This window comes from Streptomyces sp. NPDC046122, from assembly GCF_056429965.1.
Genome location: NZ_JBWKLQ010000009.1, coordinates 55808 through 113478, shown reverse-complemented (window position 1 = coordinate 113478; position 57671 = coordinate 55808). Strand labels below are relative to the sequence as shown.

The 57671-nt window shown below is 70.0% G+C and carries 48 protein-coding genes and 4 pseudogenes (1 of these 52 cut by a window edge); 30 read left to right on the top strand and 22 right to left on the bottom strand.

Features of this window, described 5'->3' with window-relative positions; genetic code table 11:
* A protein-coding gene (locus AC07FK_RS23565) for an ATP-binding protein (protein WP_479106982.1) crosses the window boundary here: on the top strand, positions 1-233 show its end. 235 nt of this gene lie to the left of the window's left edge; the window shows 233 of its 468 coding nt (coding positions 236-468); its start codon lies off the left edge, out of view; the stop codon is at positions 231-233.
* A gap of 162 nt (positions 234-395) precedes the next feature.
* On the opposite strand, the gene AC07FK_RS23560 is transcribed toward AC07FK_RS23565, so the two are convergent.
* Together AC07FK_RS23560 and AC07FK_RS23555 are read right to left on the bottom strand one after the other, a co-directional pair.
* Positions 396-803: a VOC family protein gene (locus AC07FK_RS23560; protein WP_479106892.1), complete on the bottom strand. Its 408-nt coding sequence runs from the start codon at positions 801-803 to the stop codon at positions 396-398.
* A gap of 390 nt (positions 804-1193) precedes the next feature.
* Positions 1194-2009: a sulfite exporter TauE/SafE family protein gene (locus AC07FK_RS23555; protein WP_479106891.1), complete on the bottom strand. Its 816-nt coding sequence runs from the start codon at positions 2007-2009 to the stop codon at positions 1194-1196.
* A 617-nt stretch (positions 2010-2626) separates the two neighbouring features.
* Here AC07FK_RS23555 and AC07FK_RS23550 point away from each other — a divergent pair.
* The 6 genes from AC07FK_RS23550 (at position 2627) to AC07FK_RS23525 (ending at position 9098) form a co-directional block, all read left to right on the top strand.
* On the top strand, positions 2627-3019 hold the full coding sequence (locus AC07FK_RS23550) for a TOBE domain-containing protein (protein WP_479106890.1): 393 nt from the start codon (positions 2627-2629) through the stop codon (positions 3017-3019).
* Between the two features lie 86 nt (positions 3020-3105).
* Entirely contained in the window at positions 3106-3921 is an 816-nt protein-coding gene (gene modA / locus AC07FK_RS23545; protein ID WP_479106889.1) for a molybdate ABC transporter substrate-binding protein, read from the top strand.
* A gap of 77 nt (positions 3922-3998) precedes the next feature.
* Complete coding sequence (locus AC07FK_RS23540) at positions 3999-5933, top strand: ABC transporter permease (protein WP_479106888.1); 1935 nt, start codon at positions 3999-4001, stop codon at positions 5931-5933.
* Positions 5934-6162: 229 nt separating this feature from the next.
* Positions 6163-7353: an NAD(P)/FAD-dependent oxidoreductase gene (locus AC07FK_RS23535; RefSeq protein ID WP_479106887.1), complete on the top strand. Its 1191-nt coding sequence runs from the start codon at positions 6163-6165 to the stop codon at positions 7351-7353.
* A 10-nt stretch (positions 7354-7363) separates the two neighbouring features.
* Positions 7364-8302, top strand: a complete 939-nt coding sequence (locus tag AC07FK_RS23530; RefSeq protein WP_479106886.1) for a sigma-70 family RNA polymerase sigma factor — start codon at positions 7364-7366, stop codon at positions 8300-8302.
* Between the two features lie 127 nt (positions 8303-8429).
* A complete protein-coding gene (locus AC07FK_RS23525) occupies positions 8430-9098 on the top strand; it encodes a class I SAM-dependent methyltransferase (protein WP_479106885.1) in 669 nt (222 codons plus the stop codon).
* A 150-nt stretch (positions 9099-9248) separates the two neighbouring features.
* Here the strand turns inward: AC07FK_RS23525 and AC07FK_RS23520 are convergent, their stop codons facing one another.
* The 4 genes from AC07FK_RS23520 to AC07FK_RS23505 all read right to left on the bottom strand — a co-directional run bounded on the left by AC07FK_RS23520 (position 9249) and on the right by AC07FK_RS23505 (position 11835).
* Complete coding sequence (locus AC07FK_RS23520; protein ID WP_479106884.1) at positions 9249-9950, bottom strand: 2-phosphosulfolactate phosphatase; 702 nt, start codon at positions 9948-9950, stop codon at positions 9249-9251.
* Between the two features lie 383 nt (positions 9951-10333).
* A complete protein-coding gene (locus tag AC07FK_RS23515) occupies positions 10334-10552 on the bottom strand; it encodes a hypothetical protein (protein WP_479106883.1) in 219 nt (72 codons plus the stop codon).
* Between the two features lie 33 nt (positions 10553-10585).
* The gene (locus AC07FK_RS23510; protein ID WP_479106882.1) at positions 10586-11365 is read right to left on the bottom strand and encodes an SDR family NAD(P)-dependent oxidoreductase; all 780 of its coding nucleotides are present in this window, start codon (positions 11363-11365) and stop codon (positions 10586-10588) included.
* Positions 11362-11835, bottom strand: coding sequence for a YbaK/EbsC family protein (locus AC07FK_RS23505; RefSeq protein WP_479106981.1), 474 nt, complete (start codon positions 11833-11835; stop codon positions 11362-11364). The genes AC07FK_RS23510 and AC07FK_RS23505 overlap by 4 nt, the downstream gene beginning before the upstream one ends.
* 130 nt (positions 11836-11965) lie before the next feature.
* Here AC07FK_RS23505 and AC07FK_RS23500 point away from each other — a divergent pair, with 130 nt between their 5' ends.
* The 4 genes and pseudogenes from AC07FK_RS23500 (at position 11966) to AC07FK_RS23485 (ending at position 15412) form a co-directional block, all read left to right on the top strand.
* The gene (locus tag AC07FK_RS23500; RefSeq protein WP_479106881.1) at positions 11966-12484 is read left to right on the top strand and encodes a helix-turn-helix domain-containing protein; all 519 of its coding nucleotides are present in this window, start codon (positions 11966-11968) and stop codon (positions 12482-12484) included.
* A gap of 573 nt (positions 12485-13057) precedes the next feature.
* Positions 13058-13315: a WhiB family transcriptional regulator gene (locus tag AC07FK_RS23495; protein ID WP_479106880.1), complete on the top strand. Its 258-nt coding sequence runs from the start codon at positions 13058-13060 to the stop codon at positions 13313-13315.
* 217 nt (positions 13316-13532) lie between these two features.
* Positions 13533-13812: pseudogene (locus AC07FK_RS23490) on the top strand (PadR family transcriptional regulator); the annotation flags it as partial.
* A gap of 367 nt (positions 13813-14179) precedes the next feature.
* The gene (locus AC07FK_RS23485; RefSeq protein WP_479106879.1) at positions 14180-15412 is read left to right on the top strand and encodes a serine hydrolase domain-containing protein; all 1233 of its coding nucleotides are present in this window, start codon (positions 14180-14182) and stop codon (positions 15410-15412) included.
* A 118-nt stretch (positions 15413-15530) separates the two neighbouring features.
* Here AC07FK_RS23485 and AC07FK_RS23480 read toward each other — a convergent pair whose 3' ends face one another.
* The 6 genes from AC07FK_RS23480 to AC07FK_RS23455 form a co-directional block, all read right to left on the bottom strand.
* Complete coding sequence (locus AC07FK_RS23480; protein ID WP_479106878.1) at positions 15531-15761, bottom strand: hypothetical protein; 231 nt, start codon at positions 15759-15761, stop codon at positions 15531-15533.
* A gap of 132 nt (positions 15762-15893) precedes the next feature.
* Positions 15894-17213, bottom strand: a complete 1320-nt coding sequence (locus AC07FK_RS23475; RefSeq protein ID WP_479106877.1) for a benzoate/H(+) symporter BenE family transporter — start codon at positions 17211-17213, stop codon at positions 15894-15896.
* Positions 17173-18297 (bottom strand): aminotransferase-like domain-containing protein, encoded by a 1125-nt coding sequence (locus tag AC07FK_RS23470; protein WP_479106876.1) that lies wholly within the window; start codon positions 18295-18297, stop codon positions 17173-17175. Before AC07FK_RS23470 ends, AC07FK_RS23475 begins: the two co-directional genes overlap by 41 nt.
* 46 nt (positions 18298-18343) lie before the next feature.
* Positions 18344-19414 (bottom strand): alpha-hydroxy acid oxidase, encoded by a 1071-nt coding sequence (locus AC07FK_RS23465; RefSeq protein WP_479106875.1) that lies wholly within the window; start codon positions 19412-19414, stop codon positions 18344-18346.
* Between the two features lie 70 nt (positions 19415-19484).
* On the bottom strand, positions 19485-20252 hold the full coding sequence (locus AC07FK_RS23460) for a sulfite exporter TauE/SafE family protein (RefSeq protein ID WP_479106874.1): 768 nt from the start codon (positions 20250-20252) through the stop codon (positions 19485-19487).
* A 97-nt stretch (positions 20253-20349) separates the two neighbouring features.
* Entirely contained in the window at positions 20350-21084 is a 735-nt protein-coding gene (locus AC07FK_RS23455; protein ID WP_479106873.1) for a TauD/TfdA family dioxygenase, read from the bottom strand.
* A 1102-nt stretch (positions 21085-22186) separates the two neighbouring features.
* On the opposite strand from AC07FK_RS23455, the pseudogene AC07FK_RS23450 reads away from it, so the two are divergent.
* The 11 genes and pseudogenes from AC07FK_RS23450 to AC07FK_RS23400 all read left to right on the top strand — a co-directional run bounded on the left by AC07FK_RS23450 (position 22187) and on the right by AC07FK_RS23400 (position 33915).
* Positions 22187-23041 (top strand): annotated as a pseudogene (locus AC07FK_RS23450) (class II glutamine amidotransferase).
* 255 nt (positions 23042-23296) lie between these two features.
* Complete coding sequence (locus AC07FK_RS23445) at positions 23297-24121, top strand: YhjD/YihY/BrkB family envelope integrity protein (protein ID WP_479106872.1); 825 nt, start codon at positions 23297-23299, stop codon at positions 24119-24121.
* Positions 24122-24254: 133 nt separating this feature from the next.
* Positions 24255-26942, top strand: coding sequence for a helix-turn-helix transcriptional regulator (locus AC07FK_RS23440; protein ID WP_479106871.1), 2688 nt, complete (start codon positions 24255-24257; stop codon positions 26940-26942).
* A gap of 184 nt (positions 26943-27126) precedes the next feature.
* Positions 27127-27392, top strand: a pseudogene (locus AC07FK_RS23435) (hypothetical protein); the annotation flags it as partial.
* 127 nt (positions 27393-27519) lie between these two features.
* Positions 27520-27717, top strand: a complete 198-nt coding sequence (locus AC07FK_RS23430; RefSeq protein WP_479106870.1) for a hypothetical protein — start codon at positions 27520-27522, stop codon at positions 27715-27717.
* Positions 27718-28101: 384 nt separating this feature from the next.
* A complete protein-coding gene (locus tag AC07FK_RS23425) occupies positions 28102-28764 on the top strand; it encodes an HdeD family acid-resistance protein (protein ID WP_479106869.1) in 663 nt (220 codons plus the stop codon).
* Between the two features lie 166 nt (positions 28765-28930).
* A complete protein-coding gene (locus tag AC07FK_RS23420; RefSeq protein ID WP_479106868.1) occupies positions 28931-29401 on the top strand; it encodes an SHOCT domain-containing protein in 471 nt (156 codons plus the stop codon).
* A gap of 34 nt (positions 29402-29435) precedes the next feature.
* Complete coding sequence (locus tag AC07FK_RS23415) at positions 29436-29861, top strand: DUF7144 family membrane protein (RefSeq protein ID WP_479106867.1); 426 nt, start codon at positions 29436-29438, stop codon at positions 29859-29861.
* Between the two features lie 58 nt (positions 29862-29919).
* Positions 29920-31269, top strand: a complete 1350-nt coding sequence (locus tag AC07FK_RS23410) for a diacylglycerol/lipid kinase family protein (protein WP_479106866.1) — start codon at positions 29920-29922, stop codon at positions 31267-31269.
* A 508-nt stretch (positions 31270-31777) separates the two neighbouring features.
* Entirely contained in the window at positions 31778-32299 is a 522-nt protein-coding gene (locus AC07FK_RS23405; RefSeq protein ID WP_479106865.1) for a DUF485 domain-containing protein, read from the top strand.
* Positions 32296-33915 carry a sodium/solute symporter gene (locus tag AC07FK_RS23400; RefSeq protein ID WP_479106864.1) on the top strand — a complete coding sequence of 540 codons (1620 nt, stop codon included), beginning with the start codon at positions 32296-32298 and terminating at the stop codon, positions 33913-33915. Before AC07FK_RS23405 ends, AC07FK_RS23400 begins: the two co-directional genes overlap by 4 nt.
* Positions 33916-34850: 935 nt before the next feature.
* Here the strand turns inward: AC07FK_RS23400 and nhaA are convergent.
* Both nhaA and AC07FK_RS23390 read right to left on the bottom strand, forming a co-directional pair.
* Complete coding sequence (nhaA, locus tag AC07FK_RS23395; protein ID WP_479106863.1) at positions 34851-36149, bottom strand: Na+/H+ antiporter NhaA; 1299 nt, start codon at positions 36147-36149, stop codon at positions 34851-34853.
* Positions 36150-36400: 251 nt separating this feature from the next.
* Positions 36401-37936 (bottom strand): alanine/glycine:cation symporter family protein, encoded by a 1536-nt coding sequence (locus tag AC07FK_RS23390; protein WP_479106862.1) that lies wholly within the window; start codon positions 37934-37936, stop codon positions 36401-36403.
* A gap of 877 nt (positions 37937-38813) precedes the next feature.
* On the opposite strand from AC07FK_RS23390, the gene AC07FK_RS23385 reads away from it, so the two are divergent.
* The 5 genes from AC07FK_RS23385 to AC07FK_RS23365 all read left to right on the top strand — a co-directional run bounded on the left by AC07FK_RS23385 (position 38814) and on the right by AC07FK_RS23365 (position 47285).
* Positions 38814-39344, top strand: coding sequence for a hypothetical protein (locus tag AC07FK_RS23385; protein ID WP_479106861.1), 531 nt, complete (start codon positions 38814-38816; stop codon positions 39342-39344).
* Positions 39345-39395: 51 nt separating this feature from the next.
* Positions 39396-41459 carry a flotillin family protein gene (locus AC07FK_RS23380; RefSeq protein ID WP_479106860.1) on the top strand — a complete coding sequence of 688 codons (2064 nt, stop codon included), beginning with the start codon at positions 39396-39398 and terminating at the stop codon, positions 41457-41459.
* Positions 41460-41541: 82 nt separating this feature from the next.
* Positions 41542-46392: a DNA repair ATPase gene (locus tag AC07FK_RS23375; RefSeq protein ID WP_479106859.1), complete on the top strand. Its 4851-nt coding sequence runs from the start codon at positions 41542-41544 to the stop codon at positions 46390-46392.
* 72 nt (positions 46393-46464) lie between these two features.
* On the top strand, positions 46465-46689 hold the full coding sequence (locus AC07FK_RS23370) for a hypothetical protein (protein WP_479106858.1): 225 nt from the start codon (positions 46465-46467) through the stop codon (positions 46687-46689).
* 251 nt (positions 46690-46940) lie between these two features.
* Entirely contained in the window at positions 46941-47285 is a 345-nt protein-coding gene (locus AC07FK_RS23365) for a hypothetical protein (protein WP_479106857.1), read from the top strand.
* A gap of 160 nt (positions 47286-47445) precedes the next feature.
* Here AC07FK_RS23365 and AC07FK_RS23360 read toward each other — a convergent pair whose 3' ends face one another.
* Positions 47446-48198, bottom strand: a complete 753-nt coding sequence (locus tag AC07FK_RS23360; RefSeq protein ID WP_479106856.1) for a TetR/AcrR family transcriptional regulator — start codon at positions 48196-48198, stop codon at positions 47446-47448.
* 91 nt (positions 48199-48289) lie between these two features.
* On the opposite strand from AC07FK_RS23360, the gene AC07FK_RS23355 reads away from it, so the two are divergent.
* Positions 48290-49231 (top strand): ATP-binding cassette domain-containing protein, encoded by a 942-nt coding sequence (locus AC07FK_RS23355; protein WP_479106855.1) that lies wholly within the window; start codon positions 48290-48292, stop codon positions 49229-49231.
* Positions 49224-49979: an ABC transporter permease gene (locus tag AC07FK_RS23350; protein ID WP_479106854.1), complete on the top strand. Its 756-nt coding sequence runs from the start codon at positions 49224-49226 to the stop codon at positions 49977-49979. Before AC07FK_RS23355 ends, AC07FK_RS23350 begins: the two co-directional genes overlap by 8 nt.
* 143 nt (positions 49980-50122) lie before the next feature.
* Here AC07FK_RS23350 and AC07FK_RS23345 read toward each other — a convergent pair whose 3' ends face one another.
* The 4 genes and pseudogenes from AC07FK_RS23345 to AC07FK_RS23330 form a co-directional block, all read right to left on the bottom strand.
* Entirely contained in the window at positions 50123-50647 is a 525-nt protein-coding gene (locus AC07FK_RS23345; RefSeq protein ID WP_479106853.1) for a hypothetical protein, read from the bottom strand.
* A 139-nt stretch (positions 50648-50786) separates the two neighbouring features.
* Positions 50787-51320, bottom strand: a complete 534-nt coding sequence (locus AC07FK_RS23340; protein WP_479106852.1) for a hypothetical protein — start codon at positions 51318-51320, stop codon at positions 50787-50789.
* Positions 51321-51575: 255 nt separating this feature from the next.
* Positions 51576-52271, bottom strand: a complete 696-nt coding sequence (locus AC07FK_RS23335; RefSeq protein WP_479106851.1) for a WD40 repeat domain-containing protein — start codon at positions 52269-52271, stop codon at positions 51576-51578.
* 17 nt (positions 52272-52288) lie between these two features.
* Positions 52289-53598, bottom strand: a pseudogene (locus AC07FK_RS23330) (nSTAND1 domain-containing NTPase).
* 217 nt (positions 53599-53815) lie between these two features.
* Between AC07FK_RS23330 and AC07FK_RS23325 the strand changes: the two are divergent.
* Complete coding sequence (locus AC07FK_RS23325; protein ID WP_479106850.1) at positions 53816-54715, top strand: NmrA family NAD(P)-binding protein; 900 nt, start codon at positions 53816-53818, stop codon at positions 54713-54715.
* Between the two features lie 53 nt (positions 54716-54768).
* Here the strand turns inward: AC07FK_RS23325 and AC07FK_RS23320 are convergent, their stop codons facing one another.
* The 3 genes from AC07FK_RS23320 to AC07FK_RS23310 all read right to left on the bottom strand — a co-directional run bounded on the left by AC07FK_RS23320 (position 54769) and on the right by AC07FK_RS23310 (position 57529).
* Positions 54769-55200: an SRPBCC family protein gene (locus AC07FK_RS23320; RefSeq protein ID WP_479106849.1), complete on the bottom strand. Its 432-nt coding sequence runs from the start codon at positions 55198-55200 to the stop codon at positions 54769-54771.
* Positions 55201-55742: 542 nt separating this feature from the next.
* Positions 55743-56405, bottom strand: a complete 663-nt coding sequence (locus tag AC07FK_RS23315) for a response regulator (RefSeq protein WP_479106848.1) — start codon at positions 56403-56405, stop codon at positions 55743-55745.
* Positions 56402-57529, bottom strand: coding sequence for a sensor histidine kinase (locus AC07FK_RS23310; protein WP_479106847.1), 1128 nt, complete (start codon positions 57527-57529; stop codon positions 56402-56404). The genes AC07FK_RS23315 and AC07FK_RS23310 overlap by 4 nt, the downstream gene beginning before the upstream one ends.
* Positions 57530-57671: the final 142 nt, after the last annotated feature.

Below are 57671 nucleotides of genomic sequence, written 5' to 3'. Positions count from 1 at the left end.
GGTGCTGCGTCCGGCTGGAGGTGGAAGACGCCGGGCCTGCTTTCGACGTCGAGCGGGTACGCGCGCACTGGCGACACCCGTCGTTCGCCTTCACCGACGGAGGACGGGGCCTGTTCCTCGTGGACGCCCTCGCCCGATCCTGGGGCGACACGCCTTCCCGTCGTGGCCATACGGTCTGGGCGGAACTGGACATCGTCCCATCCGATCCGCCCACGGCAACGAAGCGACCCTGATCCGGTCGCTCGGCTGCGCGACAGCTGATGTCCAGGACCAGGCGTGCAGGACAGGCCACGGTCCCCCGACACGCATGCGTGCGGGGGCCCTTTGCGGAACCGTAGGGGCCCCCAGGCCGCAACGTCCCGCCCCTGTTTCGTCCTCGCGTCCCGGCTGAGGGGTCAGGCGTATTTGCCCAGGTCGCTGGCTTGGAGGGCGGCCTTGTCGTTGAAGCCGATGACGTAGCCGTCGGGGTCCTTGATGTAGAACTCACGCTGGCCGGTGTGGTCGTCGGTCAGGGGCTTGACGATGTCGGCGTGCCGGCGGACCTGCTCGTAGGTGCCTGGGAGATCGTCGACGGAGAGGTAGAACATACCGGCGAAGCCGACCGGCTGTTCGTTGAGGACCGGCAACCACTGCTTGAGGTCGTCGTTGCGATAGATCATGGCGCAGAACTCGCCCTGGTACAGCAGCATGTGGATGTCGTCGCCGGGGCGGGAGGTGCTGGAGTCGGCGGTGAAGCCGAGCTTCTTGTAGAAGTCGAGACTGGTTGCGGTGTCGGTGACGCTGATACACGGGGCAAACGGCACGAGAAGGGTCCTTCCTTCCAGCGGATGATGTCTGTTCTCGTTGTGCCACGGGTCGGGCTGGACAGCGTGCGGGCGAAGCCGGGCGGGTGAACACGTTCCGGCAAGATGACCGTCGTAGCCCCCGCCGAGCCGGTCACTTCGTCTGCCGAGCCGGCCACGTCTCCCGGGGCGCCCTCCGGGGAGTGGTGGAACGCTCCCGGTCAGCTGGCCGTTCCCACCGCGCGCAACAGATCCGCACTGCACGTCTGACCTGGTGGAACGCCCGCCCATAGCCGGAACGGGGGCGGGTGACGCACCCGTCGGTCGCACCCGTCGGTCGCACCCGTCGGTCGCACCCGTCGGTCGCATCCGTCGGTCGCGCTCCGGGTGGGAGCGGTTGTCCGGGCGCGGTCAGTCGTGGCGGGCGAGTTCGACCGCGGAAACGAGCAGGATCACGGCGAGCGCGGGAATGAGCACCAGGTCCGGGAAGACACCCAGCAGCAGCCCGCCAAGCACCGCTCCGGCGACCGAGCCCGCGGCCATGACCAGAGTGAAGCGGAGGTTGGCGCCCAGCACCGCGAAGCTGCCGTCACGGCTGTAGCGGGCGAAGGCGACCAGCATCGTCGGCAGGGAGACCAGCAGGGAGAGGCTTCCCGCGGTCTTGATGTCCTCCGCGAACAGCAGCACGATCGTCGGGATCAGCAGCTCGCCACCGGCCACGCCCATGAGCGCCGCGACCACCCCGATGCCGAAACCTGCCACGACCCCACAGGGCACCTGCGCCCACAGCGGCAGAGCGAGCGTCCCCAGGGCGGTGGTGTGCGTGACGACCAGGGCGGCCGCCATGAGCACCATCAATGCGGCCAGCACCTTGTGGAGAGTGGAGGAGCGCATGCTCACCGCCCAGGACGCTCCGGCCCAGGCGCCGAGCAGGCTGCCGGCCAGGAGGTTGACGGCGACTGGCCAGCGTGCGGCCACCTCGGCGGCTGGGACCGCTGCCAGCCGGGCGGGCAGCGCGACCAGGACCACGACGAGGCTCATTGCCTTGTTCAGGATGACGGCCGAGAGCGCGGCGAACCCGAAGAGGCCGATCAGCAACGGCAGGCGGAACTCCGCGCCGCCCAACCCGATCATCCCGCCCAGAACTCCGATGGACGCGCCGGCGCCGAGCACGACGGATGTGGAGTGCGTCGGGCGGAGGGGAGCGAGGCCCTGGTCAGCGGTCACACGGCATCCTCGCTGGTGACCGCCCCCGCCTGCTACGGCGCAACCCGACCTTCGAGGGAAGGCACCAGGTGTCCGGTCAGGGTTCGTCCGGACCTCTGAACCCCCGGCGCGGCAGCGCGGGGGCACGCGGGCCGTGCTTCGCACGCACCTGGGGTTGAAGGAAGTCACCGCCACGAATCCGCCCATGGGCGTGCGGAGCTTGACGCGTCCGCCCGCCCACGGGCGCCCAGGGGCGTGCCTCTGTGGCGTTGCCACCGGTGCCCGTCAGCTGTATACGGCTGTTCGACGGAGACTTCCTGTCCGTCGAGCCGGGCCGTGGTGAAGATGGGTGTCCGCAGGCTCGGCCGCGGCGCCCATGCCGTCTCTTTCGCTACCCGTGGACGTGCGGCACGGCTCGGCGGCTTTGGGGTTGACCGTCCGACCAGTTCGGCACCCGCTGTGTCAGCGCCGTCACCGGGATCTGGGTCGGCGCCTGTCGCATTCCGGGCGCCCCTTCGTGCACACGATGAGACCCGTGCGCTGCACTTGGTCCTTTCCTCCAAGCCACCTCTCATATGCGATGGACGGTCCTACAATTTTGTTGCAGATGAGAGCCTGATCGCCCTACGGTGTCGCACATGCAGTCCTACACCATCGGTCAGGCCGCCCGTCTGCTCGGCGTCAGCCCCGACACCGCGCGTCGCTGGGCGGACGCCGGCCGGGTCGCGACCCACCGCGACGAGAGCGGGCGCCGTGTCATCGACGGCCGGGCGCTCGCCGCCTTCTCCGTGGAGATCGCCCAGGGCGCCACCGACGACGACGCGTCCTACACCTCGGCGCGCAACGCCTTCCCGGGCATCGTCACCGCGATCAAGCTCGGCGATGTCGCGGCCCAGGTCGAGATCCAGGCCGGGCCGCACCGCCTGGTCTCCCTCCTCACCCGAGAGGCCGTGGAGGAACTGGGACTGGAAGTCGGCATGCAGGCCACCGCCCGCGTGAAGTCGACCAGCGTGCACATCGACCGCACCTGAACCTCACGCAGTACCGGGGCCCGCAGCTGTCGCGCGGCCCTCACACGCCCTGCATCTTCCTTTCGTCTCCAGGAGTCCACAGCCTCATGTCCGTCACCCGTTCCTCGATCAGACGCCGCGGTGCCGCTGTCACCCTCACCGCAGCCCTCCTCGTCCCCCTCGCCGCCTGCGGCAACGACGACACGAAGAAGGACACCGGCGGGGACAAGTCCTCCGGGTCCGCGAGCGGCGCGCCGGCCGCCCAGCTGACGGTGCTCGCGGCCGCATCCCTGACCGATGTGTTCAAGACCGCCGGCGCCGCCTACGAGAAGGCACACCCCGGCACGAAGATCACCTTCTCCTTCGCGGGCTCGCAGGCACTCGTCGCCCAGGTCTCGCAGGGCTCTCCGGCAGACGCGCTGGTCACCGCCGACACCAAGAGCATGGACAAGGTGAAGGCCGATGCGGGCAGCCCGACCGTCATCGCCAAGAACCGCCTCGTCATCGCCACCGGCGAGGGCAACCCGCACAAGGTCGACGAGCTGAAGGACCTCGCGGACACCGAGCTGAAGGTCGTCCTCGCCGCCCCCGAGGTGCCCGCCGGCAAGTACAGCAAGCAGATCCTCGACGCCCAGAAGGTCACGGTGAAGCCGGTCTCCGAGGAGCTCGACGTCCGGACCGTGCTCGGCAAGGTCGAGCTCGGCGAGGCAGACGCCGGACTCGTGTACAAGACCGACGCCGAGAGCGCCCAGGACAAGGTCGACGCCGTCGAGATCCCCGACGCGCAGAACGCCATCGCCGAGTACCCGGCGGCTACGCTCAAGGGCTCCAGGAACGCCGAGGCCGCTGCCGCCTTCGTCGCCTGGCTGTCGTCCGCCGAGGGGCAGAAGATCCTCCAGGACGCCGGCTTCCAGAAGCCGTAAACCCTCCGGATCGCGAGAGGGCTGCCCGTCCGGGGGGAACGGGCGGCCCCTCCTCCCTCACGTCTTCGGGATCATCGATGAGAAGAGCAGGCACCCGCACCCCCGGCGCCCGTGCGCCCCTGACTCTGGTGCTGCCCGCGCTGCTGGCGGTGGCGTTCCTCGCGCTCCCGCTGGTCGGCATCCTCGTGCGCACCGAGTGGGGTGGCCTCGCGGAGCACTTGAGTGCACCGGGAACCGTCGAGGCACTGAGGCTCTCGCTGGTCGTGTCGTTCTGGGCACTGGGGCTCTCCCTGCTCCTGGGCGTCCCCCTGGCCTGGCTGCTGGCGCGCGTGCCGTTCCCCGGCAAGGCGTTCGTCCGCTCGCTCGTCCTCCTGCCGATGGTGCTGCCACCCACAGTCGGCGGCGTCGCCCTGCTGCTGGCTTTCGGACGGCGGGGCCTTCTCGGCCCCTGGCTCGAAGGCACCTTCGGCATCACCCTCCCCTTCCACACGTCCGGTGCCGTCCTCGCGGCGACCTTCGTGGCCATGCCTTTCCTCGTCATCAGTCTGGAAGGCGCCCTGGGCGGGCTGCGCCCCCGGTACGAGGAGACGGCCGCCTCGCTCGGCGCCTCGCCGGTACGGGTCTTCTTCACCGTCACCCTGCCGATGGTCGCCCCCGGCCTGATCGCGGGTGCGGCGCTCACCTGGGCCCGCGCGCTCGGCGAGTTCGGCGCCACCATCACCTTCGCCGGCAACCTCTCCGGCACCACCCAGACCCTGCCCCTCCAGGTCTACCTCCTGCTCCAGGACGAACCGGCAGCGGCCACCTCTGTCTCCCTGCTCCTGCTCGTCATCGCCATGGCAGTCCTCATCGCACTGCGCGGCCGCTGGACGGGAACCCCCACCGAGCGCCGACCCCGGCTCGTGGCCCTCGACGAAGCGGGATCCCCGGACGTAACGTCCGGCCCGGTCGACGCCACCCCGACCGCACCGCAGGAACTCTGGTCCTTGGAGGCCGAGGTCACCGGTTTCACCCGACTCACTCTCGACGCCCGACCCGGCACCACCATCGCCGTCGTCGGCCCCAACGGCGCAGGCAAGACCACACTGCTGCGCGCCCTCCTCGGCCTCACACCCCGGGCCCACGCCACACTCCGTCTCGGTGGCACCGACGTCACGCCCCTGCCCCCGCACCGCCGCCACGTCGCGTGGGTCCCGCAGGACGGCGCCCTCTTCCCGCACATGACGGCCCTCGCCAACACGGCGTACGGTCTGCGCGTCCAGGGCACCCCCCGCATGGAAGCCCGCCGCGCCGCCCAGGAGTGGCTCGACCTGCTCGGAGTCGGCCACCTCGGCCACCGCCGCCCCGCCCAGCTCTCCGGCGGGCAGGCGCAGCGGGTGGCGCTCGCCCGCGCCCTGGCCGCCAGACCCCGGCTCCTCGTCCTGGACGAACCGCTCGCCGCGCTCGACCAGACCACCCGCGCCCACGTCCGCCACACCCTGCGCACGCACCTCGCCGGCTTCGGCGGCGTCTGCCTCATCGTCACCCACGACCCCGTCGAGGCGGTCTCCCTCGCGGACCGGGTCCTCGTCCTCGACGAAGGGCGCGCGCTTCAGGACGCCTCACCGGCCGAGGTCGCCCGCCACCCCCGCTCGCCCTGGGTCGCCCGCATGCTCGGCCGCAACGCCTGGCCCGGGATCGCCACCGCCGACGGCCTCGAACTCGACGGGGGCGGCACGCTGGTAGCCGCCGACCCGCCGCCGCCCGGCACCCGGGCCCTCGCGGTCATCGCCCCCGAGGCCGTCTCCGTCCACCGCGAAAGGCCCGGCGGCAGCCCCCGCAACATCTGGCCCGGCACCGTCCGCGAGATCACCGCGAGCGGCAGCAGGCTGCGCCTCCTCATCACCTCTGACCAGGCACCGGACGTCGTCGCGGAAATCACCCCGCAAGCCGCCGCCGATCTCGGCATCGCCGAGGGCACGCCCGTCTGGACCAGCATCAAGGCGACGGAGACGACCGTCGTAGTCCTCTGACCGAAGCACCTTCGTATCCGCGAGCCCCGGGGCTTCGCGCAACGCGTGACGGAATCAGGCCGGTGCACAGGTCGGGGGCGAAGACGTCGGCGTCGGTCTCGTCGGCCGGGCGGGGCCACCGGAAGACGAAACCCTCCGCGATGGAGTGACCGGCGTCACATCCGGATTCTGTCAGCAATCGGGGCGCCGTCTCGTTCAAGGGCCACGCGAACGAGACAGGAGCAACGCCATGCAGCACCGCATCGTCGTACTCGGCGCCGGATACGCGGGGGCCTTCGCCGCCGGAAACCTGGCTCGTCGGCTCTCAGCCGCCGACACCGAGATCACCGTCGTCAACGCCGTGCCCGACTTCGTTGAGCGGATGCGGCTCCACCAGCTCGCGATCGGCCAGGACCTCGCGCTCCACAAGCTCGCCGACGTGTTCGCGGGCACCGGGGTGCGGCTGCGCCTGGCACGCGTCACCGGCCTCGACCCCGAGCGCAGAACGGTCGCCGTGACCGGCGAGGGCGGCGACGGCGAGCTCGCGTACGACACACTTCTCTACGCGCTCGGCAGCTCCGTAGCCCACCATGGCGTCCCCGGCGCGGCCGAGTACGCCTTCGATGTGACCGGCCGGTCCTCGGCGCTGCGTCTGCGCGAGCGCCTGGCCGGCCTGGTTGAGGGCGGCACCGTGCTGGTCGTCGGTGAGGGGCTGACCGGCATCGAGACCGTCACCGAGTTCGCCGAGTCGCGGCCCGACCTCTCGGTCGCGCTCGCCGCCCGGGGCGAGCTGGGCGCCTGGCTCTCCCCGAAGGCCCGCCGCCACCTGCGCCAGGCTTTCGACCGGCTCGGCATCACCGTGCACGAGCACACCGGTATCGAAGCCGTCGAGCCGACACGGGCGATCACCGGTGACGGTACGTCCATTCCGGCCGACGTGACCGTGTGGTCGGCCGGGTTCACCGTGCACCCCATCGCGGCCGCCAGCGGCCTGGAGGTCGCCGAGAACGGCCAGATCATCGTCGACCGCACCATGCGCTCGGTCTCGCACCCGGACATCTACGCCGCCGGTGACAGCGCCTACGCGATCGGCGACAACGGCCGGCCGCTGCCGATGTCCTGCGCCTCGGCCGGCCTCACCAACATGCAGGCGACCGCCGCCATCATCGCGCGCCTGACGGGCAGCGAGGTCCCGACCACCGGGCTGAAGTACCACGGCAACCACATCAGCCTCGGGCGGCGGGACGCGATCTTCCAGATGGTGGACGGGGACGTCCGGTCGAAGTCCTGGTACCTGGGCGGCCGGACCGCCGCGCGGCTCAAGTCGGGCGTGCTCAAGGGGGCCGGGTGGGGCATCGTCCACCCGACCTTCGGCCTCCCGAAGCGCAAGCGCCGCCTGGCCACCGCGCCCGACCCTGTCGGTGTGCAGGCCGCCGCATAGGCTGCTCCGCATGGACAGCGCAGCCATCGATCGGTTCGAGGCCAGCCGGGGCCGGCTGGCCTCGCTCGCCTACCGTCTGCTCGGCTCGGCCGCCGACGCCGAGGACGCCGTGCAGGACACGTTCCTGCGGTGGCAGGCCGCAGACCGCGAACGGGTCGAGGTGCCGGAAGCGTGGCTGACCAAGGTCATCACCCATCTCTGCCTCGACCGGCTCCGCTCGGCGCAGGCGCGCCACGAGCGAGCGGCCGGGGCCTGGCTGCCCGAGCCGCTCCTGGAGGGCGACCCGATGCTCGGCCCTGCCGACACCTTTGAGCAGCGCGAATCGGTGTCGTTGGCCGTACTGACCCTCTTGGAGCGCCTCTCCCCGGTCGAGCGGGCCGCTTACGTCCTGCGCGAGGCATTCTCGTACCCCCACGCCGAGATCGCCGCCATCCTGGACATCACCGAGTCCGCGAGCCAGCAGCATGTCCACCGGGGTCGACGCCGGGTCGCCGCCGAGCGCCGCGGCGGCGGCGAGGTGGACCCCGCTTCCGCGCGCCGGATCGTCGAGGAGTTCCTCGCCGCCGCCGTGTCGGGGCGTACGGAACGGCTGGTGGCGCTGCTCACCGACGACGTGACGGCGGTCTCGGACGGCGCCGGACTGGCCAGGCGGCTGTTGCGGTACACAACGCGCGAGCGCGTCGCCTCCTACGTACGGGCGGGCTTCAAGCCCACGCCCGCGAAACGGCGGTTGGCCGGCGGCTCGCCCGCGCTGCATATCGCTGTGGTCAACGGCTCCCCGGCCGTTCTCGCCGTGGTCGAGGACCGGGTCGTGGGCGCCGTGGCGTTCGAGGTCATCGACGGCAAGGTGGCGTCCCTGCGCGGCATCGCCGCCGCGGCCCGGCTCGGGCGCCTCAACGACACCTGGCGGCAGCACGAACCCGACGAGCCGGTCATCGACGCATGGTGAACCGAGCCACCCGGATCGAGCGACCAGCACTTCGACGAACAACGGGCCTTCGCACCGCTCCTGGCGACGGCTGGGTATCCCAAAGGCTGCTGCAAGCTCTGTCAGTGCTTCCGTCTAGGTTCTTCGTGTGACTGAGCCTTCCTACCTCGCCGCGGTCCGGGACTCGTACGACACCGTCGCCGCCGACTACACCGTCCTCGTCAAGGACCCTTCTGAGCTGGACCCCACATCACGCGCGATGCTGGCCGCGTTCGCGGAACTGGTGCAGGCCTCTGACCTGGGTCCGGTCGCCGACCTGGGATGCGGCCCCGGCAAGGTGACGGCGCACCTGGCCGGACTCGGGGTGCCGGTGTTCGGCATCGACGTATCACCCAAGATGGTCGAACTGGCCCGTCACGCATATCCAGACCTGCGCTTCTCCGCGGGCACCATGACAGCGCTGGAGGTTGAGGACGCCACGCTCGGGGGGATCCTGGCCTACTACTCGACCCACCACACGCCTCCGGAGCTTCTGCCGGTGGTGTTCGCCGAGTTCCACCGCACCCTGGCGCCCGGGGGACATCTCCTGCTCGTCGGCCATGTCGGCGCCGGCGAGCACCGCCGTCCCACGCACGCCTATGGTGACCACCCCGTGTCCTACGCGTCCTATCGACTCCCCGCAGACCGGCTCGCCGAACTTCTGAACCAGGCGGGGCTGGTCGTCACCGCCCAACTGGTTCAGGAGCGCGACGCGGACTTGAAGTGGAAGTTCGCCAGCTTCATGGCTCACAAGCCGACTTGCGAGGGGCCGGCGTGACGCCTTGGCGCCCTGAACCGTCTTGACCGCGCCCGCCGCGCCCGCTGAGCAGGTCACGAAAAGGCGATGCCCCTCGCCGTGCGGCCGCCACCGACGGGTTCCGGAACTGGGGCAACTCCCCGGCCGGGCAACGACTCGGTGGGGCCGATGTCAGATCGAAGCACCGTCGGACAGGGAAGGCACGGCGCACGGGCGGAGGACCATGAGCGAGTCTTCCAAGGACGCCACCATGGCGAAGGGGAACCGGTCGAGCTCAAGACAGAGCGCGACGTCGTCCGGATGGACTCCTTGACGCACGCCCTCCGCCAGTTCGGCCGCGGCGCGCGACTCGCCGGCGCGGCGGAGGTACTCAGCTGCGTCCGTCTCAGTCTCGGTGGCCCTCCGAGCGATGTATTGAGCGCACGCCAGGTCTTCATCGGCCCGGCCACCCTCGCCGGTGACCACGAAGGTGACCCTGTCACATTCGCGTGTCCGCAAGAGCCGCGCCGTTGCCTCCGCCACCACGAAGCCGGCGCACAGCACCAGCGACGCCTCCTTGACCGCTAGGGTGCCGACCGTCCCTGCCGTCGTTTTCTGCACAACGGTCCGGCCGCCGAGGTCAATGGAGCGCAGCAGGCCCGGTGAGTTGACGGTGTCGAAGCCGGGCGCGGGCGGACCGTCCTTGAGCGCCAACCAGTCCGGGTGGCGAGCCTTGAGCGCCAGGGCTTCTTCCAGCGACTCAGCAAGAACGATCTTTTCCGCCCCCTGGCCGAAGGCCCAGGCAGCCACCGTGAAAGCACGCATGACGTCGACAACGACCGCCACGGACGGGGCTTCGACCAGTTCAGCGATGCCGAGGAAACGAGCGTCCATCCGGTCATGATCGCGCATGCCCGACCCGAAGCACCCAGACGGTGATGCGCTTCACAGCGACCGTCCCGGAACGCAACACCTCCGGCTGCCTGCGTCGCGAAAGCAGTGCGCCCACGAGAGCCGGCAGCCGCCGGCCCCGCACTGCCGAACTGCGGCTCATGTTAGGCGGCGACGTGGTCGCGGCGGGCCAGGACCTCGGCGAGATCCTGCGGTTCGCGCAACCCGATCCGGTCGATGTACGGCACGCCCAGAGCCACGGGCGGATGGTGGAACGGGGCGAAGGCCGGCCGGTCCGGGGCGGCCGTGAGTGTCTCGTGCGACCACCGTAGCGTCTGCGGCAGCACCCCCTCGGGCCGCCCGGGGAAGGTTGCTCGCCCGTTCGTTCAGGCAGTGCGGATCGCCCGGTCGATCTCCGCGCCGGTACGGGCCACGACGACCGGCCACTCGTCCCTGAGGGAGGCGGGCAGAAGCTCGCGGACCTCGTCCCGCTGGATCACGGTCGGCCCGCCCGGGACGACGAGCGCGGCATCCAACCGTCGCAGCAGGACGGCGAGGAGGTCCATGATCCCGTCCCCGCCGCATACGAAGACGTCAAAACTCATGGAAGCCTTTCCTCAGGGCTCACGCACCCACAGTCAGTGGGCGGTCCAGCCTCCGTCGACCGGAAGCACGGCGCCCGTGAGGTAGGAAGCCGCCGGGCCGGCCAGCAGGACTGCCGCACCGACCAGTTCTTCGGGGTCGGCCCAGCGCCCCATGGGGACCTGGTGCTCGAGGAAGTCCCTTACCTGCGGGTCGTCATCGATGCCCTGGTTCATCGGTGTGCGAAAGGGACCGGGAGCCAGAGCGTTGACACAAATGCCGGTGCCGGCGAGTTCGGCACCGAGGCTGCGGGTGAATTGGACGACCGCACCCTTACTGGCTGCGTAGCCTGCCCGACCTGCGGCACCGACGAGCCCCAGAGCACTGGCCAGGGTGACGATGCGGCCGTAGCCGGCTCTGCGCATCACCGGGACGACCGCCTGGCAGGCGAGGAAGGTTCCGACGACGTTGACATCGAGGCAGCGACGCAAAGTGACGGCGGTGAGTTCCGCGAGTTCGCCGCGGGCCTGGACCCCGGCGCTGGTCACCAGCACGTCCACGCGGCCGTACTCGTCGACGATCTCCTCGACGAGGTGGTGCACTTCGTTTTCCTCCGTCACGTCGCAGGCGAGCCCCAAGACCGTACCGCCTGTCCGGGCAGCGATCTCGGTCGCCGTTCGACGGCACGCCTCTGGCCGCCGGCCGGCCACCACCGTCGTGCAACCGGCGGACGCCAGGCCCAGCGCGATGGCTCGGCCGAGCCCGGCCGAGCCTCCGGTGACAAGCGCAACCTGCCCGGACAGATCCGTCCCCGGGTGGACCGACCCCTTCGTCATGGGCCGACGGGGAGCAGAAGTCCACCGGTGAGCCGGACGAGTTCGCCGGCGGTGGTGGGGAAGACGGTGCGGGGAGTTCCTGCGGCGGCCCAGACCTGGGCGTAGTCGGTCAGAGCTGCGTCGACCACCGTGGGAAGCGCGCGGGGATGGCCGACGGGCGCCACGCCCCCGATCGCCTGTCCAGTGGCCTGGCGTACCTGTTCGGGGGTGGCGCGCCGGAGTCCGCCGCGTCCCCACCGGGCGGCGAGTGCGGCCGTGCTCACTTTGTGCCGGCCGCTGGTCAGCACGAGAACGGGTTCATCATCGGAGATGAACACGAGGCTGTTGGCGATCGCGCCCACGTCGCATCCCAGGGCAGAGGCAGCCTCGGCGGCCGTGCGCGTCGACTCCGCCAGCTCGCGTACCTGCCCCGCGACGCAGGCCGCAGCGAGGGCGCTGGCCACCTGTGTGCTGCGCGCGGGCAGGGGCATGTTGCTCTGTGGCTCCACGGGACTCCTTCATGCGGGTCGCGCGACAGTGTTCTGTATACGGAACGACCCGTGGAACGATAGGTCTCGCGCGGCATCGGATCAACCGCTTTCAGCGACATGAAAGGGCACCATGAGCTTGGCCGTTCAGGTCGGTTCGCGCCTGCGGGAATTGCGCGAGACGCGCGGGATGTCACTGTCCGAGCTGGCCCGCAGGTCCAGGGTCGGCAAGGGGACGCTGTCCGAACTGGAAAGCGGTCGGCGCAATCCCACTCTGGAAACGCTCTACGCGCTGACGACTGCCCTCAAGGTGCCCCTCAGCGCAGCGCTGCACCAACTGCCGCTCCCCGCTGAGGTCTCCGGTCACGCCGTGGACGCCGTCCTGACTGAGCGATTCGAGACTGCTGCCGCGGTAACGGAAACCTACCGGGTGCGCATCCGGGCCGGAACGGCGCAGAAGTCCGCTGCCCACGCTCCCGGCACGACAGAGCACGTCATCGTCTTCGCCGGCACCGCACGGATCGGTGAACTCTCCGCTCCTGTCCTGATCGGCCCTGGCGAGCACGCCAGTTGGACCGCCGATGTTCCGCACATGTACCAAGCGCCCTTCGGAGACGTCGAGGCTCTGCTGATCGTGCGTCACCCCCAGTGATGCCTCATTCGGCCCCTGCCGAACCAATAGACGCTGTTGCTTTGGATGAGGGGCCGCTGTCGACGGCACGTGCCGAACGGGTTCCTGCGTCAGGTTTTCGGGTGCTGACGTGCGGGCGTCCGGTCGTGTGTGGACTCGGTCGTGGGCTTGGCCGTTCGGTCATGTGTGGACTTGGTTGTGGGCTTGGTCGTTGGCGGAAGACGCTCGGCACTCGCGCCCTCTACGGACTGTGCCGACCGCGGTCGGCCCATCTGCGTCCAGTCGGCGAACCACCAGGCGCCGGTGACCACGCCGCCCCACACGAGCCCGCTGAGGAGAGCCACTTGCCAGGAAGCGTCCTCACTCCAACGCTCAACGCCTGTCACCGCCACCCAGCTGATCACGAGTACGGCAGCCGTACGACCACGTCGATGCTTGAACATGCGACCCGCCTACCCCGAACGCGTGCGGTAAACGGAAGCCGCGCTCGGCCGGTTCGGAGACGGCGGGCGATTACCCGCTCTGCTGCATACAGCTGCCGATACCGGTCAGGCGAGTGAAGAAGCATCCGGCGACGCGAATGGAGGCACGACGATGGACTGGCGTCACAAAGCCGCCTGTCGGCGGGAAGACCCGGACCTGTTCTTCCCCATCGGTACCGGTGGACCGGCCTTGCTTCAAATGGAGGAGGCGAAGGCAGTATGCCGCCGTTGCCCGGTTCTGGACGACTGCCTGAAGTGGGCCCTTGAAGGGGGCCAGGACATGGGCGTCTGCGGCGGCCTGACCGAAGACGAACGGCGGGCTGTCAAGCGCCGGAAGGCCAGGGCGGCCCGAGCCCGGACGGAAGCTTGATCTCACCAGCGTTCCCTGTTGCTGGAGGCATCCCCTGATCGTCCTCAACCCGGTGGGACGGCACCGCCGACCGTCGCGGTGCCGTCCCACCGAGGCCCCCGGTGCCTACCTGCCCGTGGGGGTGGTTCTTGGAGCGGCAGGGACGGGCGGCCCGGTGGGCAGCGAGGATGAGCATCGCGACCAACCAAGCGATGTGGGGGAGCGGAGCAGCGTAGGACTGGCGTGCGGGGGAACGGTGCGTCAACTGCGCAAAGGCGTCAGGGAGTAACTGCGTACTCGCCCTGATGCGGGACCGCCCCCGTTACGGCGTGGAACTCCTCCACGCCCTGGAGGACTCCGGGGCTCTCGCCACCAGTCAGGGCACGGTCTACCCGCTGCTCTCCCGGCTCCGCCGCGAGGATCTGGTCACCACTACGTGGCAGGAATCCGCCTCCGGGCCACCCGGTCGCTACTACGCGCTCACCGACAGCGGCCGTGCGGCTTTCGAGGAGTTCGCGCGTTCGCCGATCTCGCAGAACATGTCGAGGTATCGCGCAGCGAACGCCCCACGCCGCGATCAGCGAGATCCTCGCGGAGCTGGGCCTCTCCTCTCACCGCCGAGCGGCTCGCCGGTGTGCCGCCCGGCCCCCGCCCGGGACGGTTCCTGTGTGCCCGGACCGCTGCTGACATTCCGCCGGACGGATATCGGCGCCCCGTGACAGGAACCGACGTGACGCGTTGGCACTCATGGTTCATGGGGGATCCGGGAGAACGTGCAGTGATCCCTTCTCCCAGGCATCGCGGCACACCCCACGCGTGCGCCGTTCATCCGTGAGTCGAGAACGAGGAAATCACGTGCCCCTGTCAACGCACCGACGTCTGGCCATGAGCGCCACCCTGGTTGCCGCGCTCGCCGGCGGTCTCGCCCCCGCCACCGCGGCCTCCGCGGCACCGGCAGTCTCCACGGCGCCTGCCGGCCCCGCGACCCCCGCCGCCCCTGCCCCCGACATGGACGGCGTGACCGCGGCCCTGAACGCTGCCATGGCCAACGGCGCTCCGGGCGCGATGGCCCGCTTCACCGGTCCCGACGGCGTCCGGACACGCACTGCCGGCGTCCGCGACCGTGTCTCCGGCGAGGCCATGGACACCCGGGCACGCTTCCGTATCGGCAGCGTCAGCAAGACCTTCTCCAGCGTCGTACTGCTCCAACTGGTCGACGAGGGACGGCTGGAGCTCGACGCGCCGGTCAACCGCTACCTGCCCGGACTTCTGCCGGACGATCGCATCACGGTTCGTCACCTGCTCACGCACCGCAGTGGTCTGGCCGACTACACCGAGGCCATGTTCGCCAAGACCGTGCCCGGCTTCGAAGCCGTGCGCAACCGCGTCTTCACCTACCAGGAGCTGGTCGACCTCTCGCTGGCCGAACCCCGCACCACCGAGCCCGGTGTGTCCTACAAGTACTCCAACGCCAACTTCGTCGTCGTCGGCATGCTGATCGAGAAAGCTACGGGGACCCCGGTCGCCAAGCAGTACGAGCGGCGCATCATCAAGCCGCTGAAGCTGCGCCACACCTCCTACGTCCACCCGGAGACCCGGATCAAGGGAATGCACGTGCGCGGCTACCTCCACCCCGACGAGGCGGGGGCGCCGCTCGTCGACTCCACGGAACAGACCGCTTCCTGGGCCCAGTCGGCGGGCGCGGTCATCTCCGACCCGGCCGACCTGAACACCTTCACGACCGCGCTGATGCGGGGGAGGTTGCTCTCGCCGCGGATGCTGGACGCCATGACCACGGTCACGCCGACGGACGCCACCCAGACCCGCTTCTACGGGCTCGGTCTGCGCCGCTACGACCTCTCCTGCGGCACCCAGGTGTACGGCCACACCGGCACCGTGCAGGGCTTTTACACGTACACCTTCGCCACCCGTGACGGCGGGCGGGCGCTCTCCGCCATGGCGAACACATCGAACCGGGGTGCGGCGAACACGGCGCTCGGCGGGACGCTGGAGGCGGCCTTCTGCGGGAAGAAGACCGCGCCGGCGGCGTCGTCGACCAAGGCGCCGCGCACGCTCCCCACTCTGCCGGCGGAGGCCGACCTGCCCGAGCGCCGCTGAGGCCGGCCCCGCTCTGAGGCCGCTACGGACGGAAGTCCGGAGAGGAAGCGGCCGCGGAGCAGCCGTACACATAGGAGCCCCCGGTGCGAACAGCGCGGGGGCTCCGTGGGGCAGGTGCTCAGTTGATGAGGCTGTTGTTCACCTTGCCGTCCGCTTTCGTGTTCGCGTTGTTGTTCGATGCGTCCGAGAGGGTGCTGTTGACGAGCGAGCCCAGAACGTTGCTGGAGTCCAGGGCGGCGAGGTTGTTGAGCGTACCGTCGACGATGCCCGCCTGCGCGGGGGCCACGGAGGCAAGGGCTGCACCGGCGGTGAGTGCCGTGACGGCGATGATGCGTGAGGGCTTCTTCATGCTCTGCTCAACTCCCGCAGTGCCCGCAGGACACGGGTCGGCGCAGCTGATCGCCCACGCCCACGGCACCTGGGCGATGTCCACGCAGGGGAACACAACTGCTTCTCCCAGCAGGGACGCAGACTCCGTGCCTCACGGGGCCTTCCCCTGGCCGTCGGTCATCCGCCGTGTGCGGACCCGTCGTCGGCAGGTGAGCGTTCCGTGGGTGGCGAGGCCCAGAACGAGGCCCCAGCACGCCGAGCCGATGCCACCGAGTGTGACGCCTGACGCCGTGGTCAGGAACGCGACCACGGCCGCGTCTCGGCCGGACTCGTCGGCGACGGCCTGGGCGAGACTGGTGGAGAACGCGCCCAGGAGTGCCACCCCGGCAACGACCGCGACCAAGTCGGCCGGCAGTGCGGTGAACAGACCCACGAGAGCGGCCCCGCACACCCCGGTCACCACGTAGAAGAAGCCGCACGCCACTCCCGCCGCATAGCGGCGCCGCGGGTCGGGATGCGCTTCCTCGCCGGTGCAGATCGCTGCGGTGATGGCCGCCAGATTGATCCCGTGCCCGCCGAACGGTGAGAGTGCCGCGGTGGCGAGTCCGGTGACGCCGATCAGAGTGCGATCGTCCGGGCGGTATCCGAAGGCGGTGAGGACGGCAAGACCTGGGGCGTTCTGCGAAGCCATGGTGACGACGGTCAGTGGGAGCGCGATGCCCACCATCGCCTGGATCGAAAAGTCCGGAGCAGTGAACAGCGGGACGGCCGGGGCGATGTCGCCCCCCGCGACACGAATGCCGGATCCTGCCACCGTCGCGAGCACAGCGGCGAACAGGGAGCAGGCCACCGCGTATCTCGGTGACCACCGTTTGACCGCGAAGTACGTGACGAGCGAGGCCAGTACGGGAACGGGGATGCTGTCCAGCGCGGAGAACACACCGGCCCCGAAGGAGAACAGCACGCCCGCGAGCATGCCGGCCACCACCCCGGGCGGCACGCGCCGCATGGCCCACCCGAAGGCGCCTGTCACCCCGACCAGCGCCATGACCAGGCCGGTGACCAGGAAGGCTCCGATCGCCTCGGGATACGGGTACGCCCCGAGGCTGCCGACCAGGACCGCTGCCCCCGGTGTCGAGAAGGCTGTGATCACCGGCATACGGGTCCGCCAGCTCAAGGCTGCGCACGTCACCCCGCTGCCGATGCACGCTGCCCAGACCCAGGAGGCCGTCTGCTCGTTGCTGAGCCGACCGGCGTCTGCCGCGGCCAGCACGATCATCAACGGGCCGGAGCAGGAGACCACGACCGCGACGAGCCCGGCGACGACGGCGGAGAGCGAAGCGTCGCGGACGATGCTGCGTCGTCCCGGCCCGTCGTCCCGGCCGGACCGGCCGGCGGCGCCCGCCTCTGCGGGCACCGCCTCGTGTTCCTTATGCCGCTCGTTGAGCGGCAGCGGCGAGTCGCCGGACACCTTCCGCGAACTCCTCGGGATCGAGTGCCTGGAACGGCAGCCGCAGGAACACGGTGCCGGAAGGAGGTGCGGAGTCCGCCGGGTAGAAGGCCGACCCACGTGTCAGAGCGAGGCCGTCGTTCCGCGCCGACGTCAGGAAGGACTCCTCGTCGGTACGGATCGGAAGGTGGACACTGATGTAGTAGCCGCCGTCCGGTACGCACAGATGGACGTCGCCGAGGGTCTGCCGTACGGCCTCGACCGCGGCGTCATGGCGGGGGCGCAGCAACTGCCGTACGTGCTCGACGTTGTCCCGGACGAGACCGTTCGCGAGTGCCCGCGCGGCGACTGCCTGGAGCAGTGGAGCCGGGGACAGATAGGTGCTCTCGGCCAGGGCCGCGAGGGCGTGGGGCGTCCCGGGCGGGCCGATGACGTAGCCGACGCGCAGGCCGGGACTGAGTACCTTGCTCAGCGAGCCGATCGTCAGCACCCGCGCGCCGTCGGTGGATTCGGCCAGTTCACCCAGAGGCGTGGGGGCAGTGCCGCTGAAGCGGAGCTCCCGGTACGGGATGTCCTCCAGGACGGTGAAGCCGTACTCGGCGGACAGGCGCACCAGTTCGCGGCGCTTGTCCTCACTCGTGGTGACGCCGCTCGGGTTCTGGAAGTCGGGGATGACGTAGACGAAGGCGGGGACCTTGGTGTGCAGGCGCTGCCTGAGGACGTTCAGGTCGAGACCGTCGTGCTGCAGGGGCACCCCGGACACCTGGGCGCCGTGCCGCTCGAAGATCTGCACCGCGCGGTCGTAGGTCGGCGCCTCGACCAGGACCTCGGGTGCGGCGGTGTCGCGCAGCAGATGGGCTGCGAGCAGGTCGAGGGCCTGAAGAGAACCGTTGGTGACGAACACCCGATCGGGATCGACCGAGTGGAACTTGCCGAGCTGTTCCCGGAGTTCCTGGTCACCGGTGTGGCGGCCGATGGGCGCGTACTGGAAGACCCGGTCGGGCTCCGCAGCCAGTATCGCGGAGGTGTGCTCGGCGATGGCGGCGGAGGGTATCGCTTCGCGTGGGGGTATGCCACGAGAGAAGTGGACGGTCTGGACAGTCACAGGTCGTCTCCTTGGAGCGAGTGGTTCGAGAGAGCCCGGGGCGGCGTCAGGCCCGGGTGGCGAAGTCGGGGCCGATGTCGGCGAGCGAGGCCGCGCCGAGTTGGAGGAGCGTGTCCTTGATCTCGTCCTTGAGGAGGCCCAGGACCGCTTCGACGCCCTCCTGGCCGGCGAGTCCGAGCCCCCACAGGTAGGGCCGGCCGATGCACACGGCGTCCGCTCCGAGGGCGAGGGCCTTGACCACGTGGACCCCGGAGCGTATGCCGCCGTCCATCAGGACCAGGCCGCGGCCGGACACGGCCGCCGCGACCTGTTCGAGCGCGACGAGGCTCGGTATCGCGCCGTCGAGCTGGCGGCCGCCGTGGTTGGAGACGATGACCCCGTCCGCCCCGAGGTCGAGGCACCGCTCGGCGTCCTCGGCACGCAGGATGCCCTTGACCACCAGGCGCATGGCGGTGCGGCTCCGTATCCATGCGAGGTCTTCCCATGTCAGGGGGAGACGTTCGATGCGTGCACCGTCCGGGATCGCGCCGGTGAGGATGCCCAGCGAGCGCAGATTGCCGAAGTCGACATGGGCGGGGGTGCGGAAGCCCGCTCGTCGAGTCGTGATCCGGCGGGCCGCATGGCTGGCGTCGACGGTGACCACCAGAGCGGTCGCACCGGCCTCCTCGGCCAGGGCGATCGTCGCAGCGATGTCCTCACGGGACCGGTAGGCGTAGAGCTGGAACCAGCAGTCGCTCTTGACCGACCCGGCCACCTCGGGAAAGGCGTGATGACTGTCGGTGCTGACGATGGAGACCGTTCCCAGCGCCTCCGCCGCCCGGGCGGTGGCGATCTCCGCGTCGTCATGCAGAAGCCGCTGTGGGCTGGTCGGAGCGAGCAGCACCGGCAGGGCGAGCCGTTGCCCGAACACACTGACTGAGGTGTCCGGTTCCTCGCTCGCGCTTCCGAGAGCCCGGGGCCGAAGCCATACCTGGTCGAACGCTTCGACATTGGCACGCACCGTGACCTGCGTATCGGCACCGCCGGCGACGTACGCCCAGGAAGCGGAGTCGAGCACGGCGTCTGCCGCGCGCTCGAAGTCGGGCAGGGTCAACAGCGCGGACAGTTTCCTTGCCATATCTCTCCTGTCTGAGATCCGGCCCGTCGCCGTTTCGGGGGAATTCTCCCTGACGACACGGGCCGTTCACTTAAGCGAACTGATCGAATCCCATCTTGATCACCATTCCGGTGACCACAAGCACCAGTACGACGCGCACGAAACCGGAGCCCTTTTTCATAGCGGTGCGTGATCCGATCATCGCGCCCGTTATGTTTCCTACAGCCATTCCGAGGCCGATGGCCCACAGAACGTTCCCCTGCCATGCGAAGACTGCCAGGGCGCCCAGATTGGACGAGGCGTTGATGACTTTCGCCATGGCAGCGCTCTCCAGGAACTGTGTGGCAAGGAGAGTGGTGAAGGATATGATAAGGAAGGTGCCGACTCCGGGGCCGAACACGCCGTCGTAGAAACCGATTCCGACGCCCGCCAGAACAATGGCCGTATTGCGGCGGCTCCGGGTTACGACGGTGTTCGTCTGCTGTACGCCGAAACTCGGCCTGAAGGCTACGAATAGTGCCACCGAGACCAGCAGAGCCATGATGACGGGCCGGAAGTAACTGGTGGGCACGCTTGCCGCGGACAACGCCCCCAGCGCGCCGAACGGGACCGCGAGCAGCGCGGCCGGCACGAGGACCGAGCGATCCAGGCGGGTACGCCTCTGATACATGTACGCGGCGGTCGCGGTGCCCATGACGGCGGCGATCTTGTTGGTGCCGAGCGCCGTCGCGGGCGGATACTGCGGGAAGGACAGCAGCAGCACGGGGATGAGGAGCACCCCGCCCCCGCCGACGACGGCATCCACCCACCCGGCTGCCGTCGCGGCGAGAAGCAGCCCGATTACCTCGTACAGATCCACTCTTCCTCATTCGTGTCACATGGGTCACCCTCGGGCCGCGTGGCACGACGTCAGGCGCATGGAATGACTGCGGGCGCGGGTCAGGCGACGCCGCGGGTCAGACGACGCCGCGGATGTCCGCCATCGGGGGCAGCACACGCGGGTGCCGCATCATCCGCTGGGCCCACAGCGGGGTGGAACGCAAGGAGTAGAACCGGCGCAGCCACCGGTCGCGCCCGTCGTAGCGGGGTTGGAACGCGCCGCGCCCGTGTACGACCACGTGGTTGTCCAGGACGACGAGGTCGCCCGGCGCGAGGACCAGGTCGCGGCAGACGCTCTCCAGCGCCTCGGTCAGTGCGCGCAACACGCGTTCCCCGCCGGCGTCGGCAGCCTGTGTGTTGTGGGAGTTGAAGCGGATGAACGGCCGGCCGGCGGGCCCGAAGACGACCGGGTGAGGCCCTGCCGAAGGGCGCGGGCCCTCGGTGTTCCGGGTGAAGGACGTCGGATACAGGCTGTGGAACTGCGGTTTCCGCAGCTCCGCGACCTGGTCTTCGGTGAGGAGCGGCAGCGCGTCGCGCACGGACGCCAGGCGGGTCGCGGCGACTGCCTCGTGGTCCTGGCGCAGGCAGAGCAGGCCGAGGAAGTCGGGCCGCAGCGGATGGTGCACGTTCTCCGTGTGGAAGTCGAACGCGACCGACCCGCTGTTCTCGATGTGGTGCTCCTCGCCGCGGACCGGGTGCACATCGTGGAACAGTGCTCCCGACTTCTCGTCCTGGTATCCGGCAAGCGATCCCAGGAGATCCGCGACGAGCATGAGGGTGCCATTGGTGTAATGGTTTTCGAGAACTGCCATTCCATGAACCGCAGGTGTCTCGGGAGCATCGTCCACCATCAGGCCGCGGAGCATGAAGTGTCCATTTTCCCCGCCCCCCGACCCGAAGTCGAGCAAAGACTTCCGCATTCCTTCGGGAAGATCGAGCAAAAGTCCTGAAAGGACGATGGGAGGTGAGTTGGAGAGCCGGCCCGCGAGTGCTGACAACTCTCGTGTCTTGATCGCCTCGGCTTCGGTTAAGTGATAGCTCGTCACACCTTCAGCGGTGATGGTCACAATCCCCCTCCTAGCTTCGCGTTTGCACTCCTCGAAGACGTTGATGAACCTAACCCGCGCAAATTCGCTCCGTCAACAAAAGGTTTCGGACGGCGACCGCGCTGGTTAAAGGGGGCGGCAACTAGTGGAAAGATGAACTAATTCATCTCAAAGCGGGCGATATGGCGGATACGGCGAATATGGACCAGGCGGTAAGGTGCGACCCAAGTGGTTGTCCCTGACCTGCACCCGGCCTGAGCTGCCCTGATGATCTACGCGTAGTGAAGTCGCGCGGTTGCGGAGGGTGGGAGGCGCCGCTCTAATGATCTTCGGCGGCCCCCGGGGTGGGGTCGGTGCCGCGTCTCGCCTGGGCACGCTTTCGCGCCATCGTTCATGTGATGCGAGGGCCTTCGGGAGGCGTGTCCCTCCTCACATCGGCAGGCGAAATTTCTGCACCCACCCGCCGGCACCAGGGGATACACCCCGAACCCGAAGGGACGGGCGGGTGCAGCGGACCTACGACCGACTCGTGTTCCACGGCCACCTGCCGCACGACTGGGGAACAGACGCTCCCGCCCCCGTCCGACTGACCACCTGGCTGGGTATGGCCACGCCCCAGCGTGCAGCCGGCAGCCGGCAGCCGGCACGAGCGATACTGGTCATTACTCGCACGACGACGCTTCCCGCGTCCGTATCCGTCCGACCCCGGCACGGCGGAGCGCCGCAATCAGCACGCCGCAAGGGCGTCGAAGTCGCGCTTGCTCCCCTCTCGCTACTCCGGCCCCCTCAGCGCCGTACGGCCGACCAGTCAGCGGCCCCTGCGCCGACCGGCGCAACGGCTGTTGATGCCAGGAGCGGAGGGATCCGGATGTGCCGCTGGATTGCCTACTCGGGTACGCCCGCCTTTCTCAGTCAGGTGCTGTTCGAGCCGACGCACTCGTTGATCGACCAGAGCCTGCACTCCCGTATGGGGGCGGAGACGACCAATGGCGACGGCTTCGGTGTCGGCTGGTACACCCAGAACGCGGCCGTCACTCCGGCGATCGTGCGGGACGTGGGGCCCGGCCTGGAACGACCGTAATCTGAGGGAGGTCGCCCACCACGTTCGCTCGGGGCTCTTCTTCGCTCATATCAGGGCGGCGACCGGGACAGCCGTGCAGCAGTCCAACAGTCATCCCTTCCGCAACGGTCGCTGGATGTGGATGCACAACGGAATGATCAACGGATTCCGCCTTCTGCGGCGTGACCTCACCGTGGCCGTCGATCCGGTGCTCTACCCCGACATCGAAGGTTCCACCGACTCCGAGCTCATGTTCTATCTCGCCCTCACCTTCGGGCTGACAGAGGACCCGCCCGGCGCCGTGGCGCGCATGGCGGGCCTGATCGAGCGAACAGGGCACGCGCACGGCATCCAGCACCCCCTCCAGATGACCGTCGCGGTGGCCGACGGCGAAAGCGTATGGGCGTTCCGCTACTCCAGCGAAGGACGCTCGCGGTCGTTGTACTTCAGCACCAAGGTCGACACCCTGTGCGCACTCCACCCGGACGCCGGGTTCCTCCAGGACGTCTCCGTAGAGACCCGCCTCGTCGTGTCCGAACCGCTGGGCGACCTCCCCGGCGCCTGGAACGAAGTACCGAGAGCAGTTACGGCGTCGTCCAGCCGGGCCATGACATGATCCACGCCTTCCGGCCCGACCTCCAGGACGACTCGGCCCGCGGCTGACCGGCTGCCCGTACCGCCGCGCCGACGCCTCGGTGCACGGGACGCGGCCGGGCACGCGCGGTGCGGGCGGTGTGCGCGGTTGGGGACGCGCAGACCGGTCCGGCCTGTTCGAGCACGCGCAGGTGCCGGGGCACCGCCAGGCACGAGGCCGGCAGTCCGTCGGCGCAAACACGCGGACGCTCAGGGGGTGCGCCGACAAGCCCCGGCGACCGGCAGATGCGCCGGATCCGCTCGCCAAGCGGGTTGACTGGCTTCATGACAGGCCGTTACAGCCCGCGCAGACATGTGCCTCGCAGGGGTTCCCTGGGTCGGCAGAGAGAGGTCGCCGCCCGGCGCTTCCAGGACAGCCTGGCGGGCACACTCTGGAGCCGGCTCTCCGCGCTCGACTTCCTCGCCCGTTGTTTCCAGCTCGCCGCGCTCTCCTTGCTGTGCTTCTTTCCCTTCCTCATCGTGGTCACGGCCGCGGCGGGCCGTGACGCCGCCGCGACGCTTGCCGGCTGGCTGGGACTGGATCAGCAGGCGGCTCAGGCGGTGGAGTCGCTCTTCGCGGACGGCCAGGACCCGGGCTCCCTCACGGTGGCGAGCGCGGGCATGCTGCTCTTCGGCGCCACGGCCATCGCCGCCACCCTGCAGAGCTGGTACCAGAGGCTTTTCGAAGTCCCGCGCCGTGGTTGGCGGGACGTTCCGGCGCAGTTGTGCTGGCTCGGGCTCCTGATGGTCTACGGCGCTGTGCAGGCTGTGGCGGGCAGGTCGCTCGGCGAGCCGGTACTTCAGGGCCTGTTCGGTATGGCCACAGCGACGGTTTTCTGGTGGGCGACCATGTACGTGCTCCTGGTCCCCGCCGTGCGGTGGCGCTCCCTGCTGCCCGCGGCTGTCGTCACGGCTGTGTGCTGGACGGGACTGGGACTCTTCTCCGCCCGGTTCTTCTCGCCGGCGATCGTGGAGAACAGCGAGACGTACGGCCCCATCGGCGTTGTCATGGTCATTATGTCCTGGCTGGTGGCGGTGGGAGTGATTATTCACCTCGGGGCTCTCGTCGGCCGCATGTACCTGGAACGCCGCTCGGCCGCTTACCCCTGAGACGGGACCACCGGGTCGCGGCCACCGGCAGGGGTGGGCCACAGGGCCCGGCACGCCGCGCGTGTCGGCGGGAAGGCTGGGATGCTGAGGGAGGGGAGCGCTGCTCCTTGACCTGGAGAGACGGTGGTGGGTGGTGAGCGCCGTAGCGGAAACCGAGGACAACGCCGAGGGGCCGGCCGATCCGACCGCCCCCTGCACCGATCCCCTGGGAGACCCGTTTCTGCGCACACGGATCGCGCTGCCGACGCGGCCCGCCACCTATCTGCGCCGAGAGCGGCTCGTCCAGCACCTCGACCAGGCTCTCCAGACGCCATTGACCCTGGTCAACGGAGCCGCCGGGGCGGGCAAGACCCTGCTGACCGCCGACTGGGCCGCCGGCTTGCGACAGCCGGTCGCCTGGCTCACCGCCGAAGAGGGGGACCAGCGCCCCGGCGTGTTCTGGTCCTACCTCCTCCAAGCCCTGCGCGCGGGCGGTGCGCCCACCTCCGCAGCGGTCGGGGCTCCGGCGCAGGCCGCCCGGGTGGACCGCAGACTCCTGGCGACGCTCGCCGCCGAGCTGAACGAACGTGACCGGCCGGTGGTCGTGGTGATCGACGAGTACGACCGCGTGACGGCTCCCGAGGTCGCGGAGCAGCTGGAATTCGTCCTGCACCACGCCGGGCGGGGCATGCGCCTGGTCCTGGTCACCCGCACCGAGCCACTGCTGCCGTTGCACCGCTACCGGGCGGCGGACGAGTTGACGGAGATCCGCGCGGCTGAGCTGGCCTTCACCCCCGAAGAGGCCGTCGCGCTGCTGGAACTGCACGGCCTGAGCCTGCCCGTCGACGCCGGGCGCGCCCTGGTGGACCGCACCCGGGGCTGGGCCGCCGGCCTGCGCCTGTGCGCCCTCGCGGCGCGCGAGAGCGCCGACCCGGCGGTCTATCTCAAGGAATTCGAGGCCGGCCGCAGCACTGTGGCGGACTTCCTGCTGGCAGAGGTCCTCAAACGGCAGACGCCCGAGACACAGGACCTCCTGCTGCGCGTCAGCGTCCTTCAGCGCTTTTGTCCCGCTCTGGCGAACGCACTGACCCACCGCGGCGATGCCGAACCCCTCCTCGTCGAGCTGCACCGCGAGAACGCGTTCGTCGAGGACCTCGGGCACGCCTGGTACCGGCTTCATCCATTGTTCGGGGAGATACTCCGGGCTCACCTTCGGGTCAGCCTCCCCGGGCTGGAGCCCGAACTCCACCGGCGGGCCGCGCAGTGGCTGCGCCGCTCGGGATCCCTCACGGAAACACTCGCTCACGGAGCGGCCGCGGGCGACTGGGGATTCACCGCCGGGGCCCTCGTCGAAGACCTGGCGATCGGACAGCTCTTCACCGGCCTGCGGTCGGGCGACCTCGACCAGTTGTTCGCCGGGATGGATCCGGAGGCCGCCGGCCCGGCGGCGGACCTCGTCCGCTCGGCCCGCGACCTGTCCAGGTGCGACGTGGAACGCGGTCTCACCCACCTGCACCACGCCGAGAGGCGGCTGGCCGCCGACGCGCCCGACGGGGCGGCCGCGCAGCTGAGCTGCGCGCTGCTGGAGGCCCTGGCCGCCCGGCTGACCGGTTCTCCCGAACGGGCCGAGAAGGCCGCGCAAGCGGCCGGTCAACTCCAGCGGGAGGTCCCCGGGCACCTCCTGGACAAGCATCCCGAACTCACCGCGCTCCTGCTGACTCATCTGGGCTCCACACGCCTGTGGGCCGGGCACTTCGAGGACGCACGTGCCGCCCTCACCACGGTGACCGGCACCCACGGCGGATCGTCCACCGCGCTCCCCCGTCAGGAGTCGATGGGGTACCTGGCACTGATCGACTACCTGAACGGCTGGATCGGCAGGGCCGAGCGCAAGGCTCTCGCGGGGGCCGCTGAGGCGGAGCGGTTCGGCCTGCCCCAGCCGTACGCTTCCGGCATCGGGCTGCTCGTGCTGGCCGCCGTTGCCGTGGACCGCGATGAACTGGGCCGCGCCCAGGCACTCCTCGATGAGACGGCCCACCTGCCCTCGGCGAGGCACGATCCGGTGATGGCGGCGGGACGGGCCATCGCCCGCGACCGTCTCCTGCTGGTCCGCGGCAACGCGCGGGCCGCCGCCGAGGTGGCGGACACGGGCGTCTCCACCGCCGTGGCCTCACCCTGGGCAGCAGGCCATGAGGCGCTGGTCGCCTCCGCAGCGCACCTGGCCGAGGGACGGCCGGAGAGGGCCGTCGAGGTGCTCCAGGGCGTGTCGGGCGACCAGCCGGCGTGTGCGGTGGAAGCCGCCCGGATGCTGCTCGCCGCGGGCCGTCCCGAAGCGGCGCTCGGCCTGCTCGACAGCATCCGCACCGGAGCCCGGACCGGCCCGGCGGTGACCGTGCGCGCAGCGTTGGCCAGGGCTCAGGCCGCGCAGGAGGCGGGGGACGCGACCACCGCCCGCAAGCTCGTCGCGCAGGCACTCCTCGACGCCCGGCGCGAGCGGCTGCGAAGACCGTTCCTCGACGCCCGGCCCTGGATCCGCCCGCTGTTGTCCACCGCGCCTCTCAATGAGCTGGCCGCGGACTGGCTCACGCCCGGCCCGTCGCGTCGCGCTGAACCGGCCGCGATCGACGCGCCGCCCGCCGCGCTCGTCGCGGAGGAGCTGAGCGGGCGTGAGCGTGATGTCCTTCAGCGGCTGGCCCGGATGATGTCGACCGAGGAGATCGCCGCCGACCTCTACGTGTCGGTGAACACGGTGAAGACCCACCTCAAGAGCGTCTACCGGAAGCTGGCGGTGAACCGCCGCAACGAAGCGGTACGTCGCGCCCGCGAGCTCGGACTGGTGTGACCCGCGTCGGCGGATGCGCGGGCGAGATCCCCTCGACCACAGGCGGCCGCTGAAGGCGGTGCCGCGCCGGAACAGCCGCGCTCTCCCCCCGTTGCGGGTGAGGCGCCGGAGGAGTTGCGGGGATGCGATGGGGGAGTGGCGGCAGTGCACGCGGCGGCTGCCGCTCACTCTCGTCACCGTCGGCCTGAGCGTATGCCGCGAGGAGTGGCCGATCGTCAAGGCGGCCGTCCCGCCCCCGCCGCTGCGGTGGCCGTGAGCCCGCTCCTGGGGCTGGACGTGTGGGGCGCCCTCTGGTTGGCGGTGTCCGTCGCCGTGGCGGGGCAGGTGGGCTGGTCGGTGGCGGCGGCACGCCGGGCCGGTGCTTCGCGGCGCCTCATGGCCGGCACCGCCTCGGTCGATCTGCTGCTCGGTCTGCTGATCATCAGCTTCAAGATCGTCCTGACGCACTGAACCAAGTCGTCGGTGTGGCGGGGCAGTTCACCTGTACCGGGTGAGGCCAGGCCGGGCGCCGACGGGGGACGATCAAAGGGAAGGGCGCCGTCCACCTCCCCCACGCAGCCCGCCGGGAGAACAGCCCATGCGCTATGAGATCCGCGTCGAGGGACACATGTCGGAAACGCTGGCCCAAGCCTTCCCGGAGCTGGGCCACGTCATGATGTCCGGCCAAACGGTCCTGTTCGGCCCTGTCGTGGACGAGGCGCACCTGTACGGGCTGCTGGCCCGCTTCCAGTCCCTCGGACTGCGCGTTGTGGAAATGCGGCAGTTGCCGGAGTGACCGACCCCCGGCGGTGACCAGGGCGGCGACGATGAACACGGCGCGGGCGACGGCCGCCCGCTGACCGAGTGGCAGTCGTCGACCCCGCCGGCGCGCGGCCGGCCCTGATCCGGTGCGCTCCCTGCGGGCTGCCTCGCCATCGATCATCGCGAGTCTCTTCGTGTCGTTGCGCCGCACGTCTCTGCGGGCCGGCGCACATTGGTTCGCCGCATTGCCGGCGAACACCTGCACCTCCCACCACACCGCTACCGCGACGCCGGCGGATCACCCGCCGTGGGTGACCCGGCGGCCGGCGGCGCGCGGGACGCTGAGGCCATCAGGCCGCCGCACAACCGCCACGCCGGCGGTCGAAAGCGGCCCCCTCGAACGCGCGAGGAGCACCCCATGACCGAATCGCGTGATGCGGCACCGCCCACCGGACCGCAGCACTTGCCCGACGCGGCGGACCCCCGTCCGATGGGCGACGCCGCGGACGTGCTGGCGCGCCTGGGCCGTTCCTGGACCTGGATCCTGGGCTCGGCCGTCGCGACGCTGGTGCCGGGCATCCTGGTCCTGGTGTGGCCGGACGTGACCCTGCACGTCCTGGCGGTCCTCATCGGCCTGTACCTGCTGGTGACCGGGGGGTTCCGGTTCGTGGCCGTCTTCGCCCGCACCGAGCACGGTGAACGGCTCCCCGGGTTGCTCGTAGCGGTGCTGTACGTCCTGGCCGGGGTGCTGTGCCTGCGGAACCCGCTGCAGACCATCGCCGCGCTCTCGCTGATCGTCGGCGTCGTCTGGCTCGTCTCCGGCGTCCTGACCCTCTACACGGCCCTCGCCACCAAGGATCTGCCGCACCGCGGCGTCATCCTGGCCCTCGCGATGCTTGCCATTGTGGCGGGAATCGTGGTTCTCGCCCTGCCCGCGGAGTCGGCCCGCGCCCTGACCCGGCTGCTCGGCCTGTGGCTCGTCCTGCTCGGCCTCGCCGAGGCGGCGCTCGCCCTCGCGTGGCGTGCCGCGCTCAGAAAGGCACGTACGACGGGCCCGCACGACCCCGCCACGACGGCATGAACCCGAACCGCCGAACCCTGATCCCGCCGCGGGGGCGCGTCCGCGCACCGGCCATCAGGCCGCCCACAGCTCACCCGCGTCGGGTGAGGCGCCCGAACCTGATCGTGTCCACGCTGAGAGCAGTACCCCACGGCAGCCGGGCGAGCGCCCGGGACGGAGGCCGGACATGAGCGCCCAGACGTACCTGGCGTACGACTATCCCCTGCTGAGCGTGTTCTGGAGCATGCTCGTCTTCTTCCTGTGGATCATGTGGTTCGTCCTGCTCTTCCGCATCATCACCGACATATTCCGTGACGACGCGCTGAGCGGATGGGCGAAGGCCGGCTGGCTGGTGTTCACCATCGTCCTGCCCTTCCTGGGCGTCTTCGTCTACGTGATCGCGCGCGGCAAGAACATGGGCCGCCGGGAAATGTCCCAGGCCCGGGCGCGACAGGACGCCTTCGACACGTACGTCAGGCAGTCCGCGGCCGGTGGCCGGCCCAGCAGCGTGGAAGAGCTGGCCAAGCTGTCCGAGATCCGCGCCCGCGGCGACATCACGGACGAGGAGTTCAACAGGGTCAAGAACCTGATCCTGAGCGGCCACGAATCGGTCGGAAGCTCAGGCGCGGCAACGACAGCCACCCCCTCCGGACGCTGAACACGTGCCGGACGACACGAAAGCAGGTTTCATCATGGCCACGACACACTCGCGGCAGGCGGACGCGACGAGGCAGGAATGGGCAAGCGGTCTGACGGTAGCCGGCGGCGTCCTGCTCATGATCGTCGGCGTGCTCGACATCTTCCGCGGCATCATGGCGATCGCCGAGGACGAGGTCTTCCTCAACACGCCCAATTACGTCTTCAAGTTCGACCTGACCAGCTGGGGCTGGATACATCTCGTCCTGGGGGCGATCGCCGTGATCGTGAGCCTCGGGCTGGTCCGGGCCGCGACGTGGGCACGCGTCGCCGGTGTGGCCATCGCCGGACTCGTCATCATCGCGAACTTCCTGTCCCTGCCGTACTACCCGGTCTGGTCAGTCGTGATGATTCTGATCTCGAGCTTCATCATCTGGGCGCTGTGCGTGGTCCGGCGCGACGACTCCTTCGGCTCGCACTAGCCCGCACGTACGGCACGTGAGCGAAGCGGGCCCGCCACAGGAAAGGTCACGGTGGCCCATGAACGACAGCCCACGATCCAGCAGGGCCCACGCGCCGGGGGAGCGCGGTGTCGGACGGGCCCGCCTGGCCGTCCTCGCCCTGCTGGCAAGCATCCTGGTGCCGCTCGTCACGGCCGGTCTGCGCAGCGTGCTGTGGGTACTGGTCGGCGTCGCCGGACTGGCGCTCGCCGCCATGGGGGTGTGGTGGGCCCTGGCGCACACCGGTGTCGTCCGCGCCCTGGGAGCGGTCGTGTCGGTGGCCGCCCCGGTGGCCGTGCTCGCCCTGTACGCGGCATCCGGCATGCTGTGGGCCGCGTGCCTGTCCCTGGTCCTGTGGGCGCTGGCCGTCGCGACGGCGCGCACCGCTCTGGCGCCCGGGCCCACCGTCGTTGAACAGGCGGTCGCCCAGGCGCCCCAGCACCCCTGGATCCTCATGAACCCGCGCTCCGGCGGCGGGAAAGTGGGCCGTTTCCACCTCGAGGAGAAGGCTCGGACGGCGGGATGCCGCGTCTGCCTGCTCGACGGATACCAGGACGTGGCCGAGCTGGCCCGACAGGCCGTCGCCGACGGAGCCGACCTCCTGGCCGTGGCGGGCGGCGACGGCACCCAGGCCCTGGTGGCCGAAGTCGCGGCACGCCACGACCTGCCGTTCGTGGTGGTTCCCGTCGGAACCCGCAACCACTTCGCCCTCGACCTCGGCCTCGACCGCGACAACCCGGCGCAGGCCCTGGACGCCCTGTCCGACGCCGTCGAACTCCGCGTCGACCTCGGCTATGCCGCAGACCGAGTCTTCGTCAACAACTCCTCCTTCGGAACGTACGCCTCCGTGGTGGCCGACCCCGCGTACCGCGATGCCAAGAAGCGCACAGCCCTCCAGGCCCTCCCGGGCCTCCTCACGGGCCCCGACGCACCCAGGCTGCGGATGCGGGCCGACCAGGCGTACACCGAAGGGCTCCAGGCGCTCCTCGTCAGCAACAACCCATACGGCCGTGCCGTCGACGCGGCCCGGCCCGGACGCAGGGCGCGACTGGACTCGGGGCGACTCGGCGTGGTGTGCGTACGGGTCGACAGCGCCGCCCAGGCGGCGCGCATGGTGCGCGGCCCACGTGCCGAGGGACTCATCCGGCTGACCGCCGAGAAAGTCGTCGTCGAATCCGACACGGCCACCCTCCCGGTCGGCATCGACGGCGAACACACCGTGCTGCCCGCACCCGTCGTATGCCGCAGCGCACCCGGGGCCCTGCGGGTCCGCGTGCCACGGCACCGCCCCGGCACGCCACGGGCGAGCGCGGCGGCGGCCGACTGGCCACGCGTGGCGCGACTGGCGCTGGGCCGCACCGAGCCCACCGTGCGCGTCCAGCAGGACTGATTCGCCACCTGCGCAACCATCGCCGCGACCCCCGCGAGCACACGGCGCTGTGACACCGCCTGCTCCACCTGCCCCGTACGCCTGTCGTGGCACCCGCCGTGCCACACCGCCCGCTCGACGCTCCCAAAGTGGTTGCCGGCGTGTACTGCCGCCGCGGTTGGTTCGCGCGCCGGCCGCCGCTCCGCCGCAGACCGAGCGGCGCGGCCCGGTCGCGGTGGTCATCGCCCCGGCCGGCATCGTCATCGCAGTCGCTGCCTGATCCAACGCGCCCGGACCCACTTCCGTTGGCTCCAGGACCCAGCGTCCCCCGGTCTGGACGGGGGCTTCGCACCAGACGTCGTCATGAGCCCGTTTGTCTCCGGTTCGCTCCTCGCCCCGCCCCTGATCTGTATCGACCCCGCCATCCAGTCCGTGGGATGCGTCATACCTCAGGGCTCTACCCATGAGTAACATGCGCGCACCACCCAGCACCACACACCGCCTCCCCGCGGCGGTAAGGAGCAAGCCGATGTCGTACCAACGTCCCTTCCCGGACCCACCCCCCTTCCGCAACGCCTGGGGGGACGGGGCCGCGCAAACCTGGGACGCGCCGCCGCAGCGTGAGGATCATCGCGAGCAGCCATACCCGCACAGTCCTCACCGGGACCTCGACGAGCTTCGCTCCGGATACCGCAGGCTGCGTCGGGTCTCGACGTTCACCGCACTCGCGTACTTCATCCTCTTTCTCATCTTCTCGGCGTTCGCGCCCGGTCTGATGACCAGCGAGATCACCGGCGGGCTCAACGTCGGCCTCGTACTCGGGCTGTGCCAACTACCAGTGGCGCTAGCGGCGATCGCCCTGTACGAGCGCATCGCGCGCGACCGCATCGACCCGCTTTCCGCGTCCATCCAAGAGCAGACTCTTCGAGCGGCACAACACTCCCGCAGCCCCCGGGCCCGCCGCGGCCCCCGCGCGGATGTTCCCGCGTACCCCGTCGGACAAGACCAATGGCAGTGGCCGGGCGGACCTGTGGGAGGTGCCCGGTCATGACTGAATTCAGCTCCGGGGCGCAGACAATGTCGCTGATCGCGTTCATTACGGTCATCACGGTCACACTGCTGGTCTGCGTGACGACCGGACCCGATCGCGACGACCTCGGCGAGTTCTACACCGGCTACCGCTCGTTGTCGCCCATACAAAGCGGCCTCGCCATCGCCGGTGACTACATCTCGGCCGGCACCGTACTCGGCACCATCGGCATCATCGCGCTCCTCGGCTTCGACGGCATCACGCTCACCCTCAGCACCGTGCTGTCGCTGGTCCTGATGATGTTCTTGCTCGCCGAACCTCTGAGCAACGCCAGCCGGTTCACGATGGGTGATGTCTTCACCCACCGTGCCCCCGGGTCCCTCGTACGGATCACCGCATCCCTGGTCACCCTTGCCGCGCTGCTGCCGCTGGTGATCTTCCAGCTCGCCGGCGCGGGTGACCTGCTCTCCGTCGTACTCGGCTTCCACTCCGACGGGTTCAAGACCGGAGCGATCGTGTTCCTCGGTCTGCTGATGATCACCTACGCGGCGATCGGAGGGATGAAGGGCACCGCGTTCATCCAGATCGTCAAGACCCTCGTCCTGCTCGGCGCGGCCACCGCCATCGCGGTGCTCGTCCTCAAGCGGTTCGATTTCAGTCTGCCCGCGCTGCTCGACGCCGCCAAGAAGGGAAGCGGGGCCGGGGACGCGTACCTCGCCTCCGGCCTGCAATTCGCGGGCGACGACTTCGACATGATCGGCACACAGCTCACGGTCGTGCTGGGCGCGGCGGTGCTGCCGCACATCACCATGCGCATGTTCAGCTCGCGCAGCGCGACCGCCGTGCGGCGCTCGCTGTCCTGGGCCGTTTCAACCGTCGTCGTCACCTGCCTGCTGCTCGCGGTGATCGGCTTCGGCGCGGCCGCGATCGTCGGGCATGACGGTCTGGTCGCCGGTGACCCGCAGGGCCAAACGGCGTTCCTGATGGTCAGCCAGGCGCTCAGTGGTACGGACCCGAGCACCGTCGAGACACTGCTGTTCACGGCGGTGGCCACGGCGGTCTTCCTCACCCTGCTCGCCTCGGTCGCCGGCATCACCCTCGCCTGCGCCAACACCCTGGCGCACGACCTCATCGCGCACGGCTTGCGGCGCAAGGCGGCTCTGAACGACTCCACGGAGATGGCCATCGCCCGTACGGCCGCAGCGGGAGTCGGACTCGCCGCGATCACGTTCGCGGCCGCCGCCCGGCACCTGAACCTGCAGGCGCTGCTGACCCTGTCCTTCTGTGTCGGCGCGTCCGCGATCGCTCCCGCGCTCGTCTACAGCCTCTTCTGGCGCCGCTACACCCGCGCCGGCCTGCTCGCCACCCTCATCGTGGGCACCGCAGCCAGCATCACCCTGACGATCGGCAGCAAACTGGTGTCGGGTTCACCGCAGTCCATCTTCCCGGACCACGACTTCAACTGGTTCCCGTTCACGACGAGCGGCATCGTCTCCGTCCCGCTCGGCTTCCTGGCCGGCTGGCTCGCCACGGTCGTCCGCGACCGCGGCGCAGCCGATCAGCACCGCCGTTACGAAGAGCTGGAACCGACGATCCTGGCCGGCACACCGGCGACGGCAGGCGCCAACAGGTCCTGAACCGGCTTACCCCGCCGGACACGGGCGCCCGGCAGATCGGCGGCCGGGCGCCCACCCTTCAGCGACGTGACCTCAGGGCTCACCCCGGATGTGCCCATCGCACTGTCGGCTTGCTCCAGATCCTGGCTGCCCGGGGGTCCGTGTATCGCGGGCGTATCGGAAAGCGCATACGCCATGGCAACGGCCCTCCCTCTCCAATGGGCCCTGATCCACAACATATCCCTGTCAACACCGTCCCACCGCACGCGCAGGATCGTGCTTCTCAGCCTGGCGATCCTCGGCATGGCGAGCGCTGTGTTCGTCGTGCGGCGGCCGCTCCTGATGGCCGCTCCGATGTGCGTCGCCGGGCGGTGGCACGGCTGCTTCGACTCGTCACGGTCCGGCTTCCCAGCGCGCCGATGTGGCCGGCACCCCCGGAGCCCGACGTCGTCCACCGTGCCGACGACGCCTTTGCCCGCACACACTATGACCCTGGCCGGCCCCCGGCGGAGCCCGTCCAACCGAGAGCGCGTTCGCCTCCGGGCTCCTGCTTTTCGTATCCGGCGGTCATCTCGGTGGTGTGGCCGGCTGGGTCGCGTAGCGGCGGCGTAGGTGGGGGGAAGGGAGCCGTCGACCGTACGGCCCGCATGCACGACACCGCTGTCGCCGATTTCATCGGCTACGCGCAACAAGCGTGCTTGGAGCATAGCCAGGACACCGTGAGCCGTTACGTCGACGGACTCGCACAGTTCGTCCGCGCCTGGCACGACTGGATCGTGAACTCTCCGCGCTACGGCTCTGGCATCCCCGCGGCCCGCCACTGAGATCGCCGCCGCCGCACCGGGAACCTGGTGCTTCACTGCCTGGCGGCGCGAGGCCGTCCTCACGCCGCTCGGGTGGCCACTGCCGTCCGTGGACAAGCGACCGTGCTGGTCGCAGCACCGTCAACGAGTTCGTCAGTTCTCGCCGGTAGTGGTCCGCTGGTAGATGTCGGGGATGCCGTCGTGGTCGTCGTCCCGGTTCTCTTCCTCGTACAGGCGGCGGTAGATCCCGTTGCGGCGCTTGATCAGCAGTGCGGCCAAGACCGCCGCGATCAGCGATCCGATGAGGACTGCGGCTTTGATGTGCTCGGCCGCGGTCGGGTCGGGGAAGGCGAGTTCGCCGATCAGCAGGGCGACGGTGAATCCGATCCCGGCCAGTACGGCGAGGGCGAAGACGTCGGCCCACGCCAGGTCCGGGTTCAGCCGGGCTCGGGTGTAGCGGGCGGCAAGGTAGGTGCCCGCGAAGATGCCCAGGGTCTTGCCGACGACCAGTCCGAGCACCACCCCCAGCGGCTCCGGCTGGGTGAAGACCTCCGAGAGCGACGCTGCGGAGACACCGACGCCCGCGGCGAAGAGAGCGAACAGCGGTACCGCGACACCAGCCGATACGGGGTGCAGCAGGTGGGAGGTGCGCTCGGCGGGCGTGGAGGTCTCGCCCTTGTCGCGGGTGGTGCGCAGGATCAGGCCCATGGCGACGCCGGCGACGGTCGCGTGGACGCCGCCGTTGTACATCAGGGCCCAGGTGGCGACGCCGAGCGGGACGTACCACCACCAGCCCCGGACGCGGTAGCGCTGCAGGAGGTAGAAGACGACCAGACCGGCCAGGGAGCCGCCCAGAGCCATGAAGTTCAGGTCGCTGGTGAAGAAGATCGCGATGATGAGGATCGCACCCAGGTCGTCGACGACGGCAAGGGTGAGCAGAAAGGCCCGCAGCGCGGAGGGCAGGTGGGTGCTGAGGACCGCCAGGACGGCGAGTGCGAAGGCGATGTCGGTGGCCATGGGCACCGCCCAGCCGTTGAGGCTGCCCCCGCCTGCCGCCACCGTGGCCGCGTACAGGGCGGCCGGCACCACCATGCCGCACAGCGCCGCGACGACGGGCAGGGCGGCTGTGGCGGGCGTGCGCAGTTCGCCGACCACGAATTCGCGTTTCAGCTCGATGCCGGCGACGAGGAAGAAGATGGTGAGCAGTCCGTCGGCGGTCCAGTGCTGCACGGAGAGGTCCAGGCCGAGGGCCGGTATGCCGAAGTGGAAGTCGCGTATCTGCTCGTACGCCTCGCTCCATGGGGTGTTCGCCCACACCAGCGCCACCACGGCGGCGGCCAGCAGCACCAGCCCGCCGACCGTTTCCGTCCTCAGAGCCTGGGTGACAGCCGTGCGCTCGGGCAGCGGCAGCAGACCGAGGAAGGGGGAGCGCTCGCGCGGGGCGGCAGCCATGAGAAAAACCTCCGGGGCGTCGACAAGTGGGCATACGGCCCCTAGGACGCCGACCAGACTTCCCGGCACACCGCGCGTCGGATGCGGCCGCCTGGAGCGGACCGTAGACGCGTTCCGTCCACCCTAGCTGCCCTCCGCCGATCACGCCAGATACCGTTTCACCTGCTGAAACGCACAACGAGCGGGTCCGTACACACCAAGGCGCGAGGAGGTGTGTACGGACCCGCTCAGGGGTCGGTGCCGCGTTGCGGTCAGACGGTGGTCTTCACCGACTCCTGGTCTTCGTCACCCTCGACCGTCTCGCCGGCGTTGCGGGCGCGCACGTACTCCAGGAAGGAGTTCAGTTCGCGCTTGACGACCGGGGCCAGGAGGTAGAGGCCGATGATGTTGATGACGGCGAGCATGAACAGCACGGCGTCGGCCATGTCGATGAGGGTCTGCAGCGTCAGCAGCGAACCGGCGATCGCGAACAGCGTGTAGAGGACCTTGTACGTCAGCTCGCTGGCCTTGCTGCGGCCGAAGAGGTGCGTCCATGCCTTGAGGCCGTAGTAGCCCCAGGTCAGCACCGTGGAGATGGCGAACAGCATCACCGCGAGGGTGAGGATGTACGGGAACCAGGGCATCACGGTACCGAAGGCGTCGGAAGTGATCGTGACGCCGACGGGATTCCCGTCCTTGCGCGCCTGGACGTAGCTGTCCGGGTTGGCGATGACGATGGTCAGCGCGGTCATCGTGCAGATGACGACAGTGTCGATGAACGGCTCGAGCAGGGCGACCAGGCCCTCGCTGGCGGGGTGCTTGGTCTTGACCGCGGAGTGGGCGATCGGCGCGGAGCCGAGACCCGCTTCGTTGGAGAAGGCGGCCCGCTTGAAGCCGACGATCAGCGCGCCGAGGACACCACCGACGACACCCTCGGGGTTGAAGGCCCTGTTGATGATCTCGCCGATCGCGTCCGGAACAGCGGTGACGTTGACCAGGATGACGACCAGGCAGGCGGCGATGTAGATGCCGGCCATGGCGGGCACGAGCTTGCTGGTGACGCTGGCGATCGAGCGGATGCCGCCGAGCAGCACGATGCCGACGAGGGCGGCGACGAGGATACCGAAGAACAGTGCGCCGGCGGAGGAGCCGATCAGGCCGCCCTCTCCGCCGGTGACGGAGACCAGCTGCGCGTACGACTGGTTGACCTGGAAGAGGTTGCCGCCGAAGAGGCCGAAGAACAGGATCATGAAGGAGGCGAGGACACCGAGGACCTTGCCGAGGGTCTTGCCCTTCTTGCCGAAGCGGTCGGCCAGACCCTTGGGCAGGTAGTGCATCGGGCCGCCGGAGACCGTGCCGTCGGCGTGCACCTCGCGGTACTTCACACCGAGGGTGACCTCGACGAACTTGGTGGCCATGCCGAGCAGGCCGCACAGGATCATCCAGAAGGTGGCGCCGGCGCCACCGATCGTGACAGCCACCGCGACACCGGCGATGTTGCCCAGGCCCACGGTGCCGGAGACGGCGGCGGTCAGCGCCTGGAAGTGGTTGACCTCGCCGGCCGACCCCTTCTCGTCGTACTTGCCGCGCACGACGTCGATGGCGAGGCGGAACTTGCGCACCTGTACGAACCCGAACCAGCCGGTGAAGACCAGACCGGCGACAACGAGCCAGGTGACGATGAGGGGCACCTCCGTCCCGCCGACGGGGACGGAGTAGAAGACGACTTCTCCGAGCCAGGTGGCTATGGGCTCGAAGAATCCGCTGACGGCTTCATCGACGGACTTGGTGATGGAGTCGAGTGACACGTTTGGCTACCTCGATGGCGCAGGGGCCGACGCGCGGGAGGCTGCGCCGGTTGATGTGCGGTCTTTGAGCGAACGCCGTTGTCCGATCGGCGACCCGGGAGCTGGGGTCCGCGGACTCGGACCTTGACACCCTGGTGGTGCTGCCGGTGCGTGCCGGCACTCCGCGGTCCAGGGGAGAACCACATGCGGAGTTGCGCAGTTCTACCACGCCTTTTACTTCATCTTTAGTGATGCAGATCACATAACGCACAGTTAATTTCAGATGGGCACTGAACGTAATCGCTCCGTTATTCGGTCAGTCGAGTGCGTTCGCAGGGCATCTATCTCCCGATAACTCCCTCATGCCGGGCGTAATCACCTAAACCGCCGAGCGGTTCAGGTAGTGCGACGCTACGTTGCGTGACCATTGAGTCAGAGGGAAAGTCCGGCGGTCGGCCTGCGCACGCGCGCCGCGGCGGGGACATGGCGGTGCCGTGCATCCGCAAGGCCACCGCGAGCGCGCGGACGTTCCAGCCCCCGAAGCGGGCGATCCGCCGACGCAGCCTGGGCAGTGCACCGCCGACCGCTGAGGCGGAGGGGGGTGGTGCGTGGGACGGCGCAGCGGCTTCGCCTGCGGTGCCCGGCCGGGCCGTCCCGCCGCCTTGCCCGCACGTTGCCTGCGGGGTCTGGTTCCCGCCTCCGGCTCGGGCCGGCGAACGCGGGGCCGGTCACCGGCATCAGGGAGTCGTCAAGATTGCCGGAGGACGGCAATGCGGGCGGACGGCCCGCCCTGCCAGCATGAGGCGGCCGAGGCAGCCGGCCGCGCATTACGCCGGGATCAGGAAAGCAAGCAATTCGCTCGGCGCGGGCCGGTCGACGTACCAGGGGGGGGCGAACCATGAGCGCGTTTGTGACTGCCGCGGTCACCTTCCCCACGGCGTTGTTCACCGCGGCTCTCGTGGTCGTCATAGCCTTCTGGCTGCTGGTGATGCTCGGCACCGTCGGCCACGACAGTTTCGACGCCGATGTGGACACCGACGCTCTGCGTCTCGGCGGGGTGCCGGTTTCCGTGTCCGTATCGCTGCTCGTCGCGCTTTCGTGGTCCTTGGCCCTTGCCGGTTCCGTCCTGCTGACACATACGGGCATGTCCGGCGCACTATTTCACCTGCCCAAGGCTGTCCTGCTCTTCGCCTCCGTCGTCGCCGCCGGGCGCCTGACCCAGGTACTCGTACGCCCGCTGGCGAAGCTCTTGCCCGACGAACCCGGGCCGTCCCGGCAGGACTCCGTCGGTCTGACCTGCACTATTCGCACGGGGCGGGTGGACGCGGACTTCGGCCGGGCGGAGGTCGCCGCTCGGGACGGCTCCACAGCCCTCGTTCAAGTCCGCCAGAACGACCCAGGCCGGCAGGTCCTCGACCCGCGCGGCTGACCGCGCCGCTCCACACCCTTTCTCCTTCTCTCACCACTCCTGGGGTTCCTCATGGATGCCGTCACCGTGGGCATCGGCGTACTTGTCGCCGTTGTCCTGCTCGTCACCGTCGCCATGCTGTTCGTGATCAGCCGGTTGTTCCGCAAGGTGGAGCAGGGCAAGGCGCTGATCGTGTCGAAGATGCGGAAGGTCGACGTCACCTTCACCGGACAGGTCGTCCTCCCGGTCCTGCACAAGGCCGAGGTCATGGACATCTCCGTGAAGACCATCGAGATCTCCCGCACCGGGCGGGACGGCCTGATCTGCCGAGACAACATCCGCGCCGACATCCGCATCTCGTTCTTCGTACGGGTCAACAAGACGGTCGAGGACGTCATCAAGGTCGCCCAGGCGATCGGCACGGCCCGGGCGAGCGACAAGGACACGCTCCAGGAACTGTTCAACGCCAAGTTCTCCGAGGCGCTCAAGACGGTCGGCAAGCAACTGGACTTCACCGATCTCTACACCAAGCGCGAGGAGCTGCGCTTCCGAGTCATCGAGATCATCGGCATCGACCTCAACGGCTACAGCCTGGAGGACGCGGCCATCGACTACCTGGAGCAGACCCCGCTCACCCAGCTCGACCCCGCCAACGTCCTGGACGCCCAGGGCATCCGGAAGATCACCGAACTGACCTCCATCGAGCACGTCCGCACGAACGAGTTCCAGCGCACGGAGGAGAAGGAGATCACCCGGCAGAACGTCGATGCCCGCGAGGCGATCCTGGAGCTGGAGCGCCGCCAGACCGACGCGGAGACCAAGCAGAGGCGGGAGATCGAGACCGTACGGGCCCGGGAGGAGGCGGAGACCGCCCGTGTCGTCGAGGAGGAGCGGCTGCGAGCGCAGAGCGCCTTCCTGAGAACCGAGGAGCAGCTCGGGATCCAGCGCGAGAACCAGGCCCGCGAGGTCGCCGTCGCGCAGAAGAACCGTGAGCGCGTCATCGCCATCGAGAACGAGCGCATCGAGAAGGACCGCCTGCTCGAAGTGATCGCCCGGGACCGGGAGACAGAACTCAGCCGGATCTCCGCCGAGAAGGAGGTCGAGGCCGAACGCCGCGAGATCGCCGAGGTCATTCGCGAGCGGGTCGCGGTGGACCGCACGGTCGCGGAACAGGAAGAGTCGATCAAGAAGCTCCGCGCCCTTGAGGAGGCGGAGCGCAAGCGCCAGACGGTTGTGATCGCAGCCGAGGCGGAGGCCCAGGAACTACTGGTCAAGGACATCAAGGCTGCCGAGGCCGCCGAGCAGGCCGCGGTCCACCGGGCCGCGGAGGAGCTGACGCTGGCCGAAGCCCGCAATAAGGCCGCCGACATGGACGCCCGCGCCAAGGTGCGCCTGGCCGAGGGCATCCAGGCCCAGGCCGCGGCCGAGGGTCTGGCGGCCGTCCAGGTACGGGAGAAGGAGGCGGACGCCATCGAGAAGGCGGGGCGCGCCGAGGCCGGGGCGACCGAGGCACGGCTGCGCGCCGAGGCGATCGGCACCCGCGAGAAGGCCATGGCCGAGGCGACCGCCATCGGCGAGAAGCTCAAGGCCGAGGCGGCCGGTCTCACCGAGAAGGCCGCCGCGATGGCCGCGCTGGACGAGGCCTCGCGCACGCACGAGGAGTTCCGGCTGCGCCTGGAGGCCGAGAAGGACATCCGGCTCGCGGGGATCGACGTACAGCGCCAGGTCGCCGAGGCGCAGGCCATGGTGCTCGCCGCCGGCCTGGAGAGTGCCGACATCAACATCGTCGGCGGCGAGTCCGCCTTCTTCGACCGGATCGTCGGCGCGATGTCGCTCGGCAAGAGCGTCGACGGCTTCTTCCAGCACTCCGAGACCGCTCAGACGCTGGCCGGTCCCTGGCTGGACGGCTCCGAGTCGTTCACCGAGGACCTGACGAAGGTGCTGGGCTCCGTCTCCACCGCCGACGTGCAGAACCTGACCGTGTCCGCCCTGCTGATGAAGCTCATGCCGGCCGGCTCAGGACAGCTGGACGAACTCATCGGCAAGGCACGCCAGCTGGGCCTGGCCGACATGCCGGTGGCCGAACTCGCCGGTCTGAAGGACCCCGCCGGGCTGAACGGCGCCGTCAAGGGCTGACCGCCCTCTTCCAAGGCTTCCGGAGCTGCCGCGCGGGGGGCGGCAGCTCCGGAATCGATCCACCGACACGAGGGGCAGGACAGTGACAGGGACCGGGACAGCAAGCGGCCTGGACGCCGGTACATACGAAGTGCTGCGCGACCGCCTCGGCGCTCACGCCGGCGAGCTGGCCCGGCGCGCCGACGCGCTCAACACCGCCCGCATCGCGGCGTTCGGCTCCACCGAGCTGTCTCTCCTCGGCAGCGAGCACATCCGTACGGAGCGCAACGTCGTCCCCCGCGACATCGTCGCCGTCGGCGACACCGTGCTCGTCGGGTACGAGGCCCCGCCCGCCGACGTCTTCGCCCTCTACGACCGAGACCTGAACCGTCTCCCGGCCGAGGCAGTGCCCGGCCTGCTCGACGACCCCGCCTTCGTGCGGGAATTCGAAGCCCTGCACCGCTACTTCCAGGGAGCACGCCTCCTGCGGCTGCGCCATGTCGAGGACAAACTGCTCGCGGTGTTCCGGACCGGCGAGCAGGCGGACGACATCCGCGTCCTGCGCTGGTCCCTCTCACCGTCGGGCGAGGTGCGGTTCCTGGACGCCCGTGGGGAGCGTGATGACGTCCTCCCCGCGTCCCACGACTTCCCCTGGGTCGGGACGAGTCGCGACGATCACGTCCTGGGGCGCCACCCGCACATCGCCATCGCCGACGGCGCCCTCTTCGTCGCGACAGCCGGCGGCACCCTCACCGTGAAAACCGAAGACGACACGGAGACCGGCGAGGGCATCCACAGCGAGCCCGTCGACGAACCCCTGCAGTCCCTCGCCGACGCCGAGGTGGCGTACGCGGTCGTCGGCGCCCTGGTCCTGCTGCGCGTCCGGCCCTACAAGGAAGAGACCTGGCGGCACCTGGTCTTCAACACGCTCACGAAGTCCGTGGTTCGGCTGGACGGCATCGGACAGTCCTGCCGCCGGCTGCCCGGCGACCAGGGCATCGTCTTCCCCGGCGGCTACTGCCTCGCGTCGGGGGCGGTGAAGACCTTCGACACGGCGGACACCTCCGGCCTCGCGTTCGAGCGCGCCGTGCGCTCGCCCAACGGCGAGGACGTGCTGTTCACCTTCCACGCCCGGGCGCGGGGCCGCACCCTCCTGCTCTCCTACAACCTCATCCGCAAGGAGGTCGCGGCCCCGCTGTCCTGTCACGGCTACGCCCTCTTCGACGACGGCGGCCTCACCGTGCTGCGCGCCGAATCCGGCGAGCCGGCGCGGACGCACCCCGTCCAGGTGTGGCGGACACCGTACGTGTCCGACACCCACCCGGCGCCGGTGGCCGAGGGACCCCTCGCACGCATCGGCAACGCCGACCTCGTCCATGGCGTCTCCGACTGCCTCGCCATCGCCCGGCAGGCCGCCGAGACCACCGCCACCAGCGAGCTGTACGAGGCACTGGTCGCCGCCTCCACGCGAGCCGCCGACCGGTTCCACTGGCTGGGCGACGCCGACGCCGGGGACCTGCGCACCCCGCTGGACGAGGTGCGGGCCACGGCCGAGCAGGTGCTGGAGGAGTTCGAGTCCGTACAGTCCCTGACCCGGCACGCGGCCGACGCACTCGCAGAGTCGGCGGAGCACCTTCAGCGAGTGATCCGTCGCAGCCGCGGCGAGGCCCCCGCCATTGCCGAGGAGTGGGTCGAGCGCATCACCGAACTGCGCCGGGCCCAGGGCCGCCTGGTCACCCTGAAGGAGATGCGGTACGCGGACGCGCAGGCCATCGAGGCGCTGGCCGGGGACGCCGAGGCCCACATCGTCTCCACCGCGCAGCGGGCGGTCGGCTTCCTCCACCGCGACGACGCCTTCGCCCACCACCACGCGGAAGTGGAGCGGCTCTGCGCCGACGCCCGGGCCGTCACCACAGCTGCCGGGGCCGCTCCCGTCACCGAACGGCTGGACGGGCAGGTCTTCGGTCTCCAGACCCTCACCGAGGTGGTCGCCGGGCTGGACATCGGTGACGCGACTGTACGCACCAGCATCCTGGAGCGGATCGCCGAGGTACTGGGCGGCCTGAACCGCGCCCGTGCCACCCTCACGGCCCGGCGCCGTGAACTCCTCGACCAGGAGGGGCGGGCGGCGTTCACGGCCGAGTTCGCCCTGCTCGCCCAGTCGGTCACCGGGGCACTGTCAGCGGCGGACACCCCCGAGACCTGCGAGACGCAACTCGCCCGGCTGCTGCTCCAACTGGACACCCTGGAGTCACGATTCGCCGACCACGACGGATTTCTCGCCGAGATCGCCGACAAGCGCGCCGAAGTCCACGACGTCTTCTCGGGCCGCAAGCAGACGCTCCAGGACGCCCGCGCCCGGCGCGGGGAGCGTCTCGCCGCGTCGGCGGGCCGCGTCCTGGAGACGATCGCCCGCCGGGCGTCGACCCTGGACGGCGTTGACGCGGTCAATACGTACTTCGCCTCGGACCCCATGGTGGTCAAGGTCCGCCGCACCGCCGACGAGCTGCGCGAGCTCGGAGACCAGGTGCGGGCGGAGGAGCTGGAGGGGCGGCTGAAGGCCGGCCGCCAGGAGGCCGGCCGCGCACTGCGCGACCGTACCGAGCTGTACGCGGACGGCGGCGACACCATCCGCCTGGGCGCGCACCGGTTCGCCGTCAACACCCAGCCCCCTGAGCTCACGCTCGTCCCGCACACGGACGGCGGCATGGCCTTCGCGCTGACCGGTACGGACTACCGGCGCCCGGTCACAGACCCCCGGTTCGCGGACACCCGCGCCTACTGGGACCAGCTCCTGCCGTCCGAGAACGCGGACGTGTACCGGGCGGAGTACCTGGCGGCGCGAGTGCTGGCCGAGCACGGCGCCGAGGACCTGGCCGCGGCCGGGCCGGCGGGGCCGGTCCGGGAAGCCGCCGAGGCGTCGTACGACGAGGGGTACGAGCGCGGCGTCCACGACCACGACGCGGCGGCGATCCTCTCCGTCCTGCTGGAGCTCCACGGGCAGGCCGGGCTCCTGCGCTACCCCGCAGCCGACCGCGCCGCGGCCCAGCTGTTCTGGGCCCACGGGGCGACGCCCCAGGCACGCACAGCATGGACGCGCCAGGCGGCGTCCCTTGTCCGCGCACGGGAGACCTTCGGCACGGTCCCTGCGCTCGACGCGCTGCGTACCGACCTCGCCGACGCGGGAGCACTCTCCCCCCTCGCGGCCGAGTACCTCGTCGAGGAGCTGGCGACCGGCGAGTCCTTCGCGACAAGCCCGCAGGCCCGCACACTGCTCGACAAGTTCCGCCGCGCGGTGGGCTCGTCGCCGTACGCCGAGGACGTGCGCGACCGGCTCGCCGAAGGGGACACGAGCGGTGCGCGGCGGCTGGTGGAGGGCTGGCTCGTCTCGTACGCCACCTCCTGCGGCGAGGACGCCGGCGCCGGCGACCTCGCCGAAGCCGTGGCCATCGAGGTCTGCCCGGACCTCGCGCGCCACGACGTGGAAGGTGCGCTGACCGCCACGGTGGAGGGCCTGCTGGGCGCGCATCCGAGAATCGACCGCCGCCGTGCCCTCTCCCTGCGCCTCGACGAATTCCTGTCCCGAACCAGTGACTTCGCCCGGAACGCGGTGCCCGGCTTCCGCGCGTACCAGCAGCGCAGAACCGCCCTCGTCGCCGCCGAACGGGCCCGGCTGCACCTGGACGAGTACCGGCCGCGCGTCATGTCCTCCTTCGTACGCAACCGCCTCGTCGACGAGGTGTACCTGCCCCTCGTCGGCGACAACCTCGCCAAGCAGCTCGGAGCCGCCGGCGACGGCAAGCGCACCGACAACAGCGGACTGCTGCTGCTCGTCTCGCCGCCCGGCTACGGCAAGACGACCCTCATGGAGTACGTCGCCGACCGCCTCGGACTGCTTCTGGTGAAGGTCGACGGGCCGGCCCTCGGCCACAGCGTCACCTCACTCGACCCGGCGGAGGCACCCGACGCCACCGCCCGTAAAGAGATCGAGAAGGTCAACTTCGCACTGGCAGCAGGCAACAACATCCTGCTGTACCTCGACGACATCCAGCACACCTCACCGGAACTGCTCCAGAAGTTCATCCCGCTGTGCGACGCGACCCGCACTCTGAACGGCCACGACCTGCGGGGCAAGCGCTTCGCGGTCTGCATGGCGGGCAACCCCTACACCGAGTCCGGGCAGCGCTTCCAGATCCCCGACATGCTCGCCAACCGCGCCGACGTGTGGAATCTCGGCGACGTACTGACCGGCAAGGAGGACGTCTTCGCGCTCAGCTTCGTCGAGAACGCCCTCACCTCCCACCCGACCCTCGCTCCACTCGCCGCTCGGGAGCGCGCCGACCTGGAGCTGCTGGTACGTCTCGCCGCCGGGGACCCGACCGCTCGCCGCGACCGGCTCACCCACCCGTACCCGCCGACCGAACTCGACCGCCTCCTCGCGGTACTGCGCCACCTGCTCACCGCGCGCGAGACGGTCCTGGCCGTCAATGAGGCGTACATCGCTTCCGCCGCCCAGTCCGACTCCACCCGCACCGAACCGCCCTTCCGGCTCCAGGGTTCATACCGCAACATGAACAAGATCACGGCACGCGTCTCCTCCGTCATGAACGACGAAGAGCTGGCGGCCGTGATCGACGACCACTACACCGGCGAGGCCCAGACCCTCACCACCGGGGCCGAGAGCAACCTGCTCAAGCTGGCGGACCTGCGGGGCACGCTCACCGGGGAACAGGCGGCTCGCTGGACCGACATCACATCGGCCTACGTCCGCGCCCAGGCCCTCGGCGGCTCGGGGGACGACTCCTTCGGCCGGGCGGTGGCAGCACTCGGCCTGCTCGCCGACCGCGTCGCAGCCGTCGAAACGGCCATCACACGAGCCGCGGACCCCCGCCACCTGCTGAGCCGCCCGCCCGGCCGAAACGCGGCCCGTCCGGACAGCCGCCCGGACCGATGACCCACTGGCGACGCCTGAGCGCCGACGAAGTGCACGGCACCACAGACTGATGACGTTCCGGGGGAGGAAGAAGTGGCAAAGCCGGTGAATGCCTCGGTGGGGGAGACGTGGATACGCTGTCTCATCTGCGAGAGCGAAGAGTTCCGGGTACGGCAGGTGAAACTCAACAGCTTCGCCCTCGAGTTCATGAAGATGGCCTGGGCGGACGAATCGGCAACCGGCCTGGTGTGTTGGTGGTGTGGCTACGTCCATCTGTTCGTGACCAGGGACATCCAACTGCACCGAGCCAAGAGGTGACGCCGAGCGGCTCCCCGCCCTCGCCCGTTCGTTCAGAATATCTGGATGTTCCGGTCGATCTCCGCGCGGGCGAGCCACGATGATGACGGGGGCCACTCGTCCCTGAGGGACGCGGACAGAACCTCTGGCGGTCCTCGTCCCGTTGGAGCATGGTCGGCCCGCCCGGGACGACGAGCACGGCATCCAACCGCCGCAGCAGGGCGCCCACGGGGTCCATCACCCGCACGCGGCAGCTATCCTCACCCTTGTAGTTGAACGTGTTCAACTACAGTGGTGCATCCGCGTCCGTGAAGGTGGCCATGGGTGAAGTAAACCCGCCCTACAAGGTCGTGAAGACACCGGTCAGCGGCGTCAGCGCATCCTTCCGGCTTGGGCTGTTCTCCGTTCTCGGCGTGGGCTGCTGTCTGACGTGGTCCGTCGCACCTTATGCCGGCGCTGTGGGTGTCGTGTTCGGCCTCAGGGACGTGTGGAAAACCCGGAGACACCACGTCGGCAGGAGCCGTGCCCTTCTCGGCCTGGGCTGCTCGGTCGCGGCCTGCCTGTTCTGGATCTGGCTACTCCAGTTCACTCATGGGAGCGAGTCGAGCTTCAACTGATCTCGTCTGGGCCGAACCCCGTCGAGCACCAGGAGCGCGACATCGTCGTCGGCTCGGCCGGCTTCTGCCCGGATGGATCCGCTCGGTGATCAGGCATGGCGCCGGGGAGAAGGCCGCTCTCGCGGGGGCAGCGTGGCGCGCACGCGGCGATCGAGATCGCTTACGGTCCGACCCGGTCCACCAGGACCTGGATGCCGTCCAGGACCCGGTCGAGGCCGAAGTGGAACTCGAAGTCCGGGTCGTCGGGTTCGTCCATCACCCCCGACGCCAGCATCCGCGCGACGGCCGGGTAGCGGGCGGGGTCCGCCAGTCGCTTCAGCGTACGGCCGTAGCGGGCCATGACCTCCTGGGGCGTGTCGCCGGTCGCGCGGATCGCCGCGTCGAGGTCGGCCATGAGTCCGGCCTCGCTGCGCACGTAGCCGCTGACCAGCAGGATCACCGAGATCTTCGCCCCCTCGTCGAGCCCGGTGTCCGCGAGGGCGACCATGCCCCACTCCCACCAGGCGACCGAGTTCGGCGTCACCGGCGGCCCCGCGATGGGGACCCGCACCGCCCACAGGTTCCGCTGGAGGGCCGCGCGTTGCTCCCGGGCCCAGGTCGCCAGCGCCTCGCGCCATCCGGTGCCGGGGGTGGGCGGCGCGGGCGGGGCGCCGATGGCCCGGTCCAGCATCAGGACGTACAGCTCGTCCTTGGCGCCGACGTACCGGTACAGCGACATCGTCGAGACGCCCAGTTCCTTGGCGATGCGTCCCATGGAGACGGCGGCTAGCCCCTCGGCCGCGGCGAGCTTCACTGCCGCGTCGACGATGCGCTCCAGGCTCAACCCCGGTTTCGGTCCCTTTCCTGGCCGTTCCCTCAGTCCCCAGGCCGCCTCGATGCTCGCCGGCAGCCCCCTGCCGTCACTGTCCTTCATCCGCCGCCTCTTTCTCCCGCTTGACGCCCATCCTAGTAATGCGTAACCCTTACGCAGTAGTGCGTATGCCATACGCAGAAGGGGGAGTGTCATGTCACGGCACCTGGCCATCGAGGCCATCGGCCTCCGCAAGGCCTACAACGACGTCCCAGTCCTGGACGGCATCGACCTGCGTGTCGAACGCGGCACCGTCCACGCCCTGCTCGGACCCAACGGCGCGGGGAAGACCACCACCGTCCGCATCCTCGCCACACTCACGCGGGCGGACGCCGGCCGGGCTCGGGTCGCCCGATACGACGTGATCGCAGACCGCCCCCGGGTGCGCCGCGCGATCAGCCTGACCGGGCAGTTCGCGGCGGTCGACGACATGCAGACCGCCGAGGAGAACCTGCGGATGATGGCCCGGCTGTCCGGGCTCTCCCGCCCCGCCGCCGCACGCCGCGCCGACGAAGTGCTCGAACGTTTCCGCCTCACCGACGCCCGACGCCGCCTCGCCGTCACCTACTCCGGCGGCATGCGCCGGCGCCTCGACCTCGCCGCCGGTCTGGTCGGCGCCCCCGAGGTCGTCTTCCTCGACGAGCCGACGACCGGCCTCGACCCGCGCAGCCGACGCGAACTGTGGCAGGTGGTCGCCGAGGTGGCGGCACGCGGCGCGACGGTCCTGCTCACCACCCAATACCTGGAGGAGGCGGACCGCCTGGCCGACCGCATCGGCGTGATCAACGCAGGTCGGATGGTCGCCGAAGGCACCGCCGACGAACTCAAGACCCGCGTCCGCGGCCACCGCCTCGACCTGGTCCTGGCCGGCGAGCCCGCCTACCGGCGCCTCGCCCCCCGCGCCGTGCACCACGCGCCGGACACCCTCACCCTCGGCATCCCGACGGACGGCACCGCCGCCCACGTGCGTGCGCTGCTCGACGAATGCGACCCGTCCCGCACCGACATCGCGCGATTCAGCCTGCACAGCGCCACCCTCGACGACGTCTTCCTCGCCCTCACCGGCCAGAAGGAGCAGGAGCCGACCCGTGCCTGACACCCTCACTCACGCCCTGACCCTGACCGGCCGCGGCATCCGCCTCAGCCGCCGCAACGTCGACGCCGTCATCACCGCACTGGCGCTGCCGGTCATGCTGATGCTGATCTTCGTCTACTTCTTCGGCGGCGCGATCGACACCGGTACCGACTACGTGACGTACGTCGTCCCCGGCGTTCTGCTGCTCTGCGCCGGCTTCGGCTCCTCAACCACCGCCGTACGCGTCAGCGAGGACATGAAGGAGGGCATCGTCGACCGCTTCCGCTCCCTGGACGTCGGCGCAGTCCCGATCCTCGGCGCTCACGTCGCCGCCAGCACCGCCCGCAACCTCCTGTCGACGGCCCTCGTCCTCGGCGTTGCGTTCCTGATCGGCTTCCGGCCCTCCGCCTCCGCGCCCGGCTGGCTCGCCGCCCTCGGCATCCTGCTCGCCTTCGTCCTCGCCGTCTCCTGGCTCTCCGCGGCGGTCGGCCTGCTGGCCCGCACCCCGGAGGCGGCGAGCGGCTTCACCTTCTTCATGATGTTCCTGCCGTACCCCAGCAGCGCCTTCGTCCCCATCGACACGATGCCGTCCTGGCTGCACGGCTTCGCCGACCACCAGCCGGTCACCCCGGTGATCGAGTCCCTCCGCGGCCTCCTCCTCGACCAGCCGGTCGGCACCGCCCCCGCACTCGCCCTCGCCTGGTGCGCCGGGCTCCTCGCTGTGGCGATGGGCCTGTCGGGTGCGCTGTTCCGTGTCCGTACGCGCTGAGCGGCAGCGCGTACTGCGGCGAGGGCCAACTCCATCGACGCTGCCGCGACTCGGTCCCCGTCCGGCGCAGGTCCCGGTACCTTCGCCACTCGCTGGTCGATCAACTGCCCCGATTCTGGTCGCCGCTGCGATGGATGAGGTGGTCAGCGGTAGTCGTCGGGGTGGTCCTGCATCCAGACGTTGATCCGGTCGCGGACGTCGATCAGCTGTGTGCGGTGCTTCTCCAGGTTCTCCGTGGAGGTGTCACCGTCGAGCGTCGTGCGGAGGTCGGCGATCCACGCGATGGGCTCGGGGAAGTGGCCCGGTCCCTTCAGGTCCGCCTTCATCGCCGCCTCGAGCCCCATCACCTCTTCGTGGACCCTGCCCAGGAAGTACGCACTGTCTCCCGAGCCCGGCGTGCAGGTGGCGTTGAGCGTGGCCTGGAGGCCGGCGAAGGAATCACGGACCAGTTCCGGCCCCGGGGACGTCGCGGGGGTCGGGTGGACGGCGGCGGTCTCCTGCCTCGCGGAATCCGCCGGTGCCGGGGCGGACGAGGAGCGGGAGCCGGCCGGCGCCCCGCCGCCCTCGGAGCCGTCATCCGCACCGGCGGAACAGGACAGGACACAGGCCGCGGCTACCGCGGTGACGATCGTCGTACGTCGGACACGCCGGATCTGCGCCCTGGCCAAGTCGTACCGGTGCCCGCACCTCCGGGCCGCGCAGAGGAATGACGGACGGCCCCACTGCCTGCGGAGTTCCTCCGTGTCGGTCGCAGCCAGTGGCCCGCACACCGGCCGCTGACCTACCGGACATGCAGCCCACGGTGCGTCAGCGGGCGGCGTCCATGGCGGCGAAAGTGCTGGTCATCAGCTCGTCGGTGGCTCCGGGTCGATCCTGGAAGAGGTCGTACAGGTCGGCGAGCAGCCACAGAGTGAAGCTCAGCGCGAGGCCTTCGGCGGGGGTGATGGGGCCGAACTGGTCGCGCCAGGCGGTGGTGTCGTAGCCGCAGGCGGCTGCGGTGAGGAGCCCGGCGACCATGGGGATCTGGGCTCTGTCGAGCAGCTCGAACTGCCGGAGGCGGTGGAGGACGGACGGGATGAGGGCTTTGAGCGGGTCGAAGTCTTCATCCCGGTCGGCCTCAGGGGCAGCGGCGGGCGGTTTGACGATGGAGATCGTGATGACGCCGATGAGGAAGGCGGCGCCGCGGCAGATCTCCTCGCGGCCGTGGGAGGCGATGGCCGCTTCGACTCGCTGGCGGGCCTCCTCGCGTTCAGGGCCGGCGAGGGTGCTCTCCAGAATGCGGTAGGAGTCCCAGGCCGCACGGACCGCCACGTCGACGACGACGCCCTCGTCACTGGTCATACGGGCGACGGTACCCGCGCCCCCCTTCCTGTGCTCCGGGTTTGCCGAATGGGCTTGCCGCAGGTGGGTCGGCGGTCGGTACCGCGCGCGAGGCGGCCGGCCCGCGCGCGGGCCGTATGGCGAGCGCCAGCGGCGCCGAGCCCTTACCAGGGATGGGCGCGTCCACCCTGTCCCTGGGGGAGCTTTGCCATCTCCGTCAACGACGTTTTCAGACCGGCCGCGACGCGCTCCGCTCCCCGGCTTGTGGCGGGACCCTCAGCAGGTGTCGCGGTAGGAGAGGTCCGGCAGGTACGCCCGCCAGTCCCGGCGCGACAGTCCGGCCCCGGCGCGACGGCACACCTCGGCGGCGACCCCGGCGGGGCCGACGTCGTACTTCTGGAGCAGTGTGTGCGCAGCCGCCGTGTAGAGCGTGCGGCCGTTCCGGCCGAAGGCGAGAGCGGCCACCATGTCGCCGGGCGTCGGGAGGTCCGAACCGAGGGGCCGGCCCGATGCGACGTCCCAGAGCCGTACGCCCCCGAAGTGGCCGGCGACAGCGAGCAGATCGCTGTCCCCGGAGAAGGCGAGGGCGCTCCCGCCGTTCAGTTCTTCCTCCCGGGCGCCCCCGGCGTGCGTGCCGGGGAGTACGGCGATCCGGTCGCGGAGCCCTGCGTCCCAGACGACGACGACCCGGCCCATGGTGTCGCCCACGGCCAGGAGCCGGCCGTCCGGACTGAAGGCCGGCGCGTTGGGTTCGCCGTCGCCCAGGGCGTGACGCCGTACGCGTCCCGAAGTCAGGTCGGCGACGGTGCCGCGCCAGGAGACGAGCTGCTGTGCGTCGGGACGCAGGGCGAGCTCCTCGCCGGCCATGCCCTGCAGGGTTCTGGTCCGCCGGCCCGGGCCCGGATCGCTCACGTCCCAGAACTCGACGGTCTCCTTCGTCGTCGTGCGCGCCACTCGCGGCGACCAGCGCATGAGTCTCCTGTACGGACTCACCTGCGCGCCCGGACCATCGCATGCGCAGCCTGCGGCTGCCGACGTCCCAGGCCTGGGTCACCGAGTCGTCGTCGCCGAGGTCGTCGACCACGAGGGTGCGGCCGCTGGGGCTGAACCCGGCGCCCACCGGCATGACTCCGGGCAGCGTGCCGGCCTGGTGTCCGGCCCGTACGTCTCACAGCAGGACGTGGTCCTCCCGCAGCAGGGCGAGTGTCCGGCCGTCCTCGCCGACGGTGATGTCGTCCTCGCCGAGCAGCGCGCCGGGCCCGGGGTAGGAGCGTCCCGGCCGGTGGGTGCGCACGTCCCAGGTTCGGATACGGTCCGTCCCGACGGCCAGCAGCGTGCCGCCGCCGTCCCCCCCCGTCATGTACCGCTCGACGCGGTCGGGGTCCGGGTCGGAGGCGCTGCCGGGGATGGTGAAGACGTCCTGTTGCTTCTGCGCCATGGCGCCCAGCAGCGCCGAACGTGTCTCCGTCGTGTCCGCCAGACGCCAGGCGGCCACGCTGAGCCGCATCACCCGGACCGGATCGGAGAAGCGCATGCCGTCGGCGACTGCCGCGATGCGGCGCGCCTGGGCATCGGTGTGCCGGCGGTCGCTGGTTCGGCTCTGCTGTACGGCGACCGTGCCGGCGACCAGCGCGAGGACGAGGAAGACCGCGAGCGCCGCGACGGCCGACCGCCTTCGTCGGCGGCCCCGGACCCGGGCCGTGGCGCAGTCCGCTGTCCGGGGAGCGGGCCGCGAGGAGCCGGTCGATGAACTCGGCGCGCTCGGCCGGGTCCCGGCAGAGGGTGAAGACCTCCTCGAACTGGTCGACCACCACGGTGTCACCACCGGCGCCGGTACGGTCGTCGGCGTCGGCGGTCTTCGGCCGCAGCGCCCGGGCGTGGGTGCGCCGGGGGTGAGCAGGCGGATCACGGCCGGCGCCGGGCCGTCGGTGCGCAGCGCCCGGATCAGACCGGCGCGCAGGAGCGAGGACTTGCCGCTGCCGGAGGGGCCGAACACGGCGGCGAACCGCCGGTCCTGCACCAGTTCGCGCAGGACGCCCACGAGCTCGCCGCGGCCGAAGAACCGCTCGTGGTCGCCCGGTTCGAAGCGGGCCAGGCCCTGGTACGGCGATGGGACGTCGTCGTCCTCACGGCCGCGCGCCGCCGTCTCCTTGGCCGCCGCGTGCCAGCGCCGTCCCCAGGCGGCATGGTCCCCGCCGCAGGCCCGGACGTAGGCCAGGGCCACCGCGAGGGACGGCAGTTGCTCCCCGGCGGCGGCCTGTGAGAGGGCGGCCACCGAGTAGTGGGCCGTACGCTCCATCTCCCGGTAGGTCAGCCCGCCGGCCTCCTGGCGCAGCTTGCGCAGCTCGTACGCGAACCGCTGCACCGGCCCCGCCGACGGATCCACCGGTGTCTCTCGACGTCCCATCGGTGCTGTTCCCCCTCGTCCGCGCCGACTCCCCGTGAGCCCCCCTGGCACCTGTGACCGCCACTGACGGCTGATCCGGCCGGCCTGTGCTTGACCTGAACCTTGGTTGATGTACGAGAGTCCTGTCATCACGAACGGCGAGACGAGGAGATGTCCGATGACACAGTCCAGGATCCTGGTGACCGGCGCGACTGGAAGGGTCGGCGGCGCGGTGGTGGCTCAACTGCACGCGGCGGGCGTGCCCGTGCGGGCGCTGGTGAGAGGGGAGGCGGACTTCCCGGAGGGTGTGCAGGCGGTACGCGGCGATCTCGGTGATCCCGCGTCATTGGACGCGGCTCTGGAGGGCGTCGATTCGGTCTTCCTGGTGTGGCCGTTCCTGAGCGCCGATGGCGCGTCGGACGTGATCGACGCGATCAGGAAGCGCGTCCGACGGGTGGTGTACCTGTCATCCGCCGGGGTCGGGAGCGAGAATGAGAAGCCGGGCGAGGCGATCACCATGTTCCATACGGAGCTGGAGCGGCTGATCGAGGCATCGGGCCTGGAGTGGACGGCGCTGCGGCCCACCGGGTTTGCGAGTAACACACTGGGCTGGGCGGAGGAGGTCCGCACCACCGGTGCGGTTCGGGCGCCGCTGGCAAGGCTGGCCCGCCCGCTGATCCACGAGGCGGACATGGCCGCGGTCGCCGTTCTGGCGCTGACGACCGACGCCCTGCTCGGCGCTCGCCCCCTGATCACCGGCCCCGAACTGATCACCCAGGAACGGCAGGTGGAGCTCATCAGCGAGGTGATCGGGCGGCCGGTGCGGTTCGAGGAGGTCGCGCTGGACGAGGCCATCGAGCAGATGAAGGCCGCGGGCTACCCGGCAGAGCTGGTGGAAGCTGTGCTGCCGGCCCAGGCGCAGATGCTCGACGATCCAGAGCCGGTCAACGATGTGGTGGAGCGCATCACGGGCACCCCGGCCCGATCGTTCCGGAAGTGGGCGGTGGACCATGCGGCGGACTTCCGCTGAGAGGACTCGACATAGACGATCGAAGGACCGGAGCCCTCAAGTGTCAGTCGTCGCTAGAGCGCGCCAGTCGCCAGCTCCTCAGCCATGCGCTGGAACTGTCCGAGATCGTAGTTGGCCAGCACCTTGTCCAAGTTGGTGAGGGCACCGAGGTGCTCGATGAATCCCTGGGGGTCGTACTCGACTTGGAGAGTTACTCGGCTTGTGGTGTCGCTCAACCGGTGAAAGGTGACGACACCCGCATGGTGCACCCCGGTGACTGTCTTCCAGGCGATACGGTCTTCTGTCACGACCTCGGTCAGTTCGGCAGCGAAGTACTTGTCCGCTCCGGGAAGCGACAGCCACCACGTAAACCGCTTGTCGTCGATCCGATCCACGCGTTCGACGTGGCTGAGGAAGATCGGCCACTTGGTCACGTCGCTCCACAGCTCCCAGCTCAGGGATACGGGGGCGTTGATGTCCACGGTTTCAACGAGGGATGACGACATCGGTTGAGACGTCCCTTCTGGCTCGGTCCTGTGCGGAAGGTGCAGTCGTTTGGGGGCAGTTGCCTCCACGCCGCATGCCTGTCCCATGGCGAGCGACCGGGGCGACGTGCACGCTTCTGCACTTGCGTTGGTGAGTACCCGTCTGCCCTCTGGTGCGACCGCTACACGGTCCACCACGCCACAAAACTGCGGGTTCTGCTACGTCGACCTTTGTGACGAACTCGGTGTGCAAAGGCTTCACAGCGACGCCGGGCGTGGTCACACGCAAGCGCCTCGAGCGGTGGCGCGGCATCACCTCACGCTGGGAGAAGACGGCCACGCGTTACCCCACCCGCCTCCGCGACGTTCTCCACCCTCCGATCCCGCCACAGGAGGAAGCCCTCTGCGAGATCCAGCCGGTCACCCACAGCCACGGACCACAGAACTCCAGCCAGAACCCGACGGCACCGCGCTCAAGGCCGGGCAGTCGACCGGGTTGGGGCTGAAGGCCGAGGCGTTCAATGTCTGGACTCGCCATGTCCGTGGACCAGGGATGTCAGATGTCAGGAGCTGCGTGGCGCTACCAGGCCGGATTCGTAGGCGAATACGACGAGTTGGGCGCGGTCCCGCGCTTGGAGCTTGGTCATGGCCCGGTTGATGTGAGTCTTCGCGGTCAGCGGGCTGATCACCAGACGGCTCGCGATCTCGTCGTTGGACAGGCCCTGCGCGACCAGCACGACGGCCTCGCGTTCCCGCGCGGTCAGCTCTTTCAGCCCAGTTCCTGTGCCGGTGGTGAGCGGCTGGGTGACGTACCTGTTGATGAGTCTGCGAGTGATCGACGGTGCCAGCAGGGCGTCGCCGCGCGCCGCGACGCGTACGGCGTGCAGGAAGTCGTCCGGCACGATGTCCTTGACGAGGAACCCGGCAGCGCCGGCACGCAGCGCGTTGAAGACGTATTCATCCATCCCGTAGTTGGTCAGGATGACGACGTGGACCTGCGACAAGGCCGGGTCGGCGGCGATGCGACGGGTCGCCTCGATGCCGTCGACGACCGGCATCTGGATGTCAACGAGAGCGACGTCCGGCAGGTGCTTCCTGGCGAGAAACAGGCCCTCGCTGCCGTCGCCAGCCTCAGCCACCACTTCGATGTCGTCTTCGAGGTCGAGGAGCGCGCGGAAGCCGCTGCGAATGAGCGGCTGGTCGTCGACCAGCAGGACACGGATCATGACGTCTGCTCCACAGGGAGTTCGGCCTGGACAGTGAAGCCGCCCTCGCGGCGCGGTTCGGCACGCAGCCTGCCCCCGAGGGCGGTAACGCGTTCTCGCATGCCCAGCAGCCCGAGGCCGGATGTCGAGGCGGTGTCCGGCGTCGCCCGGCCGTCGTCGTCGATGCGTACAGCGAGGGCGTCCGGACGGCAGTCGATCCGCACCGACGCCGTCGCGGCGTCCGAGTGACGGGCGATGTTGGTGAGCGACTCCTGAACGATCCGGTACACGGTCCGGCCCACCGCGGCCGGCACGTCGTGTCGTTGGCCCGCGATCGTCAGTGTTGTGTCGAGGCCGAACGTACGGGCCTGTTCGACGAGTTCGCGGACGTTGTGGAGGCCACGCGGCGGGGCCGTGTCGTCGTCGCGGAGCGCCTCCAGGGTCGCGCGCAGCTCCCGGCTCGCCTCACGTCCGGCCTCCTGGATCGCGAGCAGAGCCTGCGGAACCTCCTCGCCGCGCTTGCGGGCCACGTGCACGACCACTTCGGCCTGCACCTTGATGACCGAGATCTGGTGGGTGAGCGAATCGTGCAGCTCGCGCGCGATGTGCAGACGCTCCTCGTCGGCGCGGCGCCGCGCGGTCTCCTCCCGGGTGCGCTCGGCCTCGTCCGCCCGCCGCTCGGCCTGTCGCAGCGCCTCACCCGCGGCGCCGGCCGCGATCAGCCAGGCGATCTCCAAAGCGCCTCGGGACTGCGCGAACGCCTCGCCCAGGTCGCGGCGGCCCGAAGCCAGGGCGGCGAGCGGGAGCATGGCCAGCATGGCCACGCTCGCCGCCACCGTGACAGTGCGGTGTCCCGCCCGTACGGCCGCGTACACCGCGAACAGGTACGCGACGACCGGTACATCGAAACCGGCCGCCTGGTAGCCCACCGCGCACAGCCCGGTGATGGCCAGGACGGCAACCGGCGCCCGACGGCGTGCAACCAGGGCCAGCCCGCCGGCCGTCAGCAGCCCATACCCCAGCACGTCGGAGTGCGTGGCGGAACGCTGCCCGGACAGCCCGGTAACCAGCAGTGCCGCTGCTACGCCGACAGCGATCACCCAGTCCGCCACACGTGCCGGGGCGACCGACTCACCTGCACTCATGCGCGCACCCTAGCTGGCTGACGTCGGCAGAGAGTCACCCTCGTGGACGAGCGGCCGACTACCGCACACGCAGTACCTTCGCGGCTCCTGCAGCGCCCGTGGTAGCAGCATGAGACATCGGCGGCAGTGCGAAGTGTCTGCG

Coding starts and splice junctions, on each gene's coding strand:
- AC07FK_RS23550 (WP_479106890.1), top strand. CDS start 2,627: ATGCAGTCCTACACCATCGGTCAGGCCGCCCGTCTGCTCGGCGTCAGC.
- AC07FK_RS23485 (WP_479106879.1), top strand. CDS start 14,180: ATGAGCGCCACCCTGGTTGCCGCGCTCGCCGGCGGTCTCGCCCCCGCC.
- AC07FK_RS23360 (WP_479106856.1), bottom strand. CDS start 48,198: ATGAAGGACAGTGACGGCAGGGGGCTGCCGGCGAGCATCGAGGCGGCC.
- AC07FK_RS23445 (WP_479106872.1), top strand. CDS start 23,297: ATGACAGGCCGTTACAGCCCGCGCAGACATGTGCCTCGCAGGGGTTCC.
- AC07FK_RS23495 (WP_479106880.1), top strand. CDS start 13,058: ATGGACTGGCGTCACAAAGCCGCCTGTCGGCGGGAAGACCCGGACCTG.
- AC07FK_RS23530 (WP_479106886.1), top strand. CDS start 7,364: ATGGACAGCGCAGCCATCGATCGGTTCGAGGCCAGCCGGGGCCGGCTG.
- AC07FK_RS23515 (WP_479106883.1), bottom strand. CDS start 10,552: ATGAGTTTTGACGTCTTCGTATGCGGCGGGGACGGGATCATGGACCTC.
- AC07FK_RS23480 (WP_479106878.1), bottom strand. CDS start 15,761: ATGAAGAAGCCCTCACGCATCATCGCCGTCACGGCACTCACCGCCGGT.
- AC07FK_RS23425 (WP_479106869.1), top strand. CDS start 28,102: ATGACCGAATCGCGTGATGCGGCACCGCCCACCGGACCGCAGCACTTG.
- AC07FK_RS23410 (WP_479106866.1), top strand. CDS start 29,920: ATGAACGACAGCCCACGATCCAGCAGGGCCCACGCGCCGGGGGAGCGC.
- AC07FK_RS23430 (WP_479106870.1), top strand. CDS start 27,520: ATGCGCTATGAGATCCGCGTCGAGGGACACATGTCGGAAACGCTGGCC.
- AC07FK_RS23415 (WP_479106867.1), top strand. CDS start 29,436: ATGGCCACGACACACTCGCGGCAGGCGGACGCGACGAGGCAGGAATGG.
- AC07FK_RS23505 (WP_479106981.1), bottom strand. CDS start 11,835: ATGCCCCTGCCCGCGCGCAGCACACAGGTGGCCAGCGCCCTCGCTGCG.
- AC07FK_RS23455 (WP_479106873.1), bottom strand. CDS start 21,084: ATGGCAGTTCTCGAAAACCATTACACCAATGGCACCCTCATGCTCGTC.
- AC07FK_RS23335 (WP_479106851.1), bottom strand. CDS start 52,271: ATGCGCTGGTCGCCGCGAGTGGCGCGCACGACGACGAAGGAGACCGTC.
- modA (WP_479106889.1), top strand. CDS start 3,106: ATGTCCGTCACCCGTTCCTCGATCAGACGCCGCGGTGCCGCTGTCACC.
- AC07FK_RS23380 (WP_479106860.1), top strand. CDS start 39,396: ATGGATGCCGTCACCGTGGGCATCGGCGTACTTGTCGCCGTTGTCCTG.
- AC07FK_RS23420 (WP_479106868.1), top strand. CDS start 28,931: ATGAGCGCCCAGACGTACCTGGCGTACGACTATCCCCTGCTGAGCGTG.
- AC07FK_RS23325 (WP_479106850.1), top strand. CDS start 53,816: ATGTACGAGAGTCCTGTCATCACGAACGGCGAGACGAGGAGATGTCCG.
- AC07FK_RS23500 (WP_479106881.1), top strand. CDS start 11,966: ATGAGCTTGGCCGTTCAGGTCGGTTCGCGCCTGCGGGAATTGCGCGAG.
- AC07FK_RS23320 (WP_479106849.1), bottom strand. CDS start 55,200: ATGTCGTCATCCCTCGTTGAAACCGTGGACATCAACGCCCCCGTATCC.
- AC07FK_RS23315 (WP_479106848.1), bottom strand. CDS start 56,405: ATGATCCGTGTCCTGCTGGTCGACGACCAGCCGCTCATTCGCAGCGGC.
- AC07FK_RS23540 (WP_479106888.1), top strand. CDS start 3,999: ATGAGAAGAGCAGGCACCCGCACCCCCGGCGCCCGTGCGCCCCTGACT.
- nhaA (WP_479106863.1), bottom strand. CDS start 36,149: ATGGCTGCCGCCCCGCGCGAGCGCTCCCCCTTCCTCGGTCTGCTGCCG.
- AC07FK_RS23535 (WP_479106887.1), top strand. CDS start 6,163: ATGCAGCACCGCATCGTCGTACTCGGCGCCGGATACGCGGGGGCCTTC.
- AC07FK_RS23355 (WP_479106855.1), top strand. CDS start 48,290: ATGTCACGGCACCTGGCCATCGAGGCCATCGGCCTCCGCAAGGCCTAC.
- AC07FK_RS23520 (WP_479106884.1), bottom strand. CDS start 9,950: ATGGACGCTCGTTTCCTCGGCATCGCTGAACTGGTCGAAGCCCCGTCC.
- AC07FK_RS23465 (WP_479106875.1), bottom strand. CDS start 19,414: ATGGCAAGGAAACTGTCCGCGCTGTTGACCCTGCCCGACTTCGAGCGC.
- AC07FK_RS23385 (WP_479106861.1), top strand. CDS start 38,814: ATGAGCGCGTTTGTGACTGCCGCGGTCACCTTCCCCACGGCGTTGTTC.
- AC07FK_RS23405 (WP_479106865.1), top strand. CDS start 31,778: ATGTCGTACCAACGTCCCTTCCCGGACCCACCCCCCTTCCGCAACGCC.
- AC07FK_RS23310 (WP_479106847.1), bottom strand. CDS start 57,529: ATGAGTGCAGGTGAGTCGGTCGCCCCGGCACGTGTGGCGGACTGGGTG.
- AC07FK_RS23400 (WP_479106864.1), top strand. CDS start 32,296: ATGACTGAATTCAGCTCCGGGGCGCAGACAATGTCGCTGATCGCGTTC.
- AC07FK_RS23340 (WP_479106852.1), bottom strand. CDS start 51,320: ATGACCAGTGACGAGGGCGTCGTCGTCGACGTGGCGGTCCGTGCGGCC.
- AC07FK_RS23510 (WP_479106882.1), bottom strand. CDS start 11,365: ATGACGAAGGGGTCGGTCCACCCGGGGACGGATCTGTCCGGGCAGGTT.